The sequence below is a fragment of the Stenotrophomonas acidaminiphila genome (genome assembly GCF_001431595.1).
Taxonomy (GTDB): Bacteria; Pseudomonadota; Gammaproteobacteria; order Xanthomonadales; family Xanthomonadaceae; genus Stenotrophomonas; species Stenotrophomonas acidaminiphila.
This window is the reverse complement of record NZ_LDJO01000012.1, coordinates 1-55,292: the sequence shown is the minus strand read 5'-3', so window position 1 is coordinate 55,292 and position 55,292 is coordinate 1. Positions and strand designations below refer to the sequence as shown.

General features: G+C 69.9%; 54 protein-coding genes (1 of these 54 running past the window's edge). 23 read left to right on the top strand and 31 right to left on the bottom strand.

The window, feature by feature from the left end:
* Both ABB33_RS02925 and ABB33_RS02920 read left to right on the top strand, forming a co-directional pair.
* Positions 1-364 carry the 3' portion of a YajQ family cyclic di-GMP-binding protein gene (locus tag ABB33_RS02925; protein WP_056931078.1) on the top strand. It extends 122 nt beyond the left edge of the window, so the window shows 364 of its 486 coding nt (coding positions 123-486); its start codon lies beyond the left edge, outside the window; the stop codon is at positions 362-364.
* A gap of 81 nt (positions 365-445) precedes the next feature.
* Positions 446-994 (top strand): DUF1415 domain-containing protein, encoded by a 549-nt coding sequence (locus ABB33_RS02920; protein WP_054661936.1) that lies wholly within the window; start codon positions 446-448, stop codon positions 992-994.
* Positions 995-1,070: 76 nt separating this feature from the next.
* On the opposite strand, the gene ABB33_RS02915 is transcribed toward ABB33_RS02920, so the two are convergent.
* From ABB33_RS02915 to ABB33_RS02900, 4 genes are all read right to left on the bottom strand, one after another.
* Positions 1,071-1,778 carry an HAD family hydrolase gene (locus tag ABB33_RS02915; RefSeq protein ID WP_056931077.1) on the bottom strand — a complete coding sequence of 236 codons (708 nt, stop codon included), beginning with the start codon at positions 1,776-1,778 and terminating at the stop codon, positions 1,071-1,073.
* Complete coding sequence (locus ABB33_RS02910; protein WP_056931076.1) at positions 1,775-2,482, bottom strand: pseudouridine synthase; 708 nt, start codon at positions 2,480-2,482, stop codon at positions 1,775-1,777. The genes ABB33_RS02915 and ABB33_RS02910 overlap by 4 nt, the downstream gene beginning before the upstream one ends.
* Entirely contained in the window at positions 2,479-3,534 is a 1,056-nt protein-coding gene (locus ABB33_RS02905; protein ID WP_056931075.1) for a methyltransferase, read from the bottom strand. Before ABB33_RS02905 ends, ABB33_RS02910 begins: the two co-directional genes overlap by 4 nt.
* Before the next feature lie 76 nt (positions 3,535-3,610).
* On the bottom strand, positions 3,611-5,620 hold the full coding sequence (locus ABB33_RS02900) for a hybrid sensor histidine kinase/response regulator (RefSeq protein WP_056931074.1): 2,010 nt from the start codon (positions 5,618-5,620) through the stop codon (positions 3,611-3,613).
* Between the two features lie 184 nt (positions 5,621-5,804).
* Here ABB33_RS02900 and ABB33_RS02895 point away from each other — a divergent pair, with 184 nt between their 5' ends.
* Positions 5,805-6,374 carry a DUF3016 domain-containing protein gene (locus ABB33_RS02895; protein ID WP_054661920.1) on the top strand — a complete coding sequence of 190 codons (570 nt, stop codon included), beginning with the start codon at positions 5,805-5,807 and terminating at the stop codon, positions 6,372-6,374.
* A gap of 63 nt (positions 6,375-6,437) precedes the next feature.
* On the opposite strand, the gene alr is transcribed toward ABB33_RS02895, so the two are convergent.
* Together alr and ABB33_RS02885 are read right to left on the bottom strand one after the other, a co-directional pair.
* Entirely contained in the window at positions 6,438-7,514 is a 1,077-nt protein-coding gene (gene alr, locus ABB33_RS02890) for an alanine racemase (protein WP_056931073.1), read from the bottom strand.
* Complete coding sequence (locus tag ABB33_RS02885; protein ID WP_054661914.1) at positions 7,514-8,782, bottom strand: D-amino acid dehydrogenase; 1,269 nt, start codon at positions 8,780-8,782, stop codon at positions 7,514-7,516. Before ABB33_RS02885 ends, alr begins: the two co-directional genes overlap by 1 nt.
* A 199-nt stretch (positions 8,783-8,981) precedes the next feature.
* Here ABB33_RS02885 and ABB33_RS02880 point away from each other — a divergent pair, with 199 nt between their 5' ends.
* Positions 8,982-9,461, top strand: a complete 480-nt coding sequence (locus ABB33_RS02880) for a winged helix-turn-helix transcriptional regulator (protein ID WP_054661911.1) — start codon at positions 8,982-8,984, stop codon at positions 9,459-9,461.
* A gap of 161 nt (positions 9,462-9,622) precedes the next feature.
* On the opposite strand, the gene ABB33_RS02875 is transcribed toward ABB33_RS02880, so the two are convergent.
* Entirely contained in the window at positions 9,623-10,000 is a 378-nt protein-coding gene (locus ABB33_RS02875; protein ID WP_152984940.1) for a classical arabinogalactan protein 4, read from the bottom strand.
* 125 nt (positions 10,001-10,125) lie between these two features.
* Here ABB33_RS02875 and msrB point away from each other — a divergent pair, with 125 nt between their 5' ends.
* The 5 genes from msrB (at position 10,126) to ABB33_RS02850 (ending at position 13,340) form a co-directional block, all read left to right on the top strand.
* Positions 10,126-10,593, top strand: a complete 468-nt coding sequence (gene msrB, locus ABB33_RS02870) for a peptide-methionine (R)-S-oxide reductase MsrB (protein WP_054661905.1) — start codon at positions 10,126-10,128, stop codon at positions 10,591-10,593.
* A 73-nt stretch (positions 10,594-10,666) separates the two neighbouring features.
* Positions 10,667-11,521 (top strand): flagellar motor stator protein MotA, encoded by an 855-nt coding sequence (gene motA, locus ABB33_RS02865; protein WP_054661902.1) that lies wholly within the window; start codon positions 10,667-10,669, stop codon positions 11,519-11,521.
* Between the two features lie 3 nt (positions 11,522-11,524).
* On the top strand, positions 11,525-12,487 hold the full coding sequence (gene motB, locus ABB33_RS02860; protein WP_056931071.1) for a flagellar motor protein MotB: 963 nt from the start codon (positions 11,525-11,527) through the stop codon (positions 12,485-12,487).
* Between the two features lie 80 nt (positions 12,488-12,567).
* Complete coding sequence (locus ABB33_RS02855; RefSeq protein ID WP_056931070.1) at positions 12,568-13,047, top strand: hypothetical protein; 480 nt, start codon at positions 12,568-12,570, stop codon at positions 13,045-13,047.
* Positions 13,048-13,061: 14 nt separating this feature from the next.
* Positions 13,062-13,340, top strand: a complete 279-nt coding sequence (locus tag ABB33_RS02850) for a DUF4031 domain-containing protein (RefSeq protein ID WP_054661893.1) — start codon at positions 13,062-13,064, stop codon at positions 13,338-13,340.
* Positions 13,341-13,367: 27 nt separating this feature from the next.
* Here ABB33_RS02850 and ABB33_RS02845 read toward each other — a convergent pair whose 3' ends face one another.
* Complete coding sequence (locus ABB33_RS02845; protein ID WP_054661890.1) at positions 13,368-13,910, bottom strand: DUF6630 family protein; 543 nt, start codon at positions 13,908-13,910, stop codon at positions 13,368-13,370.
* A 118-nt stretch (positions 13,911-14,028) separates the two neighbouring features.
* Here ABB33_RS02845 and ABB33_RS02840 point away from each other — a divergent pair, with 118 nt between their 5' ends.
* Positions 14,029-14,274, top strand: coding sequence for a DUF3297 family protein (locus tag ABB33_RS02840; protein ID WP_054661887.1), 246 nt, complete (start codon positions 14,029-14,031; stop codon positions 14,272-14,274).
* A gap of 66 nt (positions 14,275-14,340) precedes the next feature.
* Here ABB33_RS02840 and ABB33_RS02835 read toward each other — a convergent pair whose 3' ends face one another.
* Positions 14,341-15,987 (bottom strand): Na+/H+ antiporter, encoded by a 1,647-nt coding sequence (locus ABB33_RS02835; protein ID WP_056931069.1) that lies wholly within the window; start codon positions 15,985-15,987, stop codon positions 14,341-14,343.
* 116 nt (positions 15,988-16,103) lie between these two features.
* On the bottom strand, positions 16,104-16,901 hold the full coding sequence (locus ABB33_RS02830; RefSeq protein WP_056931068.1) for a DODA-type extradiol aromatic ring-opening family dioxygenase: 798 nt from the start codon (positions 16,899-16,901) through the stop codon (positions 16,104-16,106).
* 100 nt (positions 16,902-17,001) lie between these two features.
* Between ABB33_RS02830 and ABB33_RS02825 the strand changes: the two genes are divergently transcribed.
* A complete protein-coding gene (locus ABB33_RS02825) occupies positions 17,002-17,910 on the top strand; it encodes a LysR family transcriptional regulator (RefSeq protein WP_056931067.1) in 909 nt (302 codons plus the stop codon).
* On the opposite strand, the gene ABB33_RS02820 is transcribed toward ABB33_RS02825, so the two are convergent.
* Positions 17,902-20,835: a bifunctional diguanylate cyclase/phosphodiesterase gene (locus ABB33_RS02820; RefSeq protein WP_225546674.1), complete on the bottom strand. Its 2,934-nt coding sequence runs from the start codon at positions 20,833-20,835 to the stop codon at positions 17,902-17,904. The two genes, ABB33_RS02825 and ABB33_RS02820, sit on opposite strands and share 9 nt — an antisense overlap.
* Positions 20,836-21,140: 305 nt before the next feature.
* Here ABB33_RS02820 and ABB33_RS02815 point away from each other — a divergent pair, with 305 nt between their 5' ends.
* Positions 21,141-23,243 (top strand): M13 family metallopeptidase, encoded by a 2,103-nt coding sequence (locus tag ABB33_RS02815; RefSeq protein ID WP_056931066.1) that lies wholly within the window; start codon positions 21,141-21,143, stop codon positions 23,241-23,243.
* A gap of 84 nt (positions 23,244-23,327) precedes the next feature.
* On the opposite strand, the gene ABB33_RS02810 is transcribed toward ABB33_RS02815, so the two are convergent.
* Positions 23,328-24,251 carry an oxygenase MpaB family protein gene (locus ABB33_RS02810; RefSeq protein WP_056931065.1) on the bottom strand — a complete coding sequence of 308 codons (924 nt, stop codon included), beginning with the start codon at positions 24,249-24,251 and terminating at the stop codon, positions 23,328-23,330.
* 329 nt (positions 24,252-24,580) lie between these two features.
* Between ABB33_RS02810 and ABB33_RS02805 the strand changes: the two genes are divergently transcribed.
* Complete coding sequence (locus ABB33_RS02805) at positions 24,581-25,183, top strand: hypothetical protein (RefSeq protein WP_054661868.1); 603 nt, start codon at positions 24,581-24,583, stop codon at positions 25,181-25,183.
* Positions 25,184-25,219: 36 nt separating this feature from the next.
* On the opposite strand, the gene ABB33_RS02800 is transcribed toward ABB33_RS02805, so the two are convergent.
* From ABB33_RS02800 to ABB33_RS02760, 9 genes are all read right to left on the bottom strand, one after another.
* On the bottom strand, positions 25,220-25,564 hold the full coding sequence (locus tag ABB33_RS02800) for a hypothetical protein (RefSeq protein ID WP_054661865.1): 345 nt from the start codon (positions 25,562-25,564) through the stop codon (positions 25,220-25,222).
* 33 nt (positions 25,565-25,597) lie between these two features.
* On the bottom strand, positions 25,598-26,371 hold the full coding sequence (locus tag ABB33_RS02795) for a LytR/AlgR family response regulator transcription factor (RefSeq protein ID WP_056931064.1): 774 nt from the start codon (positions 26,369-26,371) through the stop codon (positions 25,598-25,600).
* Complete coding sequence (locus ABB33_RS02790; RefSeq protein ID WP_056931063.1) at positions 26,361-27,647, bottom strand: histidine kinase; 1,287 nt, start codon at positions 27,645-27,647, stop codon at positions 26,361-26,363. The genes ABB33_RS02795 and ABB33_RS02790 overlap by 11 nt, the downstream gene beginning before the upstream one ends.
* Positions 27,648-27,855: 208 nt before the next feature.
* Entirely contained in the window at positions 27,856-29,511 is a 1,656-nt protein-coding gene (locus tag ABB33_RS02785; RefSeq protein ID WP_380610050.1) for a M28 family metallopeptidase, read from the bottom strand.
* A gap of 126 nt (positions 29,512-29,637) precedes the next feature.
* Positions 29,638-30,891: an RNA polymerase sigma factor gene (locus ABB33_RS02780; RefSeq protein ID WP_056931062.1), complete on the bottom strand. Its 1,254-nt coding sequence runs from the start codon at positions 30,889-30,891 to the stop codon at positions 29,638-29,640.
* Between the two features lie 50 nt (positions 30,892-30,941).
* On the bottom strand, positions 30,942-31,298 hold the full coding sequence (locus ABB33_RS02775; protein ID WP_054661853.1) for a DUF1428 domain-containing protein: 357 nt from the start codon (positions 31,296-31,298) through the stop codon (positions 30,942-30,944).
* Between the two features lie 60 nt (positions 31,299-31,358).
* Positions 31,359-31,748, bottom strand: a complete 390-nt coding sequence (locus ABB33_RS02770) for a VOC family protein (protein WP_380610034.1) — start codon at positions 31,746-31,748, stop codon at positions 31,359-31,361.
* A gap of 17 nt (positions 31,749-31,765) precedes the next feature.
* A complete protein-coding gene (locus ABB33_RS02765; protein WP_054661850.1) occupies positions 31,766-32,203 on the bottom strand; it encodes a VOC family protein in 438 nt (145 codons plus the stop codon).
* Positions 32,204-32,225: 22 nt separating this feature from the next.
* Entirely contained in the window at positions 32,226-32,657 is a 432-nt protein-coding gene (locus tag ABB33_RS02760) for a YciI family protein (protein WP_056931111.1), read from the bottom strand.
* Between the two features lie 167 nt (positions 32,658-32,824).
* Between ABB33_RS02760 and ABB33_RS02755 the strand changes: the two genes are divergently transcribed.
* Positions 32,825-33,196, top strand: coding sequence for a YciI family protein (locus ABB33_RS02755; protein ID WP_056931061.1), 372 nt, complete (start codon positions 32,825-32,827; stop codon positions 33,194-33,196).
* A 295-nt stretch (positions 33,197-33,491) separates the two neighbouring features.
* A complete protein-coding gene (locus ABB33_RS02750) occupies positions 33,492-36,599 on the top strand; it encodes a TonB-dependent receptor (protein WP_056931060.1) in 3,108 nt (1,035 codons plus the stop codon).
* A 176-nt stretch (positions 36,600-36,775) separates the two neighbouring features.
* Here the strand turns inward: ABB33_RS02750 and ABB33_RS02745 are convergent, their stop codons facing one another.
* Positions 36,776-38,878, bottom strand: coding sequence for an NHL repeat-containing protein (locus ABB33_RS02745; protein ID WP_056931059.1), 2,103 nt, complete (start codon positions 38,876-38,878; stop codon positions 36,776-36,778).
* 93 nt (positions 38,879-38,971) lie between these two features.
* On the opposite strand from ABB33_RS02745, the gene ABB33_RS02740 reads away from it, so the two are divergent.
* Positions 38,972-39,436 carry a hypothetical protein gene (locus ABB33_RS02740; protein ID WP_056931058.1) on the top strand — a complete coding sequence of 155 codons (465 nt, stop codon included), beginning with the start codon at positions 38,972-38,974 and terminating at the stop codon, positions 39,434-39,436.
* A gap of 43 nt (positions 39,437-39,479) precedes the next feature.
* On the opposite strand, the gene ABB33_RS02735 is transcribed toward ABB33_RS02740, so the two are convergent.
* Both ABB33_RS02735 and ABB33_RS02730 read right to left on the bottom strand, forming a co-directional pair.
* On the bottom strand, positions 39,480-40,553 hold the full coding sequence (locus tag ABB33_RS02735; RefSeq protein ID WP_054661837.1) for a chitinase: 1,074 nt from the start codon (positions 40,551-40,553) through the stop codon (positions 39,480-39,482).
* Between the two features lie 245 nt (positions 40,554-40,798).
* Complete coding sequence (locus ABB33_RS02730) at positions 40,799-41,728, bottom strand: hypothetical protein (RefSeq protein WP_152984939.1); 930 nt, start codon at positions 41,726-41,728, stop codon at positions 40,799-40,801.
* 192 nt (positions 41,729-41,920) lie between these two features.
* Between ABB33_RS02730 and ABB33_RS02725 the strand changes: the two genes are divergently transcribed.
* A complete protein-coding gene (locus tag ABB33_RS02725; RefSeq protein ID WP_056931056.1) occupies positions 41,921-42,763 on the top strand; it encodes a class I SAM-dependent methyltransferase in 843 nt (280 codons plus the stop codon).
* Between the two features lie 9 nt (positions 42,764-42,772).
* Here ABB33_RS02725 and ABB33_RS02720 read toward each other — a convergent pair whose 3' ends face one another.
* Complete coding sequence (locus ABB33_RS02720) at positions 42,773-45,442, bottom strand: bifunctional diguanylate cyclase/phosphodiesterase (protein ID WP_056931055.1); 2,670 nt, start codon at positions 45,440-45,442, stop codon at positions 42,773-42,775.
* A gap of 679 nt (positions 45,443-46,121) precedes the next feature.
* Between ABB33_RS02720 and ABB33_RS02715 the strand changes: the two genes are divergently transcribed.
* Together ABB33_RS02715 and ABB33_RS02710 are read left to right on the top strand one after the other, a co-directional pair.
* The gene (locus tag ABB33_RS02715) at positions 46,122-46,367 is read left to right on the top strand and encodes a hypothetical protein (protein WP_152984938.1); all 246 of its coding nucleotides are present in this window, start codon (positions 46,122-46,124) and stop codon (positions 46,365-46,367) included.
* A 246-nt stretch (positions 46,368-46,613) separates the two neighbouring features.
* On the top strand, positions 46,614-46,901 hold the full coding sequence (locus ABB33_RS02710; protein ID WP_054661820.1) for a hypothetical protein: 288 nt from the start codon (positions 46,614-46,616) through the stop codon (positions 46,899-46,901).
* A 19-nt stretch (positions 46,902-46,920) separates the two neighbouring features.
* Here the strand turns inward: ABB33_RS02710 and ABB33_RS02705 are convergent, their stop codons facing one another.
* The 4 genes from ABB33_RS02705 to ABB33_RS18065 form a co-directional block, all read right to left on the bottom strand.
* A complete protein-coding gene (locus ABB33_RS02705) occupies positions 46,921-48,213 on the bottom strand; it encodes a sensor domain-containing diguanylate cyclase (RefSeq protein ID WP_198421465.1) in 1,293 nt (430 codons plus the stop codon).
* The gene (locus tag ABB33_RS02700) at positions 48,201-48,965 is read right to left on the bottom strand and encodes an EAL domain-containing protein (RefSeq protein ID WP_056931053.1); all 765 of its coding nucleotides are present in this window, start codon (positions 48,963-48,965) and stop codon (positions 48,201-48,203) included. The genes ABB33_RS02705 and ABB33_RS02700 overlap by 13 nt, the downstream gene beginning before the upstream one ends.
* Positions 48,966-49,049: 84 nt before the next feature.
* The gene (locus tag ABB33_RS02695) at positions 49,050-49,715 is read right to left on the bottom strand and encodes a Rossmann-fold NAD(P)-binding domain-containing protein (protein ID WP_056931052.1); all 666 of its coding nucleotides are present in this window, start codon (positions 49,713-49,715) and stop codon (positions 49,050-49,052) included.
* 11 nt (positions 49,716-49,726) lie between these two features.
* On the bottom strand, positions 49,727-49,858 hold the full coding sequence (locus ABB33_RS18065) for a DUF2256 domain-containing protein (protein ID WP_198421492.1): 132 nt from the start codon (positions 49,856-49,858) through the stop codon (positions 49,727-49,729).
* Between the two features lie 189 nt (positions 49,859-50,047).
* On the opposite strand from ABB33_RS18065, the gene ABB33_RS02690 reads away from it, so the two are divergent.
* The 4 genes from ABB33_RS02690 (at position 50,048) to folE (ending at position 53,758) form a co-directional block, all read left to right on the top strand.
* Positions 50,048-50,656, top strand: coding sequence for a lipocalin family protein (locus ABB33_RS02690; RefSeq protein WP_248842443.1), 609 nt, complete (start codon positions 50,048-50,050; stop codon positions 50,654-50,656).
* On the top strand, positions 50,653-51,405 hold the full coding sequence (locus ABB33_RS02685; RefSeq protein WP_056931051.1) for a hypothetical protein: 753 nt from the start codon (positions 50,653-50,655) through the stop codon (positions 51,403-51,405). The genes ABB33_RS02690 and ABB33_RS02685 overlap by 4 nt, the downstream gene beginning before the upstream one ends.
* Positions 51,360-52,931 (top strand): cryptochrome/photolyase family protein, encoded by a 1,572-nt coding sequence (locus ABB33_RS02680; RefSeq protein WP_082594965.1) that lies wholly within the window; start codon positions 51,360-51,362, stop codon positions 52,929-52,931. Before ABB33_RS02685 ends, ABB33_RS02680 begins: the two co-directional genes overlap by 46 nt.
* 107 nt (positions 52,932-53,038) lie before the next feature.
* On the top strand, positions 53,039-53,758 hold the full coding sequence (folE, locus tag ABB33_RS02675; RefSeq protein ID WP_056931049.1) for a GTP cyclohydrolase I: 720 nt from the start codon (positions 53,039-53,041) through the stop codon (positions 53,756-53,758).
* A gap of 62 nt (positions 53,759-53,820) precedes the next feature.
* Here folE and ABB33_RS02670 read toward each other — a convergent pair whose 3' ends face one another.
* On the bottom strand, positions 53,821-54,489 hold the full coding sequence (locus ABB33_RS02670) for a ChrR family anti-sigma-E factor (RefSeq protein ID WP_056931048.1): 669 nt from the start codon (positions 54,487-54,489) through the stop codon (positions 53,821-53,823).
* Positions 54,486-55,124, bottom strand: coding sequence for a sigma-70 family RNA polymerase sigma factor (locus ABB33_RS02665; RefSeq protein ID WP_056931109.1), 639 nt, complete (start codon positions 55,122-55,124; stop codon positions 54,486-54,488). The genes ABB33_RS02670 and ABB33_RS02665 overlap by 4 nt, the downstream gene beginning before the upstream one ends.
* Between the last annotated feature and the right edge of the window lie 168 nt (positions 55,125-55,292).

Sequence of the window (55,292 nt, the reverse complement as noted above, 5' to 3'; positions counted from 1 at the left end):
GGACGGCGACACGCTGATCAAGCTGGCCGCGCCCAGCGACTTCCAGCTCAAGCAGATGGCCGACATCCTCAAGCAGCGCCTGGCCGCGCGCGGCATCGACTTCCGCTGCATGGAGTTCGGCGACATCGAGACCAACCTCGGTGGCGCGCGCCAGCAGGTCACCGTCAAGCAGGGCATCGAGCAGAAGCTGGCCAAGCAGATCGCGGCGAAGATCAAGGAGTCCAAGATCAAGGTCGACACCCAGATCAACGGCGACAAGCTGCGCGTGAACGGCAAGAAGCGCGACGACCTGCAGGAGACGATCGCGCTGCTGAAGAAGAGCGAGTTCGAGCAGCCGCTGCAGTTCGACAACTTCCGCGACTGAGTGCCGCCGCCGGTCCACGCGCCCGGCGCGATGCCCGCCACGCCCCCTAGAATGGCTGCCCCCCGTTTGCCGCCCGATGCCATGAACGAGACCGCCCACGACCCGATCGCCGACACCCGCCGCTGGCTGGAGAAGGCCGTGATCGGGCTGAACCTGTGCCCCTTCGCCAAGGCGGTATACGTCAAGGAGCAGGTGCGCTTCGTGCTCAGCGACGCCACCACGCCCGAGGCGCTGCTGGAACAGCTGGCCGAGGAACTGCTGCTGCTGCGCGATACGCCGGCCGAGCAGACCGATACCACGCTGATCGTGCACCCGCAGGTGCTCACCGATTTCCTCGACTACAACGACTTCCTGGACAACGCCGACGCGGCGGTGGAAGCGCTGGACCTGCAGGGCGTGCTGCAGGTGGCAAGCTTCCACCCGCAGTACCAGTTCGCCGGTACCGCGCCGGACGATGCCAGCAATTACACCAACCGCGCGCCGTGGCCGACCCTGCACCTGCTGCGCGAGGACAGCGTGGAACGCGCGGTGGCCGCGTTCCCGGACCCGGACGTGATCGTCGAGCGCAACATCGCCACGCTGGACAAGCTGGGCGTGGAAGGCTGGAACAGGTTGCTGGCCGGGGAGTGATGCCGCCCCGCTGGCCGGTGCCTCAGCCAGTCCCCAGCGCGCCGGCATGACCGGCGCAGCCGCGCCCCCCCGCCGCCTACCCGGCCGCGTGTTGCCCGGCGACGGGCGCCCCGAGCAGCGGCAGCAGCAACCCGCGCACATCGTGCAGCGAGCCGGCGATGGCATGGCCCAGCGCGCGCACGTCCGCGTCCGGCTGCAGCAGGTCCGGCACCTGGATCACGGTCATGCCGGCAGCCAGCGCGGCGCGCACCCCGGTGGGCGAATCCTCCAGCGCCAGACAGTGGCGTGGCTCGACCCCGAGACGAGCCGCGGCCAGCAGGTAGATGTCCGGTGCCGGCTTGGGATGGGCGACGTCGCTGCTGGTCGCCACGTGTTCGAAATAACGCAGCAGCCCGGCACTTTCGAGCTTGCGCAGCGCCAGCGGGCGCCGCGTGGACGTCGCCACCGCACGCGGCACGCCATGCGCGACCAGCGTGTCGAGCAGGTCGATGATGCCGGGACGGTGCGGCACACCGGCCGCCACCAGGCGCTCGTAGCGCGCGTACGAATCCTGCAGCAGGGCATCGACCGCGTCGGCCCCGACCTGCTCGGCGATGCGCTGGCGGGTGAGCGCGTCGCTGGAGCCGATCAGCGAGAGCAGGAACGCCTCGGGCAGCACATGCCCGGCCTCGGTGCCAGCCTGCGCCAGGCAGCCCAGCAGCGCGCGCTCGCTGTCCAGCATCAGCCCGTCCATGTCGAAGATCACCGCCTGCGGTGGCGTCGCCAGTTCCACCAGCAGGGTCATGGCCGGTCCCCGAACAGGACCTGCAGGTCGTCCGCCGACAGCAGCCGCCACTGCCCTTCGGCCAGGTCATCGAGCGCCAGCCCGCCGATACGGCTGCGGTGCAGGGCATCGACGTGGTTGCCGACCGCCGCGAACATGCGCCGCACCTGGTGGTAGCGGCCCTCGTGCAGGGTGAGCCGCGCGTGGCGCGGGCCGAGCACCTCCAGTTCGGCTGGCAGCAGCGGTTTGTCGTCCGATTCCAGCAACAGCGTGCCGCTGGCGAAGCATGCCGCCTCGTCGCCGCGCAGGTCCTGGGCCAGCCGCGCCTCGTAGACCTTGTCCAGCTTCGACTTCGGCGACACGATCCGGTGCAGCAGGCCGCCGTCGTCGGTCATCAACAACAGTCCGCTGGTGTCGCGGTCCAGGCGCCCGACGGTGGACAGCAGCGGCGAGCGGTCGCGGAAGCGCGACGGCAGCAGGTCGTAGACCAGCCGCCCCTGGTCCTTGGTCGAGCAGGTGTAGCCGGCCGGCTTGTGCAGCACCAGGGTCAATCCCGGCGGTGGGTCCAGCGGCTCGCCATCGACACGGATGGCGTCGTGCCCGACCTTGTCGTCGGCGTACAGCACCTGCCCGTCGGCATCGGTGACGCGGCCCTCGCGGAACAGCCACTGCACCTGCTTGCGGCTGCCGTAGCCGAGGTTGGCGATGTGCTTGACCAGCTTCATGCGCGGCCCCCGCGGGTACCGACGATGACCTTGAAGCCATCGCGCTCGGCTGCCACGTGCACCTGCCCGAAACTGTCGTTGAGGATCTGTTCGTAGGGCAGGTGCCGGTTGGCGACCATGAACAGGCACCCGCCCGGGCGCAGCGCCTGCGCGGCCACGGCGATGAAGCGCTGGCCGATGTCCGGCCGGTCCTCGCGCGCGGGGGTATGGAACGGCGGGTTGGAGACGATGAAATCGTAGCGGCCGTCGATGCCGGCGGTGACGTCGTGCCAGCGGAAATCCAGCTGCGCGCGGCTGCCGGCCAGGTTGTGGCGGGCCAGTGCCAGCGCCCGCGACTCGGCCTCGTACAGGTCCAGCGCGGTCACCTTGGGGCAACGCGCCAGCACTTCGGCTGACAGATAGCCCCAGCCGGCACCGAGATCGGCGCCACGCCCGGCCAGATCCGGCGGCAACTGCTCGACCAGCAGCGCCGAGGCGCGATCGATGCGGTCCCAGGCGAACACGCCCGGACGGCTGAGGAAGCGCCCGTCCATGATCGGCCGCGGCGCATCCAGCGCCGCCCAGCGCGCGCACAGGGCTTCGTCGTGGTGGCCATCGAGCGGCGCGCTCCAGTACACGCGGCAGTGGTTCTTGGTCAGCTTGCCGCCAAGGCCGGCCAGCAGCTGCAGGTCGCTTTCGCCGGAGCGCGCGCCCTCGTTGTTGGACTGGCAGGCCAGCAACACGCCGCCCGGCGCCACCCGCTCCAGCGCACGCGCCAACAGTGCGCGGGCTTCTTCGCGCTGGCGCGGCGGCAGTACCAGCACCAGCGGGTAGCGCGCATCCGCTGCGTCCAGCCCGGCTTCTTCGCGCACCTCCCAGCCGCCACGCTCCAGCGCCTGCGCAAACGGGCGGAAACTCTGCACGCACACCAGTTGACCGGGCGCGGCGTGCTCGCGCAGTGGCCAGCCCTCGCGCGCGCGCAGGAACAGCACCGGTCCCTGCGGCCATGGCAACGCGCCATTGGCGAACGGGAGGAACAGGGTCTGCAGCGGGGCGTCTTGAGCGGCGGCCATCGCGGATATCCAGCGGAACGTAGCTGGTCATTCTAGCGGCCCGCCCGCACTGGGACCGGTCGTGCACGAAGGGGGTTCAGCGGCGAGTACAGGCCTCGCGGATCGCGCCGACCAGCTGCGCCACGCTGTAGGGCTTGGCGACATGCATCTGGAATCCGGCCGCCAGCGCGCGGCGGCGGTCGTCGCCGCGCGCCAGTGCGGTCACCGCGACCGCCGGCAGTTCCACCGCGGAGATGCCCATGGTCTCGCGCAGCGTGCGTACCAGTCCGTAGCCGTCCATGCCGGGCATGCCGACGTCGCTGACCAGCACGTCGAAGGCGGCATGGCCGCGCAGGTCGAGCAGGCCCAGCGCCTCGGCGGCGGACGTCGCGGCCACCACGCTGGCGCCCTGCTCCTCCAGCACCCGCCGCAGATAGGCCAGCACCTCCGGCTGGTCCTCCACCGCGAGGATGCGGGTCCCGGCCAGGGCATGGCCAGCCACCACCTGCTCGCCGTTCGCGACCCGTTGCACGGTGCGCCGCGGCCGTCCGGCATTCTCCACGCGATACACCGGCAGGCGCACGCTGAAGGTGGCCCCCTGGCCGGCGCCCGCGCTCTGCGCGCACACCGATCCGCCATGCAGTTCGGTCAACTGCCGGGCGATGGCCAGCCCCAGCCCCAACCCGCCATGGCGGCGGGTGGTGGTGGTATCGGCCTGGCTGAAGCGGCTGAACAACTGCGCCAGGAACTCCGGCGCGATGCCGTCGCCGTTGTCGCGCACGTCCACCGCGTAATGCCCGTCCTCCTGCCGCAGCACGACCTCGATCCGGCCCTCGACCGGGGTGAACTTGATGGCGTTGGCCAACAGGTTCCACAGCACCTGCTGCAGCCGCGTGGCGTCGCCCAGCACCGGGCACGGCGCCTGCGGCACGTCGACCAGCAGGGTCTGCGCCTTGTCCCGTGCAGCCAGCTCCTGCAGGCGCGCCGCTTCGCGCACCTGCTCTGCCAGGTCGAGCACTTCGACCTCCAGCTGCACCTTGCCCAGCAACATGCTGCTCAGGTCGAGCATGTCCGACATCAGCCGCTTCTGCGCCATGGCGCTGCTGGCGATCACCTCCACCCCGCGGCGCATGGGGTGGTCGGCCTCCATGCGCTGCAGCAGCAGCTCGCTCCAGCCCAGGATGGTGGTGAGCGGGGTGCGCAGTTCGTGCGACAAGGTGGCAAGGAATTCGTCCTTCACCCGTGCCATGCCTTCGGCCGCGTTGCGCGCGGCGCGCTCGGCCCCCAGCAGTTCTTCGCGCGCCATCTCGACCTCGCGGCGCTCGGTGATGTCCGGGCTGTTGCCGGCCAGGCCGATGAAGCGGCCATCGGCCGAGAAACGCGGCACGGCGTTCATCTCCAGCCACCGCCATTGGCCATCATGGCGGCGCAGGCGCGCGTTCAGGTGCATGTCGCGCTCGTTGGACAGGGCGTCCTCCAGCGCGTATTCGAAGACCTTCAGGTCTTCCGGGTGCAGCAGCCCTTCCCACCAGCGCGGCCCGAAGCGATGGTCCGCCTCCAGCCCGAAGAAGGTGCCGAAGGCATTGTTGACGAAGCGCACGTGGCCCAGGTCGTCCAGCACCCAGACAGGCATCGGCAGGCCGTCGGCCAGCGCGCTGAAGCGCGCCTCGCTTTCGGCCAGTTCGGTCTCGATCTGCTTGCGCCGCGAGATGTCCACGAACAGCACCGCGATGCGCCGGGTCCCCGCCGGGCCGAGCCGGACCGCCTCGACCGAGTACCAGCGGCCGAGTTGCGGCAGGTGGCGCTCGAACTGCGCGGGCACGCCATCGTGGACCACCCGGCCGAACACCCGGAACCAGTACTCGTCCAGCCCCGGCAGCACCTCGGTGGCGCGACGCCCGGCCACCCCGCTCAGGCCGGTGATGCGCTCGAATGCCGCATTCACCTTGCAGTGCAGGAAGTCCACCGCGCGGGCTTCGTCGAACAGCACCTCGATCACGCAGAACCCGGTGCCGACGGCCTCGAACACATCCTGGTAAAGCGAGGCGTCGTCCAGCCCCCCCGCGGCCGGCGGCGGGACGAATGGTTCCAGTTCGGGCGGATGCATGCTCAAGGCGGGTGGTCAGGTCCTCGCGGCCGTGCCGCAACGGGGAAAAGTCTGGGCGCGCAACTATCCACGGCATGTGATGATGAACCGTCCACAACCCGCGGCCAACCGCCGGGCGGCTGGCGATTGCCCGGGGCGGTGATCGCCCCCACACTGCGTGAAGACCCGTTTCCGGAGGTTCGTCATGAAAACCCCGACCGTTGCCGCCCTGGTGCTGGCCTGTCTGCTCGCGGCGGGTGCCGCCGATGCCCGGCCCGCCAGTGTCACCGACCCGCAGGCGCCGCGCGCCCTGGCCGTGGAAGGCCCGGTGCAGGTGCAGTGGAACGATCCGTCCGGGTTCACCGAACTGCGCCAGAGCCGCAACCGCTGGGATGCCGAGCGCGGTGACTGGGTAGTGGACCTGGCCGAGTACCTGCGCAAGCAGGCGTCCAGCAAGTTGCCCGAAGGGCAGCAGATGACCGTCACCATCACCGACATCAAGCGCGCCGGCGATTACGAGCCCTGGCAGGGCCCGCGCCTGGACGACGTGCGCATCATGCGCAACATCTACCCGCCGCGGATCAACCTGCAGTTCACCGTCACCGACGCCCAGGGCCAGGTGATCGACCAGGGCGAGCGCAAGCTGGTGGACAACGCCTACCTGTACGGCGCCACGCGCCTGTCCGACACCGATCCGCTGCGCTACGAGAAGCGCCTGCTCGATGACTGGCTGCGCCGCGAACTGCGCGAGGACCGCCCCACCGCCGGGCTCTGACCGCCGCCAGGCACTGTCTCGCATCACGGAAAGGGCCGCACACGCGGCCCTTTCCTGTTGCCGCTACTGCGACAGGTAGATGCGCGGGGTGCGCTTGAGGCTGCAGGGCAACCGGTAGGCGCTGGTGTTGCAGCGCGGCGCCAGCTCGGAAATCGTCGGCGAGGTTCCCCACAGCTGCACGATGCTGCCCAGCCCCGCCTGCGGGTGGTCGGTCAGGTCGATGGTGAGCATGTCCATCGACACCCGCCCGATCAACTGGCCCGGCACGCCATCGATCTGAACCGGAGTGCCGTTGGGCGCGAACTGCGGATAGCCGTCGGCGTAGCCCATGGCCACCACGCCCACGCGCGTGGGCCGTTGCGCGACGAAGCGCGCGCCATAGCCCAGCGGTTCGCCGACACCGATCTCGCGCACCGCGATCACCCGCGACTGCAGGGTCATCACCGGGCGCAGCCGCGCCGCATGCGCGCTCGGCTGCGGGTACAGCGGGTCGGCGCCGTACAGCATCAGGCCCGGGCGCACCCAGTCGCTGCGCACCTGCGGCCAGCCCAGCAGCGCCGGCGAGTTGCACAGGCTGGTCTCGCCCGGCAGGCCGTCGATGGCGCGGTTGAAGGTCTGCAGCTGTTCCAGCGTACGCGGGCTGTCCAGCTCGTCGGCGCGCGCCATGTGGCTCATCAGCACCATCGGCGCGATGTGCGGCAGCGCCGACAGCCGCGCGTGCGCGGCGCGGAATTCATCCACCGACAGCCCCAGCCGGTGCATGCCGCTGTCCAGCTTCAGCCAGACCTGCAGTCTGGCATCGGTGCTGAACGCCGCCAGCGCCTCGACCTGCCACGGCGAGGCTGCCGCGGTCCACAGGTCGTGCTCGACGATCAGCGCCAGTTCGGCGGCGTCGAAAAAGCCCTCAAGCAACACCACCGGCTTGCGGATGCCGGCCTGGCGCAGTTCCAGCGCCTCCTCGATGCAGGCCACGCCAAAGCCGTCGGCCTCGGCCTCCAGCGCGCGCGCGCAGGCGACCGCGCCGTGGCCGTAGGCGTCGGCCTTGATCACCGCCAGTGCCTTGCCGCCACCCAGCTGGCGCGCCATGCGGTAATTGCCGCGCAGTGCCTCCAGGTCGATCAGGGCCTGTGCCGGGCGCATCAGCCTGCCCTCTGGCCGCCGTAGCGGAAGATATCCAGGCCTTCGCTGCTGATCTGCGGCGCCCTGCCGTCCATCAGGTCGGCCAGGTAACGCCCGGAACCGGCGGCCATGGTCCAGCCCAGCGTGCCGTGGCCGGTATTGAGGAACAGGTTGCGGTACGGCGTGGCGCCCACCACCGGGGTGCCGTCGGGCGTGGCCGGGCGCAGGCCGGTCCAGAACTCGGCGCGCGACAGGTCGCCGCCATGCGGGTAGAGGTCACGCACGACCTTTTCCAGGGTGGCACGGCGGCGCGGATCCAGCGACAGGTCGAAGCCGGCCACCTCGGCCATGCCACCGACCCGGATGCGGTCCTCGAAACGGGTGACCGCCACCTTGTAGCTCTCGTCCAGGATGGTCGAGGTCGGCGCCATCGCCGCGTCGGTGATCGGCAGGGTCAGCGAATAGCCCTTGAGCGGGTACACCGGCAGGCGCATGCCCAGCGGCGCAAGCAGCTGCGGCGAATAACTGCCCAGTGCGACCACGTAATGGTCGGCGGTCTCGAGCCTGCCGCCGATGCGCACGCCGGTGATGCGGTCGCCGTCGCGCTGCAGCCCCGCCACGTCCTGGTCGAAGCGGAACTCCACGCCCGCCGCGGCCGCCAGCGCGGCCAGCTTGCGGGTGAACAGCTGGCAGTCGCCGGTCTGGTCCTCGGGCAGGCGCAACGCGCCGACCAGGGTATCGGCCTTGCCGGCCAGCGCCGGTTCCACGCGGACGATGCCCTGGCGGTCCAGCACCTCGTAGGGCACGCCGTACTGGCGCAGCACTTCGATGTCCTGGGCGGCGGCATCCAGCTGCTGCTGGGTGCGGAACAGCTGGGTGGTGCCGAGCTGGCGGCCCTCGTAGTCGATGCCGGTGGCCGCGCGCAGCTCGTTGATGCAGTCGCGGCTGTAGTCGGACATGCGCACCATGCGCGCCTTGTTGATCGCGTAGCGGCCGGCGGTGCAGTTGCGCAGCATCTGCCACAGCCAGCGGTACTGGGCGATGTCGGCAGTGGGGCGGATCGCCAGCGGGGCATGTTCCTGGAACAGCCACTTGACCGCCTTCAGCGGCACCCCGGGGGCGGCCCACGGCGAGGTGTAGCCGAAGGAGAGCTGGCCGGCGTTGGCAAAGCTGGTTTCCAGTGCCGGGCCGGGCTGCCGGTCCAGCACCGTCACCTCGTGGCCCGCCTGTCGCAGGTACCAGGCACTGGTCGTGCCGATCACACCACTGCCGAGTATCAGAACCCGCATCGTCGTCTCCTGGGAACCTGCACGCGCCCGGCGCAGGCGCGGCGGGAATGGCGGCAGGCCCTGACCCTGTCAATTCCCTGCGCCGAATCGGGCAGGGGCCATGAACGGCGCAGTATATTCAGCCCATACCAGTGTTTTTTCCTGTATTGAAGGATAAAACAGGGTAATTTCCCGTTTCCTTCACACAAAGCAGAGCGCCATGGCCGCCCGTAGCCGCGAGCTGGACAAGATCGACCGCCGGATCCTGCGCATCCTGCAGGCCGAAGGCCGCATTTCCTTCACCGAGCTCGGCGAGCGGGTGGGCCTGTCCACCACTCCCTGCACCGAACGCGTGCGCCGGCTCGAGCGCGAGGGCGTGATCACCGGCTACTACGCGCGGCTGGACCCGCAGTACGTGAAGGCCGGGCTGCTGGTGTTCGTGGAGATTTCGCTGGCCTACAAGTCGGGCGACATCTTCGAGGAATTCCGCCGTGCCGCGCTGAAGCTGCCCAACGTGCTGGAATGCCATCTGGTTTCGGGCGACTTCGACTACCTGCTCAAGGCACGCATCAACGAAATGGCCTCCTACCGCAAGCTGCTCGGCAGCACCCTGCTGACCCTGCCGCACGTGCGCGAATCCAAGAGCTACATCGTGATGGAGGAAGTAAAGGAAACGCTCAGCCTGCCCATCGTCGACTGAGCCTGCGACGGCAACACGAGGCGCCAGGCCCGCCATTTCCGCGACCCGCAACGCGGCCGCCCGGCTCCGGCGCGGCGTGCGCCCGGCAATGGGCAAGCAGGCGCCCTGGCGCGACCGTTCCGGCCGCCGCATGCGCACCGCGCGGCACACGTTGCCGGCACTCAGCGCACGATGCGCACGCCGTCGCCGCTGGGCACGGTGTCGTGGTAGCGCCCGGTACGGGTGTCCATCACCCGCCCGGGACCGGCCGGACGCATGCCGTTGAGCCGTCGCCCCTGCTGGTCGTACACCGGCACCGCGGCCGTCTGCGGCCTGGCCGCCGGTTTCGGCCTGGCGGCCGCGTTGGCCGGACTCGACTGTTCCAGCTGCTCGCGCAGGCGCGCGTTGTCGGCCGCCTGGCCGGAGGCGTCGCTGGCCGGCCTCGAGGGCGGCGGCAGGCTCACCGGCCGGGTTTCGGTCGGTGCCGGCGCGGGCTTGAGCTGGGCCATGGCCGGGGTGGCCGCCAGCATCGCAATCGACAGCAGGGCAATCCGTCTCATCGGGTACTCCCACAGGTCCATGTCCGGCGATGATGCACCTTGGCCGCTGCAGGCGGGCTAACCGCGGCGGTTGGAGCGGCGCCGGCCGCCCCCTACCATGAGGCTCCCCCCATGGAGGCGCGGCCATGACCGCTTTCGACCTGACTCCCCCCGACGACGCCCAGCGCGGCGCCCTGGTCGCCGGCCTGGACGACGCCGAACGGCGCGTCCTGCTGCACCACGGCACCGAGGCGCCGTTCTGCGGCGTGTTCCTGGACAACAAGCGCGAAGGCACCTACTGCTGCCGGCTGTGTGGCCTGCCACTGTTCCGCTCCAGTACCAAGTTCGACTCCGGCACCGGCTGGCCGAGCTTCTTCGCCCCGTTCGACCCGGCCCATGTCGGCCGCATCCGCGATACCAGCCACGGGATGGTGCGCACGGAAATCGTCTGCGCCCGCTGCGGCAGCCATCTGGGCCACGTGTTCCCGGACGGCCCGCCGCCGACCTTCGAAAGGCACTGCCTGAACTCGGTTTCGCTGTCCTTCGTCGGCCGCGGCGAGCGCTGGCCGGACCCGTTGCGGCGTGGCGGGGCCGAAGCGACACCCGCCGACTGAGTTCACATTTTCCCCCTTCAGATCCGGCCGGTGCGGCCGACAACGGGATATCCCCTCCCGTGTCCCGCGCCCCATGCTCATCATCGTCGGTCTGCTTGTCGTCATCATCAGCGTGCTCGGCGGCTATGTCGGCGCGCACGGAAAGCTCGGCGCGCTGTGGCAGCCTTACGAGCTGGTGATCATCGGCGGCGCTGCGCTGGGCGCGTTCCTGGTCGGCACCCCGGCCAAGACGGTCAAGAAGACCCTGCAGGCCGTGGTCGGCGTGTTCAAGGGGCCGCGCTACAAGCAGCAGGACTACCTGGACGTACTGAGCCTGCTGTACGAACTGCTCAACAAGGCGCGCCGCGAGGGCTTCATGTCGCTCGAGGAGCATGTCGAGAACGCCGCAGAGAGCCCGATCTTCGCCAATTACCCGAAGATCCAGGCCGATCACCACCTGATCGACTTCATCACCGACTGCCTGCGGCTGATGATCGGCTCCAACATCGAGCCGCACGAGCTGGAGCCGCTGCTGGAGCTGGAGCTGGAAAAGCACCACCACGAAGCCATGGAACCGGCGCACGTGCTGACCAAGGTGGCCGACGGCCTGCCGGGGTTCGGCATCGTCGCGGCGGTGCTGGGCATCGTCATCACCATGGGTTCGATCGGCGGCGACATCAAGGAAGTCGGCGCGCACGTGGCCGGTGCCCTGGTCGGCACCTTCCTCGGCATCCTGCTCGGCTATGGCTTCATCGGTCCGGTCGCGGCCGCGGTGGAGGCCCGCGCCGAACAGGACTCGCGCATCTACGAATCGGTCAAGACCGCGCTGCTGGCCTGCCTGCGTGGCTACAACCCGAAGATCGCGCTGGAGTTCGCGCGCAAGACCGTGCCGTCGGCACTGCGCCCGGGCTTCACCGAGTTCGAGCAGCACCTGAAGTCGGTCAAGTAAGCCATGGCCAGCAACGATGCCAAGCCCACGGTGATCGTGCGGCGCGTGAAGAAGATCCAGGGCGGAGGCCACCACGGCGGTTCGTGGAAGGTGGCCTACGCCGACTTCGTCACCGCGATGATGGCGTTCTTCCTGGTGATGTGGCTGCTCGCCTCCACCAGCAAGCCCGAACGCGCGGCCATTTCCGAATACTTCCGCAACCCGAGCCCGTTGAGCGGCACCAGCAGCACCCCGGCACCGGGCATGGCCGGTCCCGGCGGTGCCAGCACGTCGATGATCAAGCTCGGCGGTGCCACCGACATCTCCCGCGGAAACAGCAACGACCCGTTCCAGAACCAGCGCGAGTCGATCCCCACGCCGGTGGAGGAACGCGAGCGCGAGAAGAAGCAGCTCGAGGTGCTGAAGCAGGAGCTGGAGGAAGCCATCGGCAAGAGCCAGGCGCTGGAGCCGTTCAAGGACCAGCTGCTGCTGGACATCACCTCCGAAGGGCTGCGCATCCAGATCGTGGACAAGCAGAACCGGCCGATGTTCGACATGGGCAGCGCCAAGCTGATGCCGTACACGCGCGAGATCCTGCGCGAGCTGTCGCACTTCATCAACCAGGTACCCAACCACATCAGCATCAGCGGCCACACCGACATCACCGCCTATTCCACGCAGCTGGGCTACAGCAACTGGGAGCTGAGCGCGGACCGTGCCAACGCCGCGCGCCGCGCCCTGCTGGAAGGCGGCATGGGCGAGGACAAGGTGGCGCGGGTGGTCGGGCTGTCGTCGTCGGTGCTGTTCGACAAGACCGACCCGCAGAACCCGATCAACCGCCGCATCAGCATCGTGGTGATGACCAAGGAAGCCGAGGCCGCCGCACTGTCGGCGATCGCGGCGCTGCCGGCCCCGGCCCCGGCCGTCGCCGCGCCCGCTCCCGGCAATGGCGATGCCGGCGCGGCGCCAGGCCCCGGCGTCGACTGAACGGCCGCGCCACGGCGCCGGTTCGGCATCCACAGCAGCGGCCGCCTACAATGGCGGCCGTTTCCTTTTGTCGAACGATCATGTCCAAGCAGTCCAAAGCCAAGCGCGACAAGCGCAAGAAGCAGCAGCCCCGCCGCCCGTTCCTGCGCTTGGACGCGCAGCAGCAGGTGCAGAACCACGCCGTGCTGGTGAACGAAGAGGGCCAGGTGGTCGCCGCCATCGGCCTGCAGGGGCGGCAGTGGCTGCTGTCCGTCGGCGGCCAGACCATGGGCAACGCCGACAACCCGGTGCCGATGCTGGCCATGCTCAAGCACCTGGCCAACGTGCAGGAGAAGGAAGGCCGCAAGGTCGCGCTGGAGTACTCGGAGCAGCTGCAGCAGCTGATCGACGCCAGCGCCGCGGCCGAAGGCAAGAGTGCCGACGACTACCTGGCCGGCCTGGTCGCCGAGTTCGAGGGCGTCGAAGGCGAGGAAGCCGCGGCCGTGGCCGGCGGCGATGACGCGCAGGACGCCGGCACCGGCGACGCTGCGGCCGACGCCGCCGACAAGCCGCAGGCCTGAGCGATGGCGCGGCGGTGACGGTCTATATCGACGATGCGGTACACCCCTGGCGCGGCGAGCGCTGGGCGCATCTGCTGGCCGACACCCTGCCCGAGCTGCACGCCATGGCGCAGCAGCTCGGGATTCCGCGGCGGGCGTTCCAGAACCGCCGCAGCGGCGCGCACTACGACGTGCCGGCGGCGCTGCGCGACACCGCCATCGCGCTGGGCGCGGTGGCGATCTCGCGGCATGCCGACCGCGCCCTTGTGCGGCGGGTCATCGCCAACGCCCGCGCCCAGTACCAACCGCTGTGACCGCGCCTGCCGCGCCCGCGGCCTGGCTCAGAACGGATCGCTGCCCGGCCGTACTTCCACGCCCAGCAGCGAGCACAGCGCCAGCATCGCCTCGTCGTCGCGGCTGAGCGCGATCCAGCCGGCGTAGCCGTCGCCCCCCGTGTTCCAGTTCCACACCGTATAGCCATGCTCGCGCAGGCGGTCGTGCGCGGTGGTCATCAGTGCCGGCACGTCGAGATCCTGGGCGAAATCCTCGTCGTCCAGGTCGCCACCCCAGTCGATGCGCAGGTTCCAGCGCGCGGCCAGCTCGTCGATCGCGGCCACGAACGAATCGATGTCCTTCCAGTCCACGTAGAAGCCGGAGCGCCAGTCGATCGCGTCCTTCAGGTCCCACAGCCACTGCTCGTCGCCGCTGTCGTGCTCGGCACCGGCACGCGCTTCGCGCCAGGCATCGAACTGCTGCAGCGCGGCCTCCTCGTCGCCGGGATTGACCAGCCACAGCAGGTTCCACACCCGCGCCGGATGGTCGTCCTCGTCGAAGGTCGGCAGCAGTTCGTCGGAATCTTCGTAATCGGCACTGTTGTCGGGCATGGCGGCTCTCCACTGCGTGATGGCGCGCATTCTGCCGCCACGCGCACGGCAGCGGAAGCGGCAGCGGTTATCCTTGTGCCCATGAAGAGGGCCACGGTGGCCGTCAACGAACACAGACATGAGCGATACCCCTCCCGACCGCCTGGCGGTCAACCCCACCAGCCCGTTCCACGACCCGGCCGCGCTCGAACGCGGCGTCGGCGTGCGCTTCAACGGCATCGAGCGCGATGACGTGGAGGAGTACTCGGTCAGCGAAGGCTGGATCCGCGTGCAGGCGGGCAAGGCCCGCGACCGCCGCGGCAACCCGATGACGCTGAAGATCACCGGCTCGGTCGAGCCGTATTTCCTCGAACTGAACAAGTAACGCCGGCGGCGCCCCGCGCGGGCGCCTCCACCGTGTACGCCGCCGGACGCTGCCGGCGGCGCCGGCTCAGTCCCGCTGCCGGCTTTCCAGCAGGTCCAGGTTGCGGATCAGCTTGCGCGCGACCTCGTCGGGTATCTGGCCATGCCGGGTCAGGCGGAACAGTTCCTCGCGCTCGGCGGTGAGTCCGGCCGTGCGCAGGCTGCGGTAGGCCTGCTCCATGCGCCGCACCATCTCCGGGTCCTCGTCCGGGCCCTGCCCTTTCTCCAGGTTGCGTTGGTACAGCAGGCTGACCCGCGCGGCGGCATCGTTGTAGAGCTGCACGTTGGTGGTGGTCTGGCCTTCCACCAGCTGCTGGCGGGTCTTCTCCACCGCGGCCAGCGCGGCCTTGGACGAGAGCTTGCGGGCCAGGTCCTCCACCCGCCGGCTGTCGTCGTCCCTGGGCAGCTCCAGCCCGCGCAGCAGCCGCGGCAGCAGCAGGCTGGCCCCGAGCAGCGACACCAGGATCACCGACGCGGCCAGGAAGATCACCAGGTCGCGTGCCGGGAACGGCTCGCCGCCGGGCACCATCAGCGGCAGGGTCAGCACGCCGGCCAGGGTGATGGCGCCGCGCACGCCGGCCACCGACATCGCCAGCACCACCCGCCACGAGGTCTGGTTCGCACGCTCCTCGCCACGCCAGCGCGCGCGCAGCAGGTTCCAGCGCAGCGACAGCCATACCCATACCAGGCGCAGCACCACCAGCATCGCGTTGATCGCCACCACGTAGATCGCCAGCCACCACCAGTCGCTGTGCCCGGTGACCGCGATGGTGTCCATCGCGCGCTGGACGATGCCCGGCAGCTGTTCGCCGAGCAGCACGAAGATGATGCCGTTGAAGCTGAACTGCACGGTGCTCCACACCGCCGTGCGCTGCACGCGCATGCTGCCGCTGATGCGGCCGGTCAGCTCGACGTAGCTCATGGTGATGCCGGCGGCCACCGCGGCAAGGATGCCGGAGGCGTTGAACTCTTCGGCCAGCAGGTAGGCGGCGAAGGGGATCAGCAAGTTGACCAGCAGCGCCGCGCCCGGCTCCTCGCCGAAGCTGCGCCACAGCCAGCGCTGGAAGGTGGACACGCCCAGGGTCACCGCCACGCCGATGCCCAGGCCGGCAAGGGCCACCCACAGGAAGGTCAGCGAGGCCTGCGCCAGCGAGAAACTGCCGGTCATCACCGCGGCCACCGCGAAGCGGAAGCAGACCAGGCCGGACGCGTCGTTGAGCAGCGACTCGCCTTCCAGGATGTGCATCAACCGCTTGGGAATCGGCACCCGCGAGGCGATGGCGCCCACCGCGACCGGATCGGTGGGCGAGACGATCGCCGCCAGCGCGAATGCCACCGCCAGCGGCATGGCCGGGATCAGCCAGTGGATCAGCAGCCCGGCGCCGACCACGGTGAACACCACCAGGCCGAATGCCAGCTCCAGGATCGCACCCTTGTCGCGGAACAGGCCCTGCTTGGGAATGCGCCAGCCGTCGAGGAACAGCAGCGGCGGCAGGAACAGCAGGAAGAACATGTCCGGCTCGAGCGCATGGCCGCGCTTGAACACGCCGGCGATCAGGGCGCCCAGGCCGATCTGCACCAATGGCAGCGGCAGCGAGAACGGCAGAATCCTCACCAGGTAGCCGCTGGCGACCACCGCCACCAGCATCGCCAGAACGACTTCGATCGTGTGCATGCCTCTCCACGAAGTCGCCACCATGGCAGCGACAGGTTGAACAACGCGGAAAAACTATCACAGGCACGCGCCGCCGCCGATGGGGGCGGCGGCCATCCGTGGAGGAAGGTCCGGACCTATGCCGCGCCGTCGAAGCGGTAGATGTCCATCGCCAGGAAGCCCATGTCGATGCCGGCATCGATGCGGCGTGCGCCGAGCCGGTCGGTGCCGGCCGCGCCCATGGCGAAATGCAGCGGCAGCAGGTGCTCGTCGGTGGGGTGCGCCTGTTCGGCGAACGGCGCCTGCCGGCGGTAGTCCAGCAGCGCCGGCACGTCGTCGGCGTGCAGTTTCTGCTCCACCCACTGGATGAACGGAAGGACGTACGGCGCCTGTCCGCCCTGCGCGTAGTGGTGCCAGTCGTGCAGGTTGTGGGTGATGCTTCCCGAGCCGACCAGCAGCACGCCGTCGCCGCGCAGCGGCGCCAGCGCACGGCCCATCGCCCACTGGTGCGCGGGCCCCAGCGCCGGCTGGATCGACAGCTGCAGCACCGGGATGTCGGCCTGCGGGTAAAGGAAGCGCAGAGGCACCCAGGCGCCGTGGTCGAGCCCGCGCTGCGGGTCGATCACCGGCGACAGCCCGGCCGCGGCCAGCCGCGCCGCCACGTCCTGCGCCAGTTCCGGCGCACCCGGCGCCGGGTACTGCAGCTGGTACAGCGCCTCGGGAAAGCCGCCGAAATCGTGGATGGTCCGCGGCCGCTCCGCCGCCGATACCGTGGGCGTGCGGCCCAGCCAGTGCGCCGAGGCCATCACGATGGCCCGCGGGCGCGGCAGCGCGGCAGCCAGTTCGGCCAGGCGCGGCCCCACCGCGCCGGGCTGCAGCGCGGTCATCGGCGATCCATGGGAGATGTACAGGGACGGCAGCGATGTCGATGGCATGGGGGACTCCAGGGGAGGATGCGATGCCACACAGGTTATTGCCGTGGCACCGGGCAACAAATAACCTCGGCATCAACGTTTTATTGCCAAAGCGGAAACAATGGACACCATCGATGCCATGCGGGTGTTCGTCGCGGTGGTCGAGCGCAATGGTTTCAGCGCCGCCGCCCAGGCCCTGGACCTGTCCACCGCCGCCGTCACCCGGCAGGTCGCCGCACTGGAAAGGCGCCTGTCCGCGCGCCTGCTCAACCGCACCACGCGGCGGGTCAGCCCGACCAGCATCGGCGCCGCCTACTACCAGCGCTGCGTGCAGCTGCTGGCCGAGTTCGACGCGCTCGAGGCCTCGGTCGGTGCGCAGGCGCTGCAGCCTTCGGGCCGGCTGCGGATCAATGCGCCGGTCAGCTATGGCATCGCCCGCCTGGCGCCGCTGCTGCCCGGCTATGCCGAGCGCCACCCGCAGGTGGAACTGGACCTGTCGCTGTCCGACCGGCAGGTGGACATGGTCGAGGAAGGCTTCGACCTGGCGATCCGCATCACCCGCCAGCCGGCGCCCTCGCTGATCGCACGGCGCCTGGCCGAAGCAGCGATCGTGCTGTGCGCCGCACCGGCCTACCTGGCGCGGCATGGCACCCCGGAGCGCCCGGACGACCTGTCGCGACACGCGTGCCTGGCCTACAGCTACTGGGCAGGGGGCGACAGCTGGCACCTGCAGGGGCCGCAGGGCGAAGCGAGCGTGCCGGTGGTCGCGCGCATGCGCGCCAACAACGGCGAGGTACTGCGCGAGGCGGCCATCGCCGGCATGGGCATCATCGCGCAGCCGGATTTCATCGTCGGCCAGGCCCTGGCCGATGGCCGCCTGGTCACGGTGCTGCCGGACTGGCAACTGCCGCCGGTCGGCATCCATGCGCTCTACGCCAGCCGCAGCCACCTGGCGCCGAAGGTACGCAGCTTCATCGACTACCTGGTGGAACGGCTCGGCACGGACGCGGCCGGCCCGGGCTCACGCTGAGTCGGGCACCAGGGCCAGCAGCGCCAGCAGATCGCGCAACGGCATCGGCCGGCCCAGCAGATAACCCTGCACCTGGTCGCAGCCGTGCGCCACCAGCCAGTCGAGCTGGCCTTCGGTCTCCACGCCCTCGGCGATCACCACCAACCCCATGCTGTGCCCCAGCGACAACAGCGCGCGGCAGATGGCGGCATTGCGCGGGTTGCGTTCCACGTCGGCGACGAACGCGCGGTCGATCTTCAGCGAATCCAGCGCCAGGTGCTGCAGGTAGGACATGCTGGAAAAGCCGGTACCGAAGTCGTCCAGGGCCACCGCGATGCCATGGGCACTCAGGCTCTCCAGCACCTGCATCGCCTGCGCCGGATTGCGCATCAGGCTGCTCTCGGTCAGCTCCATCTGCAGCGCGCCCCGCGGCAGCCCGTGCTCGGCGGCGGCGTGGGTGAACTCGCCGACCAGGTCGCTGTTGAACAGCTGCACCGCCGAGACGTTGACCGCGATCGGCAGCCCGGCCCAGCCGTTGTCGGCCAGCACGCGTCCGGCGCGCGCGGCCGCACGGATCACCCAGCGCCCCAGCGCGATGATCTGGCCGGTGTCCTCGCACAGCTGGATGAAGTCCGACGGGGGGATGAAGCTGCCGTCGGGCTGCGGCCAGCGCAGCAGCGCTTCCAGCAGCGCCGGCGAACCATCGACGGCATGCCGGATCGGCTGGAAATACAGTTCGAACTCGTCGCGTTCGATGGCCAGGTGGATGCGCCCGGCCAGTTGCAGGCGGTCGGCGTGGCGCTGTGCCAGCGCGTGATCGAAGCGCAGCACGACCACCCCGTTCTCGCGGGCGGCATGGGCCGCCTGCGCCGCGCGTCCCAATACCAGGTCGGCACTCGCGCCATCGCCAGGGTTGCCGGCCACGCCGATGCGCGGTTCCAGCTGGTGGAAGGAGTCGCGGCCGCGCACCGGTTCGGACACCGCCTCGCGCAGCGCCTCCAGTGCCTGTTGCGGATCGTGTCCGTCGGCCACCGCCAGCACGAAATCCTCGGCCGGCTGGTACGCAAGCAGGCCGTAGCGCGCGCCCAGCGTATCGAGCCGGGCAACCATCGCCTGCAGGACCTCGTCGCCGGCTTCGCGGCCCAGCGTGTCGGTGACCATCTGCAGCCCGCGCAGTTGCGCATGCAGGATGGTGTAGCCGGCACCGCCGGCGTCCAGCCGCTCGGCCAGCGCTTCGATCGTCAGCAGGCCGGTGCCGGGGTGGTGGCTGGCACGCCAGGCCAGGTCGCGCTCGTAGGCCAGCCGCTGGCTGACGTCCTCGGCCAGCACCAGGCAGGCCGGGCGACCATCGAACTCCAGCCGCGCCAGGTGCGCCAGCACCTCGAACCGACTGCCGTCGCGACGCCGGTGCACGCGCACCTGCGGTGCCGGCGAACTGCCGTCCCGGGACTCCTCCAGCGTGCGCTGGATTTCCTCCCTGGCCTCCTCCGGGCGTATGTCGAGGATGCTCATGGCGAGGAATTCCTCGCGGCTGTAACCGTACTGATCGATCGCGGCCTGGTTCACTTCCAGGAACTGCAGCGTGTCCAGGTCGAAGATCCAGAACGGCGCGGGATTACGGTCGAACACCAGGCGGAACTGGTGCTCGGCACGCTGCACGCGGGCTTCGCTGCGCACCCGCTCGGTGATGTCGGTGACCGCACCGGTCATGCGCGGATGCGGCCCCAGCTCCTGTACGCGCTCGCCCCGCGCCGACAGCCAGCGCACCGAGCCGTCGTGCAGCACCAGGCGGAACAGCGCGTTCACCGCACGCCCGGCCTCCGTCGCCTGCCGGACCTGCTCGCGCAGCCACGGGCGGTCTTCCTCGTGCACGTGGTCGTAGAACTCTTCCAGCCGCGCATGCCGTACCGGCAACGCGAACATCCGCCGGGTCAGCGCCGACCAGTGCAGGATGCCGTCCTTGCGGTCGATCGACCATGTCCCCACCTTGCCGACCTGGTGCGCCAGCGCCAGTTCCGCCGCGCCGGCGCGCAGCTCGTCGGCCAGCCGCGCCTGGCGCTGCGCACCACGGCGCATGCTGCCGTACAGATACGCGAACCCGCACAGGTACAGCAGGTAGATGCCGCAGGCGACATAGAAATACGTACGCCACGGTGCCATGACCTCGTCATAGGACAGGCCGGCGAACAGGATCAGCGGGTAATCGCGCGGCGCGCTCACCGCGACGACGCGGCGCACGCCGTCCATCTGGCTGGTCGTCACCCCCAGCGCCTGCACCTGGTCGGCCCCGGGCAGCGGGCGTATCGGGCGCGGCAACGGCCGCTCCACCGCCGATGGATCCAGGCTGTGCGCCAGCAGCGCGCCCTGGCGGCTGCTGATCGAGACCACGCCGCTGCGGCCGGTATCCAGGCCACTGACCACCCGCTGGAACACCGCCAGGCGCACCCGTGCCAGCAGCCACTGGCCCGGCTGTACCGGCACCGCGGTCAACAGCACCATGCCGCCACCGGGAAGCGCCTCCAGCCCACCCACGTACAGCTCGCCGGCCAGTACGCGGTTCTCCGGCACCACCCACTGCGCGAGCGTCGGATCGCCGCGGCCTTCGAACAGCGGCATGCCGGCGTCGTCGACCACGGTGATCGCGGCCAGGTCGGTATTGCGTTCGAGCGTGCCGCGCACGCTGGCGGCCAGCAGCGCCGGCGCGCGCTCAGGTACCTGCCGGTAGTACTCGCGGCCGTCGCGGGCGGCGCCACGCAGCGCACGTTCCATGGTGGTCAGTTCCGCCCGCAGCAGGCGGTCGCTGCCGGTCGCCAGCGCCATGCTCTGGCGCTGCGCGGCCTGCAGGCGGCTGCCGCGGTCGTTCCACAACATGATCGCCAGGGTCGCCGCCAGCAGCAGCGCGATCACGGCGCCGAACACGGCGACCTGGCGCAGGGGCTGGCTCATGCCCCGGGGCACCGGCATCTTCCCTGCGTCAGCATTCGCTCTGCGTGCATGGTCTCGTTCGTTGTCCGCCGTGCCATCGGAAACCGCCGGCCGCCCGCGGCCAGCCGCTTCAATGGCGCTGCGCCGCACGCACGCAATGCGACGACCGTCCTCCCACGGAAGCCGCTATCGATGTCCGTTCGACAGCATGCAGTACAAACGCCCCCGACGGGAAGACTTGGCACGCGACAAGTACCCGAATCGGCAAGGCGACATCGCAGGCGTGGCACTAGACTGCGCACTCCATCCCAGAATCCGGAGCCAGCATGGCCCTGCAACGTTCGATCCTCGCACTCGCTCTCGGGTCCGCGCTGTCGCTGAGCGGCTGCGGCGGCGACAAGGCGCCCGCCGAACAGACCACGGCAGCCACCGCCGCGCCGGCTGCCGTGGCCAGGGCGCAGCTGGGCAGCTTCGGCTTCGACGTCTCCGGCATGGACCGCAGCGTGGCCGCCGGCGACAACTTCTTCGACTTCGCCAACGGCCAGTGGGTGCAGCGCACCGGGATCCCGGCCGACCGTTCCAGCTTCGGCAGCTTCAACATCATCTACGAGAAGACCCTGGGCGATACCCGCGCGATCCTGGAGGAAGCCACCCGCGCCAGCGACGGCGATGCGCGCAGGATCGGCGACTACTACGCCGCGTTCATGGACGAAGCAGGCATCGAGGCGCGCGGCGTGGCACCGGTGCAGCCACAGCTGCAGGCCATCGCAGCCATCGCCGACCGGCAGGCGCTGGCACGGACCCTGGGCGCCAGCCTGCGTGCCGACGTCGACCTGCTCAATGCCACCAACTTCTACACCCCGCACCTGTTCGGCGTCTGGGTGTCGGTGGACCTGCTGCAGCCGGACCGCAACGTGCCCTACCTGGTGCAGGGCGGACTGGGCATGCCCGACCGCGACTTCTACCTGGAGGGCGGGCGCATGGCCGAACTGCGCACGGCCTACGAGGGCTATGTCGCCCGGCTGCTGGAATTGTCCGGCGACAGCGCCGCCGCGGCCAAGGCCGCGCGCATCGTCGCGCTGGAAACCAGGATCGCGCGCGCGCATGCCACCCAGGAGGAGACCAACGACGTGGAGAAGGGCGCCAATGCCTGGAAACAGTCCGATCTGGCGGCGAAGGCACCGGGCATGGACTGGGCGGCGTTCCTGGATGCGGCCGGGCTGTCGGCGCAGCAGGACTTCATCGTCTGGCAGCCCCGGGCGGTGGCCGGGTTGTCGAAACTGGTCGCCAGCGAGCCGCTGGACACATGGAAGGAATACCTGGCCTTCCACGCCCTGGACGAGGCCGCACCGTACCTGCCCAAGGCGTTCGCCGATGCGCACTTCGCCTTCCACGGCACCGCGATGAGCGGCACCCCGCAGCAGAGCGAGCGCTGGAAGCGCGCGGTCAGCGAGACCAACAACGCCATCGGCGAGGCGGTCGGCAAGCTTTACGTCGAGCGCCATTTCGACGCTGCCACCAAGGCACGCGCGGACGAGATGGCCCGGAACATCATCGCCGCTTTCGCCAAGCGCATCGATGCGCTTGAATGGATGTCGCCGCAGACCAAGGCGCACGCACAGGCCAAGGTGGCCGGGCTCAAGGTCGGCATGGGCTACCCGGACAAATGGCGCGACTACGGCGCACTCGAGGTGAAGCGCGACGACGCGCTGGGCAACGCGCAGCGCGCGGCGCTGTTCGAGTACCGGCGCAACATCGCCAAGCTCGGCCAGCCGGTCGACCGCGGCGAATGGGCGATGCTGCCGCAGACCATCAATGCCATGAACGTGCCGCTGGAAAACCGCCTGGTGTTCCCGGCCGCGATCCTGCAGCCGCCGTTCTTCGACCCGGCGGCCGACGATGCGGTGAACTACGGCGCCATCGGCGCGGTGATCGGCCACGAGATCAGCCATGGCTTCGACAACGCCGGCGCGTTGTTCGACGAGACCGGCAGGCTGCACAACTGGTGGACGGCCGAAGACCTGAAGCAGTTCAACGCCGCCGGCGACGCGCTGGCCGCGCAGTTCAGCAGCTACGCGCCGTTCCCGGGCGTGCACGTCAATGGCCGCCTGACCCTGGGCGAGAACATCGCCGACGTGGCCGGGCTGGCGACCGCCCATGATGCCTACCGCATGGCGCAGCAGGGCAAGCCGGCGCAGGACCTGGAAGGCTTCACCCCGGACCAGCGCTTCTTCCTCGGCTTCGCCCAGGCCTGGCGCAGCAAGATGCGCGAGCAGGCACTGCGCAATTCGCTGCTGACCAACGTGCATGCGCCGGGCCAGTTCCGCACGCTGACCGTGCGCAATCTCGATGCGTGGTATCCGGCATTCGGGGTCAAGGAAGGCCAGGCCCTGTACCTGGCGCCGGACAAGCGGGTCAAGGTCTGGTAACGCGGCGCTGGTTGGCAGGCGCAGCACGGGGTCGGAGCCGGGTCGTGCGGGTGGCGATCCGACCCTGACCCCGGGCTTGGCCGGTCACGCTGGCCAGTGCAGCAGTGACTGCGGGTCGCGTCCCATGCGCTGGCAGGCGCGTGCGGCGATGCCGTCGCCCAGCGCGGCGCGGAACAAGGGCGCCGACCCGCGCAGCAGGCGTGCGGCGAGCGCCGCACGCAGGCGCTGGCCGCGGCGGTCACGGCCGAGCAGCGGCGGTGCCCAGTCCGGCAACAATGCCGCGCCCGCGGCCAGGAACAGGTCGCGCGATGCCCCGGGCAACGGTACCGGCAGGCGCACGCCCTCGAGCACCGCCAGCACCTCGCGCGAACGCGCGTCCATGTGCAGTTGCGGCTGCCGTGCGGCGAAGTACGCGCGCACCTGTGCCTGGCTCGCCGGTACCGCACGCGCGCCCAGCGCCTCGGCCACGCGCCGGTACTCGTCGTAGTAGCGGTCGGCGATGGCCTCGGGCACGTCGCGGCAGTAGCGGCGGCAGCCCTCGAGGAAGCCGTAGGCTTCGGTGACATGCACCCAGGTGAGCAGTTCCGGATCGTCGGCGGCATAGGCGCGGCCATCGGGCAGGGTGCCGGCCACGCGCGCGTGGATCCGCCGCACCCGCCCGACCAGTGCTTCCACCTCCGCCGCCGGCGCGTAGCTGGTGCCGGCCACGAACGCGGTGGTGCGGCGCAGGCGCCCGACCAGGTCCTGGCGGAAGTTGGAATGGTCGTAGACGCCGGTCAGCGCGCGCGGGTGCAGCAACTGCAGCATCAGCGCGCACAGGCCGCCGGCGAGCATGCCCGGGAATTCGGAGTGGATGCGCCAGGTCACGCTGTCGGGGCCGAACCAGCCCGGGTCGCCCGGCGGCGCGTCGTAATCGATGCCGCTGCGGTCGCGCGGGAAGGCATCGAGCACCCAGCGCCGGATCTGCGCGGTGACGGCCGATGACACGGGGGCGGACAGGAACGACATGCGGATATCGTAGTGGAACGGCCGCGCACGCCGGCCGCGGCCGCGGCGGCGCGCAGCCGGGCGCGGCGCCCCCGGGTTGGCCGCCGGCCACCGTCCAGGCCATGTGCGCCCGCAGCATGCCGATGCGCTTTCGATTTCTGATTCCGCCACTTGCACGATGACGCGCCGCAAAAAGCCGGGGCCATGCAGGCGCCCGGCAACGCCGCCGCGCAGGCGTCGTCGCATCGCGCCCATTGCCAAGCCGCATGAAAGTGCTAGAACTGGAACCGCCAGATCGTTCCACGCCGTATCCGTCGCTCGTTCCAGCCAGTATCTGCAAGGAGCTCCACATGATCGCGTTGTTCAAGGGTTTGGGTTTGTTGCTGCAGGACAATGAGCTGTACCGCAGTCCGTTCGAGAAGCAGGTCGCGCACTGGAAGAACCTCAGCGACGAACAGATACGCGACGAGGTGGCGGTACTTGCCAAGGCCAAGTGCCAGTGGCTGATGGCGTCCATCGTGCTCTGGCAGGCGGCGTCGCTGCTGATCCTCGGGCTGATCACCAACTACCTGTGGCGCGACGATTTCCATATCACCTTCACCCGCGTGGTGATCGTGTTCGGCTCGTGGGTGTCGATCCTGTTCGTGATCTGGTTCATGGCCAACATGTTCGACCATACCGCCGGCTTCGAGCGCTGGATGAAGGCTTTCAACAGCCGCGCGCGGATCAGCTCCGACGCCGACAGCGTGGAAACCGTGGCCGAAGCGCTGGAGATGGCCCGGCACTACCCCGAAGTGCTCGACTACAAGCAGGCGGTGGCGTCCCGGCGCGAACTGCGCCACGAGGACATCCGCATCATGCGCGAGCTGGGCCGCATGCGGCAGCATTCGGAACTGGTCGGCAAGCTCAACCACATCGGCGACGACGGGCTGCGCCTGCAACCGGCGTTCTGATCCCGCTGCCGCCGCATCGCTCCCGCAACGCCGCGCTCAGTCGCGGCGTTGCGCATTGCGCGCGCGCACCTGCTGGCCGAAGCCGGCCGGCAACCCCTGCACGTCGCGCACGCCGCCGACCACCAGGCTGAAATCGCCAAGCGCCTGGCGCTGGCATAGTTCGCCGCCGGGCTGTTCACGGCAGTGCTCGCGGTAGAGCCGGTAGAAGCAGTTGCCGCTTTCGCTCTGCAGGCACTGGAAGCGGGCGTGGTCGCCGGACACCGTGGTGCGGCTGAGCACGGCCTGTTCGCCGCTGACACGCACGATCGACGTGTGCCCCTGCGGTTCGCGGTAGCCCAGCATCGCCATCAGGCTGCCGAGCAGGAAAGTCAGGTACTGCATGGCACTTCTCCTTGTACGCCCGCAGGCAGGGACTCACATGCCGCGGAACAGGCTCATGAACGGTTGGCTGACCACCAGCGTCTCGCTGCGGTTCTTCAGCCGCAGTACGCCGCGCCCGCTGTCGTCGCGGCTCACCGCGGCCACCGCCTTCATGTTGACGATGCTGGAACGGTGCACCTGGCGGAAACACTGCGGGTCCAGCACCTGCGCCAGTTCGCGCAGCGAACTGCGCAAAAGCAGTTCCTCGTCGGCGGTGACCACCGCGGTGTACTTGCTGTCGGCGCGGAAATACAGCACGTCCTCCAGCATCACCAGCCGGGTCTCGCGGCCGTTGCTGGCGGTGATCCAGGCCGGCGGCGGCACGGCGCCGGCAACGGCCGGACGCCGCGCCAGCTGGTCCAGCAGCTGGTCAAGCAGCTGCCGGTCCGGTGCCCCGGCCTGCACCCGCGCGAGCACCCGCTGGCGGGTGGCCAGCAGGCGCTCGTCGGCCACCGGCTTGAGCAGGTAATCGACCGCGCCGCGCTCGAACGCATCGATCGCGTACTGGTCGTAGGCGGTGATGAACACCGCCTGGGTGCGCGGACTGAGCGTCTCCAGCGCGCGGGCGACATCGATACCGGTGACGCCGGGCATGCGGATGTCGAGGAAGGCCAGGTCCGGCCGCAGCGTTTCCAGCATTTCCAGCGCGGCGGCGCCATCCTCGCACTCGGCGACGATCCGCAGTTCCGGCCACAGCCGCCGCAGTTGCGCGACCAGCGCCTGGCGCAGCAGCGGTTCGTCCTCGGCGACCAGGGCATCAAGTTGCATGGGGCAGCTCCGGCACGTGGGTGGCGGCGACCGGCGCGGCCCGCGCCGCGGGCGGCCTGCGCGGCAGGGTGATGGTGGCCGCCGCGCCGCTGGGGAAGTTGGATACCAGGGCGAAGCCGGCCTGCGGCCCGCAGCTCAGGCGCAGGCGTTCGCGCAGGTTCTTCAGGCCGATGCCGGTACCGCCGCTGCTGCCGCCCACGCCCTGGCCGTCGTCGGCGACGGTGAGGTGGACCTGGCCATCGCTCTCGCGCGCGAGCACCCAGATCGTGCCGCCGCCGGGCTTGGGCTCCAGCCCGTGCTTGATCGCGTTTTCCACCAGGGTCTGCAGCGCCATCGACGGCAGCGCGACGTCCTGCAGGGAATCGGGCACGTCGATCCGCACCACCAGCCGCGCGCCCATGCGGATGCGCAGGATCTCCAGGTAGGCCTGCACCCGTTCCAGCTCCTGCCCCAGGGTCGACAACGACTGGTCGATGCCGGGCAGCGAGCTGCGCAGGTACTGGATGAGATGACCGAGCATGCGCTCGGCACGTTCGGGATCGGTGCGGGTCAGCACCTGCGCGTTGGCCAGGGTGTTGTACAGGAAGTGGGGCTCGACCTGCGCGTGCAGCAGGTTCAGGCGCGCCACGCTCAGCTCCTTCTCGGCCTCGGCGCGCGCGGCCGATTCGCGCTCGTCGCGGCGCTGCTCGGCCACGCGCTGGCTCATCGCGCGGCTGACCGCTTCGGCGTTCTCGCGGTTGCTGCCCTCGTCGGCCAGCAGCAGGTCCACCCAGGCACCGGCATCGGGCTCGAACAACAGCGTCACACTGCTCGTGCCCTGCCCCGGGGTGACCGTGGCCGAGACCCGGTCGTGCCGCACCGCCAGCCATGCCAGCGGGTTCCAGCGCGACGGCGGCGGCGCCTTGCCCGGGTCCGAGCGCGCGATCCGGGCCCGTACCTGCAGGCTGGCGGGCGAGCTTTCCACGTCCACCACCCGCGGCAGCCCGGCGACCACCGATTCGACCAGGGCGAAGGCCTGCGCGGCGTCGAACGGCAGTTCGATCCGGCGCTGCAGGCGGCTGGACAGGCTGTCGTGGTCCAGCCGCCCGGCCACCAGCTTGACCCGGCGCAGGTGGCTGGCGATGTTGACCGCGGCCATCGCCAGCGCGCCGATCACCAGCAGCGCGAACACCGTGCCCGGGCCACCGAACAGATGCCCCCAGACGATGGCCAGCGCCACCAGCGCCAGCACCCAGGCCAGCAGGATGCGGAGGCAGAACCACAGGCTGGCGATCATCGCGGCGTTCCCGGCTGGACAGTGCTGGCGAGCATAGGCGCTGGGCCGCGGCAGACAAGCGGCATGCGACGAAACCCGCGATCCGGGCGACGAAGGCCGCCGGCCGCGGCCGGAAACGGGCGCCGCAAACGACGGACGCCGCCCATCATGGGCGGCGTCCGCGGAGCCTCCGCGCCGTTCCCGGCACGAAGGGCGCTGCCGGCGATGCTCAGCGACGCTGGTCGGCGCTGGCGTCGCGGGTGGCGCGGAACGGCTCGCCCGCGCTCCAGTTCGGCCAGGCCCGGGAGTTGGCCAGCTGTTCGCCGAGCGTGTACACCACTTCCAGGTCGCGCGCTGCGCCGGCGAAGGTCCAGTCGGGCTGCCATTCGTCGCCCTGCTGGTGGTAGCGCCTGGCGGTGTAGTCGTCGGCGGCCTTCTTGCCGGCCGCCACGCCGCCGTCGATCCAGTCCTGCCCGGCCGAATACGACAGCGCCGGCACGCCGCGCTTGGCGAACGGGAAGTGGTCGGAGCGGAAGAACAGGCCGGCCTCGGGCTTCGGGTCCGGGGTGTAGCGGATGTCCCAGCCCCTGGCCACGTCCTTGAGCTGGTCCAGCAGCTCGAAACGCGCCGAGCCGTAGATGCCGAAATCACGCGACGGCCCGAACGGCGCCATGCCGTCCATGTTGATCAGCGCGACGGTCTTGCCCAGCGGATACAGCGGGTGGCTGGCGTAGTACTCGGAGCCCAGCAGGCCCTTTTCCTCGGCGGTGACCGCCAGGAACACCACCGAACGCTGCGGGCGCGGCGCCTTGGCGAAGCCGCGGGCCAGCTCCAGCAGCGCCGCGGTGCCGCTGGCGTTGTCCAGCGCGCCGTTGAAGATGCGGTCGCCGCGCGCGTCCGGCTCGCCGACGCCGATATGGTCCCAGTGCGCCGAATAGAGCACGGTCTCGTCCGGGTGGCTGCTGCCTTCCAGGCGCGCGACCACGTTGTGCGAGGTGATGACCTCGGTCTTGACCGCGTAGTCGGCCGAGAACGTCTCGCCCTTCAGTTCCACCGGGCGGAAGTCGCGCGACTGCGCCTGCTTCTTCAGCGCCTCGAAGTCCAGGCCGGCGCGCTTGAACAGGTCCACCGCCAGGTCGCGCTGGATCCAGCCTTCCAGCGGCGGGTGCGCCGCGGCCGGGTTGTCGCGCACCACGTCGAACATGGTGTTGGTATTGGAACCGGCCACCGTCGCCCAGCCATAGGAGGCCGGCGCGGTCTCGTGCACGATCAGCACGCCCGCCGCACCCTGGCGCGCGCCTTCCTCGTACTTGTAGGTCCAGCGGCCGTAATAGGTCATGCCCTTGCCATCGAAATCGCCGACTCCGCTCTCGAAGTCCGGGTCGTTGATCAGCACCACCGCGATCTTGCCCTTCAGGTCCACGCCCTTGAAGTCGTCCCAGTTGCGCTCCGGGGCCTTCACGCCATAGCCGACGAACACCAGCGGCGCGTCCTTGATCGCCACCGCGCTGTCGCCGTTCATCGCCGCGCGCACGGCGATCTCCTGGCCCTGGGTCAGCGCCTGCGGCGTGCCCTTGCTGGACACTGCCAGCTGCGGGTTGCCGACGATGTCGCCCTTGAGCAGCGGCACCGCCTGGGTCCACACGCGCTTGCCGTCCTTCAGGTCGCCACCGGGCTGCAGGCCGGCGTCGGCGAACTGGCGGCTCAGGTAGGCGATGGTCTTTTCCTCGCCGGCGGTGGCCGGCGAACGGCCCTCATAGGCGTCGGAGGCCAGCTCCTTCACATCGGCGGAAATCCGCGCGCCGTCGAACTTGGGCGGGGCGGCCATCAATGCGGTGGATACCGACATCGCCAGCAGGCTGATCACGATTCGCTTCACATCCATCTCCAGTGGGTCGAACAACCGGTGGAGTGTAGCCAGCGCCACGGCCACCCGGGCAGTGCCGTAACGCATGGGCAACGGCCGGTTCCGGCACGGCCGGCCACCGGCGGGCGCGGCACCGCACGGCGGCTACAGGTCTGCCGCGCGGGCGCGCAGCGCCTGGCGTTCGCGGGCGTTGCCGCTCAGCTCGGCGGCACGCTCGAATGCGCTGCGCGCCTCGTCGCGCCGGCCCAGGTGCTCGAGCAGGTCGCCACGTACCGCCTGCAGCGGCGCATAGTCATCCAGCCGGCCGTCCTGCTGCAGGGCCTCGAGCAGCGGCCAGGCGGCCTGCGGCCCCTGCGCGCGGGCCACCGCCACGGCGCGGTTGAGTTCGACCACCGGCGACGGCATGACCCGCGCCAGCCGCGCATACAGCTGCGCGATGCCGGCCCAGTCGGTCCGGTCGGCGCGGCGTGCCCGCGCATGGCAGGCGGCGATGGCCGCCTGCAGCACATAGGCATCGTCCCCGCCGCCCAGCGCCAGCGCCTTCTCCAGCAACGCCTGGCCACGGCCGATCTGCAGCCAGTCCCAGCGGCTGCGGTCCTGCTCCATCAACAGCACCGCCGCGCCCTGCGCATCGGTGCGCGCACCCATCCGTGACGCCTGCAGTTCCATCAGCGCCAGCAACCCCAGCACCGGCGCCGAAGCCGGCAGCAACGCCGCCAGCACCCGACCCAGGCGCAGCGCCTCCTCGTACAGCGCCGGGCGCATCCAGTCCTCGCCGTGGCTGGCGGCGTAGCCTTCGTTGAAGACCAGGTAGACCACTTCCAGCACCGACCGCAGCCGCTGCGGCAGCGCCCGTCGCCGCGGCACCTCGAACGGGATGCCGCGCTCGGCCAGGGTGCGCTTGGCGCGGACGATGCGCTGGGCGATGGTCGGTTCCGGCAGCAGGAACGCACGCGCGATCTCGGCCGTGCTCAGGCCGCACAGCAGGCGCAGGGTCAGCGCCACCCGCGCGTCGGCCGGCAGTACCGGGTGGCAGGCGACGAACAACAGCCGCAGCAGGTCGTCGCCGATGGCGTCTTCCACTTCGCGCTCGTGGTCGCGCACGACGCTCCCCTGGTGGTCCGGCTCGCGCGCCATCGCCGCCTGCTTCCCGGCGTGCAGGCGGCGCTGGCGCAGCAGGTCGATCGCCCGGCGCTGGGCGGTGGTCATCAGCCACGCGCCGGGGTTGTCGGGCACGCCCTGCCGCGGCCAGTGCTCGAGCGCGGCGACCAGCGCGTCCTGGGCCAGTTCCTCGGCACTGTCCAGGTCGCCCAGCATCCGCGCCAGGCGCGCGATCAGGCGCGGCGACTCCATGCGCCACACCGTATCGAGCCTGCGCTGGATTTCGCGGGTGTCCATCCGCCCGCGATCACAGCATTGCATCGGCGGGGGCGCAAGCGCACCGCCGGTCACGCGTCGACGAAGGCCTTGAACCCACCCCAGAACATGCGCTTGCCGTCGAACGGGACATTGCCGGCGTTCATGCCTGCCAGGCGCGGATCGGCCATCGCCCTGGCGTTGACCCGGTCGCGGTGCGCGCGCGAGCGGTAGACGATGTAGGCGAAGACCACCACTTCGCCGGGCTTGAGCTTGACCGCCTGCGGGAACGAGGTGTGCCTGCCCGGCTTGACGTCATCGGCCACCGCTTCCAGATAGGCCAGTGCGCCATGCTCCTTCCACACCTTGCTGCCCAGGCGCGCCATGCGCCGGTACTCGGCGAGCCGCTCCTGCGGCACCGGTATCACGAAACCATCGACATAACGCATCGCTGTCTCCTGCATGCAATGAACGGGCGGGGCGACCGCGGGCCCGCGGCCGCCGGGGGTTCAGCCGGGTTCGCCGTCCATGTGGGCGATTTCCCACAGGTGGCCGTCCAGGTCCTGGAAGCCACGCTGGTACATGAAGCCGTAGTCACGCGCCGGCATCGGCTCGTCCGCGCCGGCGGCCAGCGCCTTGTCCAGCAGCGCGTCCACCGCGGCGCGGCTGGGTGCCGACAGGCAGGTGATGACCTCGGTGTGGCTGCGCGCATCGCACAGCGGCCTGGGCGTGAAGCCGCGGAAGAACGGCTCCACCAGCAACATCACGTAGATGGTGTCGCTGATGACCATGCACGCCGCGTCCTGGTTGGTGAAGCGCGGATTGAAGGCATAGCCGAGCGCGGTGAAGAACGCCTTGGACGCGTCCAGGTCGCGTACCGGCAGGTTGACGAAGATCATCTGTGGCGCCGCCATCGTCAGTGGCCCCCGTCCATCGGCTTCATGCAGTTGACCATCCACGGCTTGCCGTAGCGGTCCACCAGCATGCCCCAGCGCCGGGCCCAGAACGTCTCGGCCAACGGCATCTGCACCTGGCCTCCTTCGGCCAGCGCGGCGAACACGCGTTCGGCTTCCTCGACACTGTCCACGTCGACGTTGATGGTGGTGGCGCACGGCCCCTGGGCAGGCGGGCCGTCGGCGGCCATCAGGATCGCGCCGCCGGCCTCCACCTGGCAGTGGGCGACGTGCTCCGGCCGCGGGCTGTATCCGCCGCAGGCGTCGCCCTCCATGTCGGGACCGGCGGGCATGTCGGCGTACTTCATCTCCGATACCACCTTGCCGCCCAGTGCCCTGGCGTAGAACGCCATCGCCTCGTGGGTGTCGCCGTTGAAGCCCAGGAAAGGAATCAGTTTCATCGCATGTGTCCTCGGTGTCGGATCAGTCGTTGCGTTCGATGCGGTCGCGCAGACGTTGCTCCTGCGCGCGCAGTTCCGGAGTGAAGGCCTCGCCGAAGTCCTCGGCCTCGAACACCGGGCGGATCTCCACCTCCACCGGTGCGGTGCCGTCGGCATCGAACGGCGCGCGTGCGAGCCACTCCACCGCCTCGTCCATGGAGCGGACCTGCCACAGCCAGAAGCCGGCGATCAGTTCCCGGGTCTCGGCGAACGGGCCATCGATGAGCTGGCGCCGCGCGCCGTCGAAGCGCACCCGCGCGCCGCGCCGGCTGGGGTGCAGGCCCTCGCCCGCCAGCATGATCCCGGCCTCCACCAGCCGCTCGTTGTAGGCGCCCATCGCCGCAAGCTCGGCCTCGGTGGGCATCACCCCGGCCTCGGTATCCGCCGTCGCCTTCACGATCACCATCACTTTCATCGCACTGCCTTCCACGGTTGCGGACCGGACGATCCGCTTCACACCTGGTACGACGAACCGGCGCCGGCAGGATCGACAACGCCGCCGGCCTTTTTCATGAACGCGTTAATGATTGCCGCGCCCCCGCCCTGCGCCATCATGGGCCCCCATTCCAATCGGCCCCTGCCATGAAATTCCTGCTGCTGATCTACATCGACCCGGAGTTGCTGCAGTCGCTGCCACAACAGGAGTACGACGCGCAGATGCGCCACTGCCTGGTGCACGCCGACGCCCTGCAGGCGCAGGGCACCTTGCTGATGTCGCATAAACTGCAGCCGCCGGCCAGCGCGCGCACTCTGCGCACCCGCGGCGGCCAGGCGCGGGTCACCGACGGCCCCTTCGCCGAGACCCGCGAGATCCTGGCCGGCTTCAACCTGATCGAAGCCGCCGACGCCGGGGAGGCCATGCGCATCGCCCGGCAGTTCCCGTGGGCGGCCTACGGCAGCATCGAAGTGCGCGAGGTGGAGGATCTGCAGGCCGAGCGGGTACGGCTGGGGTAGCCGGGGCCAGAGGCCGCCGCCGAGGGATGCCGGGCCTTGGTGGCGGCTTCACGCCCGGCCTTCTGTCAAGCCTTTCGGGCAGGATTTCGAGAAAAATGAACAGTGACAAAAGTCACATAAATTAAGATCGATACAAACCCAAATTCATGAAAAATAAGGAAAAAAATTAACTTGCATTCGAAACGACTTCCAAACCGTTAACTTTTGGCCAATCGAGGGTTATTGTCAGTTCACTTGGCATTCGGCTCTTGTTCATTTTCCGGTTCCCCGCCAAGGACTTCCACTGGAGAGAGAAATGGTCAAACGCAAGACGATCCAACGCGCTGCCTTGAGCGCGGCACTGAGCGTGTGCATTGCCGGCGGCGCCTATGCACAGAGCACCACCGGCGGCATCTACGGCACCGTTCCCGCGGCATCCGGCACCACCACCGTACTGGTAACCAACAACAGTGGCTTCAGCCGTACCGTCCAGGTCGGCGCGGACGGGCGCTACAACATCGGCTCGCTGCCCATCGGCAACTACAAGGTCACCGTCCAGCGCGATGGCCAGGCCATTGCCAGCCGCGATGTCTCCGTGATCGTGGGCGCCGGCACCGATGCCTCCTTCGTCAGCGCGGGCGGTGAAGCCTCCACCCTGGAGACGGTCAATGTGCGTGCCACTGCTGCCGCCGCGATCGACCTGACGGCGGTCGACACCCGCACGGTGATCACCGCCGAACAGCTGGAACGCCTGCCGATCGGTCGTACCGCCGAAGCCATCGCGATGCTGGCTCCCGGCGCGGTCAGTGGCGCGGCGGGCTATTCGGCACTCAAGGGCCTGGTTTCATTCGGCGGCGCAGGCGCCTCCGAAAACGCCTATTACGTCAACGGCTACTTCACCGGCGAGCCGCTCTCCAACCTGGGCGGGTCGGGGCTGCCCTTCGTGGCCGTCGCCCAGCAGGAGACCTACACCGGCGGCTACAGCGCCAAGTACGGCCGCTCCGATGGCGGCGTCATCAACCAGGTCGGCAAGCGTGGCAGCAACGACTGGGAGTTCGGCGGCCAGATCGACTGGGCGCCCAAGTCGCTGCGCGACGACAGCAAGGACCTGTACCTGCCGAATATCGACCTGTCCCAGTTCAACTCCAATCCCAACCTGCCCTCGACCTGCGGCGAAGAGGCGGACGAGAAGTGCCAGTGGGGCTACGCCGACCCGGATCTGGCCGGCACCAAATACCAGCGTGGCAAGGGCAACGAATCCGGGTCCACCCGCTACAACGCCTATGTCGGCGGCCCGATCATCCAGGACCGGCTGTTCTTCTTTGCCGGCGGCGAGTGGTACGACGGCAACAGCGTCACCACCCCCAACAAACTGGGCAGCGCGCGCTCGGTTCATGCCAAGGACGACAACACCAAGTATTACGTCAAGCTGGACTGGAACATCAACGACAACAATCTTCTGGAAGCCACCTGGTTCCAGCAGAACAACCACTACAGCGGCAGTTACTACGACTATGACCTGGACGCCTTCACCGAGGGTGGCAGGCTGGACACGGTGCCGACCCCGATCCAGAAGGACACCGACTACCGCATCCTGAAGTACACCAGCTACCTGACCGACAGCCTGACACTGAATGCCACCTACGGCACCAGTGATTTCACCAACCGCCAGATCAATCCGATGATCCTGCCCGACGTGCCTTACATCGTCGGTTCCAAATACCAGAACCCGGCGGCCAACGGCGGCAACGAAGTCAAGAACACCCAGGGCGGTTACCAGTCCATCGATGGTCGCGACAAGACCACCGGCCTGCGCGCCGACCTGGAATGGGTGGTCGGCAACCATACCCTCAGCGTGGGCGTGGACAACATCAAGTTCAAGGCCGACAACGAAGGCACCTCGCAGGTCGCCGAGTACTGGGAATACAAGAAGGCGTCCGACCCAAGCGCGAACATCTCCGCGGGCCTGGGAGTCGGTGCACCTGGCGGCGAGGGTTACTACGTGCGCCAGCTGAAGTACTTCAACAACACCAGCATGTCGCTGGACCAGAAGGCCTGGTACCTGGAAGACCGTTGGCAGGTCACCCCGAACCTGATGGTTTCGCTGGGCCTGCGCAATGACGAGTTCAAGAACAAGAACGACAGCGGCCAGACCTACATGGACGCCAAGAACCAGTGGGCGCCACGCCTGGGCTTCAGCTGGGATGTGCTGGGCGATGCATCGCTGAAGCTGTTCGGCAACGCCGGCCGCTACTTCCTGGCCATGCCCAACAACGTCGCCATCCGTGGCGCGTCTGCCTCCACCTACACCTGGCAGTACTACACCTATACCGGTATCGGCGCCAACGGCCTCCCGACCGGCATGACCGAAGTACCGGGCGTCGGCGGCGCACCTGCACCTGGCCCGGTGTCTTCCAACGGTGAGTATGGCCAGCCCATCGACGTACTTGCATTCGCCCCGAAGGACATGAAGAACATGTACCAGGATGAGTTCATCCTGGGCGTCGACAAGATGCTGAACGACAGCTGGGTGGTGGGTGCCAAGCTCACCTATCGCGACCTGAAGTCTTCGATCGACGACGTCTGCTATTCGGACAAGATCGTCGACAAGCTGGTCGCCAGCGGCATCAATCCCGATTCGGTGGAAATCGCCAGCTGCTACATGTTCAACCCGGGCGGCACCAACACCTTCAGCCTCAAGAACGTGGATGGCTCCGGGCGCACCGAGATTCGCATGAGCTCGCAGGACTGGGGCTTCGAACAAGGTGTCAAGCGTACCTACAAGGCGCTGGACCTGTACGTCGAGCATCCGTATGACGGCACGTGGGAAGGCCGGCTGAACTACACCTACAGCAAGAGCCAGGGCAACAACGAGGGCCAGGTGAAGTCCGAGTTCGGCCAGACCAACATCTCCAAGACCCAGGACTGGGACGCGCCGGAGATGATGCGCTTCGCCGATGGCTACCTGGCCAATGACCGCCGCCACCAGATCAAGATGTACGGCAGCTACTCGATCACGCCGGAGTGGATGGTCAGCGGCAACGTCCGGATCATGTCCGGTGGCCCGATCAGCTGTCTGGGCTATTACAACCCGGACGGCTCGATCAACGAAGGTACCAGCGAAGCCGACCCGATCTCCTACGATGCCGCGTACCACACCTGCCTGGGCAGCATCGCCAAGCCGGGCGACAAGCGTAACCCGTGGATGCGCAACGTCGACCTGGCCGTCACCTACAGGCCGGCATTCCTGGACGACAAGCTGGCGTTGAGCCTGCAGGTGTTCAACGCGCTGAACAGCCAGACGCCGCTGCAGGTGGACGTGACTTCGGAAGAAGGCCCCTACACGGTATCCAATACCTACATGGTGCCGATCGCCCTGCAGGAGCCGCGCTACGTGATGTTCTCGGCGTCGTACAACTTCTGACGGCGCAGCCGTTGTAAAAGCGCTCTGCAACGTGGAGACGCACTGGACCCCGGCCGCATGGCCGGGGTCTTTTTTTGCCGCGAACCGGCCCCACGCCCGGACGACAGACCGCACGCCAGATCGCAGGCAGGGGCAGGACCGGGACCCACATCCCCGGCCATCCCGGCCCGTTCCGGCTATTCCGCGGCCGTTGCGCCGGAAAGGAGGCGCACGTGCAGGTCCCTGCCCGTGGTGGCCTCGTTGCCACTGTGGTCACGCGCCAGGATCCGCACGATGTAGTCGCCATCGGGCAGGTCGCCGACCTGCAGCCGGCCACGGGCAAGGCTGCCGTCGCGCACCGTGTTGGTGAGCACGTAGCGGAACCGCGTCACCGCGCTGCCGTGGACGGTGATGCCGCTGTCTTTGGCATAGGCGACCTTCACCGCCTCGGACTGCGGCGGCATGCGGTTGAACTCGATGTTCATGCGCGGCTGTTCGTGGCCGGGCAGCGGCTGGCCCGCGGCGTCCAGGATCTGGTAGCCCAGCGCATACAGGCCGAGGCGGCGGCGCGGCAGGTTGTCGTCCACCTGGTCCCAGGCCTCGACCACCAGCTGCAGATCGCCGCCATCGCGCGGCACCAGCAGGCGACCGTCGCGGCGCTCTCGCAGCCGCTGGCCACCGGCATCGAGCAGGGCGATGTCGTCGATGCGCGGCGGCACGTGGTCGGCGTAGTTGGCGAAACCCAGCCGCACGGCGTTGCGCTCGTAACCGGAAGGACCGACTACCAGGTGCACGTGGGCCTGGCTGTTGATGCTGCCCAGCGCATCGCCGGGATCGAAGCGGGTACCGCGACGCACGCGCACCCGCACCAGCCGCCCGTCCGCGTCGCGCACCTGCTGGAAGCGCACCGGATCGAGCGGGCGGTTGGACGGATCGCGGCCGACCTTCATGTGGATATAGTCCACGGTATCCAGCGACAGGCCCTCGGCCTGCCCGCCCAGGCTCCAGGTCGCGGCCGGACTGCTGACCTTGGCCGCGGCGATCGCGAGCACGGTCTGGCCGACATCGCCGCGCACGTCGAAGCCACCGTGCAGGTGGTGGCGGCTCTCGCCGCTGAAGTTGCCGCGCACTTCGCCCAGCGTGCCCACGACTTCGTGCCAGCCCTGCTGCGGCGCCAGCGGCCAGCGACCCTGGTTGCGCGGCAACGGGTTGTCCATCGACGGCCCGACCGGCGCGTCCGCCACCGCCGCGCCCGCCACCGGTGGCCGCAGGTGGTGGATGCGGTAGCCATCGGCATCGCCGAGCAGCAGGCTGCCATCGGGCGCCAGTGCGATGCCCGCCGGGCGCGCGAAGCGCTGCGCGTCGCCGGCCACCGCCACCACATGCCCGGCCGGCGACACCTGCACCACGCGGCCGGTGATGCGCTCGCCGACGTAGGCCACGCCGTCGTGGGTGAGCGCCAGCGTCATCGGCCCCCACAGCACGCGCTGGCCATCGGGGCCGCCGATGCGGGTGGCGACCCGGCCCGAGGCATCCACGGTGCGCAGCGCATCGTTGTACAGGTCCGCCACCCACAGCGTGCCGTCGGCGGCCAGCCGGATGTCGGTCGGGGTGTCGAACCGCGCCGCGCCGCCCTGGCCGTCGGCCCAGCCGGGGCGGTCGCCGCCGGCCAGCGTCCACACCCGCCCGCCGGGCTCGATCACGCGGATGCGGTCGTTCCAGGTATCGGCCACGTAGACGCGCCCGACCGCATCCACCGCCACCCCCATCGGCCCATCGAAGCGCGCCTGGCGCCCGACCCCGTCGGCGAAGCCGGCCACGCCGTCGCCGGCCAGCGTGCTGACCTCGCCACGCGGCGTGACCTTGCGGATCGCATGGTTGCCGGTGTCGGCGACATACAGGTTGCCGTGCCGGTCCAGCGCCAGCCCGGAAGGCGTATGAAACGCGGCAGCCGCACCGCGGCCGTCGGCGAAGCCCTCGCGGCCGCCGGCCAACACATGGAAGTCACCGTCCAGCCAGCGATACAGGATGCGGTTGTTGGCGCCCGCGTCGGCCACGTAGAGCGTGCCGCCGGCATCCAGGGCCACGCCCCAGGGATCGCTGAAGCGGCTGCGCCGGTCCGGGCCCATCGCATCGCCCTCGATGCCATCGCCCCCCAGCAGGTCGACCTGCGCACGCCAGCCCAGCGGCGTCGGCGCCGGCACCTGCGCATCCGGCGCACCGGGCGCCCACAGGTAGCTGGCCGCCAACGCGCCGCCTGTCAGTGCCGCCACGACCATCACCCAATGCCTGCGTCCCATGTATAACCCACCCGCTGCGGACCCGGCACCATAGACGCTCACCGGCCCGCGCGTAACCACCCCTTGCCGGCCATGCCACCCCGGGAGCAACGCATGAACCTGCAACTGCATCTGCAAGAAGCGGCGATCCGCCTGCAGGCACCCCACGCCGCGGCGGTGCTGCTGCCGTTGTCGCTGGACGATCTGCTGGCCGCGGGACTGTCGGTCTTTCCACCGGGCGAGGCCGCGCTGGAGCAGGCGATCCAGCGGGTCGAGGACGCGCTGATGCCGGCCATTCCCGCCCTGCGCCAGCCCGGGGCGACAGGGCTGGAATGCGCGGACCCGGTGCTGGCGCCGCTGCTGGCGGCCAGCGGACGCGCGCCGGGGACGGCGGCCACGCTGTCCATCGACGACGTCGAGGAGGTGTTCAACCGCCTGGCGCGGGTGGCGGCCGGGGTGCCCGCGCACAGCCTCGGCCTGCCCGCGCACCCCGGCTTCGCCGCGGCACTGGTGGTGGTGCGCGAACTGCTGCACCACGTCGGCCTGCCGGCGCTGCGGCTGCTGCCCGCGACGGCCTGAGGCCGGAGCGCCCGACCCCGGGCGCCGCGGCGCGCCGACCCGGTCATTGCCCTGCGCGTGCCTGGCGCAGGTGCGTGCCGACGGGCACCGAGAACGCGCCCTGGTCGGCCACGTCCCAGTTGATCGACCAGGCCATCACGCCACGGAAGTCCGGGTATGGCCGCGCCGGCTTCAGCGCATCGCAGCCGGTGGCGCGGGTCAGGCAGTCGAAGGCGCGGATGATGGCCGCCGGCGGGGCATGGCCGCTGCCGGCCGCGCGTGGACCCGAAGGCAGGGCCAGCGCCACCTGGTCCGGTCGCAGCCCCTCGAAGCGGCCCTTGCCGCCGGCCAGCTCGAAGCCTTCGATCAACATTCTGGCCGAACCCACCATCATGTCCACGCTGCCGGCCGGCAGCGGGTCCGCGTGGTAGGGCGTAGGCAGCCCGCCGTTGTTGTAGAGCTGCACGTGCAGCAGGTCCAGTTCGTCGCGCAGCCCGTCGATCAACGGCAGGTAGGCGCCCCAGATGCCCTCCATCGACACCCAGCCGCCCTGCACGTAGGGGTGCTCAGGCGCCATCGACACGTACAGGTTCGGATACATGGCGTGCAGGCGCTTGACCGCCGAGACCAGGCGCGCGGCGACCGGTGCGCCGTGCACGACGCCGGCGATCTTCTCCAGGTCGATGTCGATGCCGTCCAGCCCATACGCATCGATGGCCTGCGCGGTGGTGCGCACGAAGTTGTCCTCGTCGCGCTGGGTGCGCAGCGTCACCGTCCCCAGTTCGCCGCCAAAGGACAGCACCACGATGCCGCCGGCGGCGCGGCGCGCGGCGATGTCGGCGACCAGCCGCGCCCGCTCCAGTCCCGGCGCCGGGTTGAACGCGATCCTGCCCTCGCCCATGTCGTCGGCGAACGCCAGCACGATCACGTCCCAGCTCCCGTCCACCTGCCCCAGCGGCAGCACCCCGGACCCGTTGTCGAAGTTGTGCAGGTAGCCGACCAGTGCATGTCGCGGCAGCGCGTGGCTGTAGCCGGGCGCCACCCCGACCCGCGGCGCGGCCGCCTGCCCGGGCTGCGCCTGGCAGCCGAACGTGGTGAAAAGGGCGAGTGCGTACGACAACAGGCTGATCGGCTTCATCACGATCCCATGCGGTGGTGGAGCCCGATTCTAGGCAGCCTCCGCCACGGAAAAACCTTTCAGGAACATCATCTTGCACAGGTTGTCCGCTGATGGCCGGGGAAGTCCTGGAAGTGGCCGGTACAGGCGTGGGACAGGTCTCCGACGGCTGTCCCGGCGCGGCCACGGTGGTACCGGCCGGGACAATGCGCGCCCGGCGCCGGCGACACACACCGCGCAGCGTTGCCTGCCGCTGGCGCCGTCGCTCAGCCGCAGGTCTTCATGCGTCGCTCCGCATCCCACAGCGCGCGACGTGCCAGGTCATAGGCGCTGTCGGCCGCCGACGGCAGCGTGTGTTCGGCCTCGACCGGATCGGCGCCATGGCGGTAGCGGTACTCCAGCCGCTCCAGCGCGTCCAGGTGCTGCAGCGCGTTGCCGAACCAGCGGCGGCGCGCTTCTTCGCCACAGCGCGGGTAGCGCCGTTCCAGCTCGCCGATGACGGTACGGATGCGGCGGCTGGCTTCGCCATCCAGGCCGGGCAGCGGCTCATGGCGGATCGGCGCGGCCTTGTAGGCATCGCCGGTGGCTTCACTGCCCAGGTCGGCGGCGCGTTCGTGCAGCGACGGGTTGAACGCCACGTCCGGCGCGCGCCGCGCCTGTGCCGGCTGGATGTCCTCACCGTAGACCCACTTCTCCCTGCGTGACTGCCGGGTCCCGGCTGCACGCTTCGAGAACAGGCCGGCGGTGGCGCGCTCGCCGACGCCCGTCGCCAGTTCGTCGCGGTGCTCGAACACCCGCTCGTCGGTGCCGCGCGTGCGGCCGTCGCCGTCAAGTTCGCCGGGCAGGGCGATCCCGCCTTGGCCGTCGTACAGCCGCCGCGACCAGTCCGCGGCAGGGTCTGCAGTGGCCGGTGCGGATGCGGCGGCTGCCGGCCGCCGCTCCGATGCGTGCGGCGGCGGCAGCGCGGCGTGCGCCTGCCCTGCCGGCACCTCGGGTGTGTCCGCCGCCGCCGCCGGCAACGGCGGGGCTTCGCCGTGACGCGCCAGCCAGCGCACCTGCAACCGCTGCGTGCGACTCTTCGGATCGGGCTCGGGCACCTGCCAGAGCACGCGCGCGAACAGGCACAGGATCGCCGCGGTCGCCAGGCCGGCACCGACGCGGTGGGACAACGGTTCTCGACTACGTGAATCCTGCATGCCTCTCCATCGCCGGGTATCTGCGCAGGGCCACGCGCGGACCCGCCGTGGTGCGACCATGCCAGCAACAGACCGGTGGCGGCGCGGCGAGTTCCGTGGTCCGGGCCGGGCGCGGCGACGGCGCGCGACCGGACCGGGTTACGATGGCGCCCCCTTCCGTCACCGGCGCTCGTTCGCGGGCCCGCTCCGCGCATGCCCCACTACTCCGGCCCCCTGCTTACCCGCCCGTTGCTGGACGCCATGCGCGAGGCGCAGCGCGGCGGCAGCGTGGTCTGGAACGGCTCGCTCGACCTCGGCCGCGGCACCGACGAGGTGCGGCTGGAGGCCGATCGCTGGCAGTGGCGCGGCCACGGTTATCCCTGGCCGGAACGGCTCAAGGACCGCACCGTGTACTACTGGGACGGTGGGGATTTCGCGCCGGCCTCGCGCTTCGGCAATGGCCTGTACAAGCTGGTGCCGACCGAGTGGGGCGTGCCCACCTTCGAGATCGACGGCATCAAGATGCTGGTCAGCGCGCAGTTGTCGCCGATGGAGGACGCGCGCCGCAAGGTCGCCCTGGTCGCGCCGCGCGGCAAGCAGGTGCTCGACACCTGCGGCGGCATGGGCTACTTCGCCGCCTGCTGCCTGGAGGCCGGGGTGACGGCGGTGCGTTCGTTCGAGAAGAGTCCGGAAGTGCTGTGGCTGCGCACCCTCAACCCCTGGTCGCCGGATCCCGGGTCGGACGCAGCGGGCGGACGCCTGACGCTGACGCACGGCGATATCTCGCTGGCCATCGCGGACATCGCCGATGCCTCGGTGGACGCGGTGCTGCACGATCCGCCGCGCTTCGGCATCGCCGGCGAACTGTATTCGCAGGCGTTCTACGACCACCTGGCGCGGGTGCTGCGCCGGGGTGGCCAGCTGTTCCACTACACCGGCATGCCCAACAGGCTCACCAGCGGCCGCGACGTGCCGCGCGAGGTCGCCACCCGCCTGGCCAGGGCCGGCTTCCGCGCGCGCCCGGAACTGGACGGGGTGTTCGCGGTCCGCAGCTGAACGGCGCCGTCACCGCGCCGGCGGCTGCCCGGTGTTGTCGCGCTGGAACAGCACCCGCTCCGGGCGATGCAGGGCGAAGCCCTGCGCACTGTCCACGCCCAGCTCGCGCAGCAGGTCCAGGGTGTCCAGGTCGTCCACCCACTCGGCCACCACCTTGGCCCCGCGCTGGTGGCCGATGCGGGTAACGGCATCGATGATGGTCCGGCTCATCGGGTCGTGGCCCAGGTCGCGCACGAAACTGCCGTCGATCTTGATCACGTCCACCGGCAGGTTCTTCAGGTAGCCGAACGAGGCCATGCCGGCGCCGAAATCGTCCAGCGCGATGCGGCAGCCTGCCGCGCGCAGGCGCTCGATCACCCGCACCACGCGCAGCAGGTCGCGCACCGCCACGGTTTCGGTGATCTCCAGGCACAGGCGCTGTGGCGGCACCCCATTGCGGGCGATCGAATCGAGGATGAAATCGGCCAGCCCTTCATCCTCGAGGCTGGCACCGGAGAGGTTGATGGCGCAGCTCTGCAGGCGCCCGCCACAGGGGTGCAGGGTGTTGAAATTGGCCAGTGCGGTGCGGATCACCCAGCGGTCCACCGCCGGCATCAGGCCATAGCGCTCGGCTGCCACCATGAACACGCCCGGCGCGATCACGCTGCCATCGTCGGCGCGCATGCGCAGCAGCAGTTCCACCCGCGTGACCGGCTCGGCGCCGGCCGACAGCGGCACGATCTCCTGGTAGTCCAGCAGCAGGCGGTCCTGCTCCAGCGCGCGGCGCAGCTGGCTGGCCCATTCCATCTCGCCCATGCGGCGGGTGGCGTCGGCATCGTCGCGGTACACCCGCACGCGGTTGCGGCCGTCTTCCTTGGCCTGGTAACAGGCGGTGTCGGCCCAGGCCAGCAGGTCCTTGAGGGTACATCCGGGCTGGTCGACCAGCACCAGGCCGATGCTCGCGCTCACCGTGTAGCTGCGTCCCAGCCAGCAGAAGGTCGAGCGCTCGATGCAGGCGCGCACCTGCTCGGCCAGCCGGTCGGCCTGCGCCTGGTCCACGCCGAACGCCAGCAGGCCGAACTCGTCGCCCCCCAGGCGCGCCAGCAGGTCGCCATCGCGGATGTGGCGCCGCATCGCCTGCGACAGCTGCACCAGCAGCTGGTCGCCGGCGGTGTGCCCGGACAGGTCGTTGATCAGCTTGAACTGGTCCAGGTCGATATACATCAACGCGAACGACGCGACGCCGGCGGCATCGCGATCGAGCAGCGCCTGGCGCAGGCAGCGTTCGAATTCGCGGCGGTTGCACAGCCCGGTGAGCTCGTCATGCGCGGCCTGGTAGCGCAGCCGTTCGGTCATCTCGCGCTGCGCGCTGGTATCGCCGGCCACCATGAGCAGGTGGGGCACATGGTCCATCTCCAGCATCGCGAGCGAAGCGTTCACCCACAGCGCCGTATCGGCGCCGCGCACCACGAACGCCTCCTGGCTGCTCCATGTCCCCACCCCGAGCGTGGCGGCAACCGCCTCCCGGCCCTGCACCGCATCGGCGAACAGGTCCTCCAGCGGCGTGCCGGCGACATTGCCCAGTTGCGACCTGGCCGCGCGGTTGGCATAGGTGATGCGTCCGTCGCGGGCATCGGCCACCAGCACCAGCGCCGGCAGCATTTCGTTCAGGGCCTGGAAACGGGCCTCGCTCTCGCCGAAGCGGGCGCTCATCCGCCGCGCGAGCTCCAGCGCGCGGCGGTGCACGGTCGCCTGCGACCACAGGAACAGGGCCAGCAACACGCTGATCGAGCTGCCACCGATCACGATCAGGCGCAGTTGCGCCCACTCCCCCATCGCCGCACGCGGCCACAGCCGCAGTTCCCACGTGCGCCCGCCGAATTCCATGCGCCGCAGCTGCAGCGCCGCCGGATCGGCCGGCAACGGCGCGCTGGCGAACACCCGCGCATGCGCGGGCAGGGCGCCGAGGTCGCGGATCTCCACGTCCATGTGGTCGAGGATGCGGCCGTACAGGGCCTGGCGGACCATCGGCTCCAGGCGCACGCTGACCGCCAGCGCGCCCAGTTCGCGCGCGCGCCGTTCCTCGACCGTGGTCGGCATGGCGCCCGGCGTGTACGCCGGCAGGCGCACGGTGAGGCCTATGTCGCCGGCCGGGCGCTGCCCGCGGAACTGCAGCAGCGGGAACGGCGCGGACATGGCCGCCGTGTCGGCGTCGCGCGCGCGCCGCAGTGCCTCCATGTTCTCCGGTTGCCGGGCCACGTCGAAGCCCACCAGGACCTCGTTGCCCTGCAGCGGCGCGACGTACTGGTAGCGGTAGGTGACCTGGCCGTCGACGCCGACTCCCCGCTGCGCGAACGCGATCAGCACGTAGCCATGGATCCACTCCTGCGAACGCAGGTTGCGCTGGTAGCTGTCGAAGGTGTGCTGGTCCAGCTGCGCGGTGCCGGCCAGCAGCACGGTCTGCATCGCCCGCAGGCCCAGCGCGGCACCGGCCAGCGGTTCGCGCAGGCGCGCAGGCGCGGCATCGGCCAGCGAGCGCTGCAGGGCCTGCACCCGGTCGCGCTCGCCCCTCCACTCGCCAAGCGCCATCCAGGCCGTCAGCGCCAGGCCCGTGACCAGCACCAGCAACGCCCACAGCGGTGTGGCGAAGATGTAGCGCGGCATGTCGCCGCCACGCGGTGCCGGCGCGTCATCGCGCATGTGCGCCCCTGCCCGGAACCGCATGGGCGAAGCGCCGGCCACCGGTGGCCACCGCCCTGCCGTGGACTGTCAACGTCCCGCTGTCGTCCATATGCCCCGCCCCATGTCCGGACTGAATCCCAGTTTGCCAGCGGCAGCTGTCGGCCCCGGCAACGCGCACCACGAACGGCCTTCCCGCCGCACCGCCGGGCGCCAACGCCACCGGCAGGATCCTGAACAACACCCGGGCGATTCTACGCGCCGCGACGCGCGCGCGACCGTCATCGTGCATGCCGCCGTCCGCCGGGGAAACCGGCACTGCCGCCGCGCAATGCCGGCCACAACCCCGCCTGTGCGCCTCGCACGCGGCCTTCACCTCGATGCAACGACTGGCCGGGCCATCCCTTTCTCTTAACACCTGGCCCTGTATATCTCGACGCCGGATCACCCCTCTCCACGACCGGCGCCGCCGCACAGGCAGGCCACCGGCCCTACATCCACCGCCGCTGCGGCATGCCGCAGCGCACGGCCGTCCACCTGCAGCGCATGGTCCCGCGCAAGGCAGGCACGTCCCACCAGAACCGATGCAAGCCCCGTTCCCGTCGCCGGGATCCGGGAGCGTCGCCGCGCGCCCGCGCGACGGCCGAGCACTGCATCGCCACCCAGACCCGGGGCCCGTCGCCCCCCAAGGAGAGTGCCCTTGAAAGAAGTGAAAACGTTTCTGCTCGGACCCGGGGCGGAATGCCGCCCGGTCACCGTGCTGGCCACCGAGAAAGTGGCGCTGGATACGCTGCTGTGCCATGCCCCCAACGCGGGGGCCGGCGTGCTGGTCGACCTGCACGTGCTGGTGGACAGCCAGGGCAACATCGCGCGCCAGATCGACCATGAGGGCCTGCGCTACCGGTTCAGCGGGTCGAACACGACGTGGGTGCTGGTGGTCAGCTGAAGTCGGCCGCAGCGGGCGTGAAATCGCCCTGGCAGCCGTCGACGTCCGGCTAACGAAGGGCATCGGTACCCTGACCCGTGGCGGCAACCGGCCGGCCCCTGCAATGGCGCCGGAAGCCCGCGACGACGCCGTGTGGCGGAGCCCAGGTGCGCGCGGCAGCGCACCGTCCCCGCACGGCGGACGCCAGCACCTGGCGCCGTACCCGTCCGGCCGGGCCGCCGCAAACGCCACACCAGGACCCTGCCCATGACCAAAGCCGTTCCGAGCCGCCTGCCACCCCCGTTCCACTGGGTCGAGGAACCCGACCGCAAACGCCTGTGCCTGGGCGGCATCAAGGTGCTGGAAATCTGCAGGCGCAACCTCGGCTGGATCGTCGAGGTGTACCTGCACGAGCCATCGCGCCCGTTGCCGATCATCGCCGTGCGTTCGGCCAGCGCCGGCATGCGCTGGGGTGCACGCTGGGCCAAGCAGCACCTGCGCATGCTCACCCAGCTGGCACGCGACCAGGGCGGGCCCGGCCATCCGGCCGGCTGAGCGGCGGCTGCGGCGCGGCTCAGGACCTGACCGCGTTGCGGCCCTGGCGCTTGGCGCGGTACATCGCCAGGTCCGCACGCCGCAGCAACTCCGATGCGCTCTCGCCAGCGGCCATTTCGGCAACGCCTGCCGAAACCGAAAGCGAGAACAGGCCCATCTCGTTCACCCGTGCCGCGCCGACCTTCGAGCGCAGGCGCTCGGCAAGCTCCATCGCCTGGGTCAGCGCGACACCGGGCAGGACGACCAGGAACTCCTCGCCGCCCCAGCGGATCGCACGGTCCCCGGCGCGCACGCAGGATTTCAGCACCCGGCCCACGCACACCAGCGCATCGTCCCCGGCCTTGTGCCCGTGCACGTCGTTGATGGCCTTGAAATGATCGATGTCGGCCATGATCACGCTCAGCGGCCGCACCGATGCCTGCGCCTGCCCGACCAGCCGGTAGAGCTGCTCGGCACCGGCGTGGCGGTTGAGCAGGCCGGTCAGCGAGTCGATGGTCGCCATCTCCATCAGCCTGGATTCGCGCTCGACCCGTTCGCTGACATCCTTGCCGGTGCTGATGTAATGCGAAATGCGGCCGCGGCCGTCGCCCACCGGCGCGATGCTCTGTTCGACGTGGATCGGGCGGCCGCTCTTGTGGCGATAGGTGAAGGTGGCACGGAACGGCTTGCCCTCGCGCAGGCACACGCGCAGGTTGCGGTAGAACAGCGGGTCCTGGTGCGACGGGTACAGCATCCGCGCCGACTGGCCGAGGATTTCCTCCGGGGTGTAGCCGGTAAGCCGGGCAAAGGCCTCGTTGACGAACACGACCCGGGTATCGCGCCCGGTGATCAGGATCGGATCGATCGCGGCATCCAGCGCCTGCAGCAACAACCGGCGCTCCTGCTCGGCGGCGATCCGCGCGGTGATGTCGCTCTGTACCGAGACGAAGTATTCGATCACACCGGCCGCATCGCGCACCGGCGAGATGCTCCACTCCACCGTGTAGGCGCGGCCGTCGGCCGCATAGTTGACCGTGCTGCCGGCAAACGCCAGCCCCTGGCGCAGGTGCTCGCGCAGCGAGGCGATCAGCGCGCGGTCGGTGAGCGGCCCCTGCAGCAGGCGCGGGCTGCGGCCGACCAGCTGCTCCGGCCGGTAACCGCTCATCCGGCAGAACGCCGGGTTGGCATAGACGATCAGCGGGCCGCCGTCCTCGACATTGGCATCGGTGATGAGCACCGCGCTGGCGCTCTGGCTGACCGCATGGGCAAGCACCGCCGGGCGGGTGGGACCCAGCAGGTCCAGCGTCAACCCGGCATCGCTCATGCTGCCCATGGGATCTCGTCCTCATGCGTGATCCGCTCGAACTGCGGCCGTGCGAGCCAGTAGCCCTGCATCAACGCGATGCCCAGATCGGCCAGGCAGCGTGCCTCGTCCGCGGTCTCGATGCCTTCGGCGATCACCTCGATGTCCAGTTGCCGGCACATCGCCACTACGCCGGCGACGATCGCGCGCCGCGGCCGGCTCTGGTCGATCGCGCGGATCAGCGCCATGTCCAGCTTGACGATGTCCGGCTGGAAATCGGCCAGCAGGTTGAGCCCGGCAAAGCCGGCGCCGAAGTCGTCGATGGCGGTCTTGAAGCCGATCCGCCGGTACTCGCTCAGGATCTCGGCCAGCCAGTTGCCATCGCTGACCTGCTCGCCCTCGACGGTCTCGAAGATGATCCGCTCGACCGGGAAGCCGTGGCGGCGCGCGGCGCGCAGCGTGGAACGGATGCACAGCTCGGGCCGGTAGATGGCGTTGGGCATGAAGTTGATCGACAGGTGCGAGGGCATCTGCAGCCGCGAAGCAGTCTGGATGACCTTGTCGCGGCAGGCCTGGTCGAACGCGTAGCGGTTGGCCGGGGTGATCCGCGACAACACCGAGCCGGCCGGTTCGCCCGCGGTGCCGCGCACCAGGCCTTCATGCGCGAATATCCGCCGCGCATGCACATCCACGATCGGCTGGAACGCGTAGCTGAACTCGAAATCCAGCGGCGGGGCGTCGATGCACAGGGCGCAACCGGCGCGCTTGTCGGTGGAGTTCATGCAGGGTGTTCTTGGCGCCGGGAATCGGGGAAAAAGGATAGCGGCTGCGCGCGAAGCACGGCCAGCGGCGGCGGCAGGCGCCGGTCAGCCGCCACCCGCAGCGATGTCGGCATTGTCGATCACCGCCGGCCGCGGGCCGGTGGCCTGAACCAGGCGCAGCAGGCAGTGGCCGATCGCCGCGGTGGTGGTGAATACCCGCGGGCCGGCGCCGCCCAGCAGCGCCAGCAGCGGGTCGCCCAGCGCATACAGCCCACGCCGCAGCCGATGCGGCGACACCTCGCCAAGCACCGGGCGGACGATGCCCGGGCGCAGGCAGGTGAAAGCCAGCCCACAGCGGGCCACCACCTGCTCGGCCTCGCCCTTGACCCGCAACGGCATCAGCGCGCTGCCGGGATCGGCGCCCTTGCCGGAAATGTAGGCCACGAAGCCGTCGGGATTGGCGCCGGCGTATGCCGCCAGCACCCGCTGCAGCGTGACCACGGTCGCCTCGCGGTAAGCCGCCTCCGACATGCCCACGGGCAGCGGGCCGGCGCAGTACAGGCAGGCGTCGTGCCGGCGCAGGTCGAGCGCGGCCAGCGCCTGCGTGGAAAAGCCGTCGGCCAGCAGCACCTGCACGCGGGGATCGGGCGATGCCGGCGGGCGCCTGGCCAGCACGCTCACCGCTTCGACCAGGTCCGATTCCAGCAGCACGCGCTGCACGCCCTGGCCGACCAGGCCGGTGGCGCCCACCAGCAGAATCCGCTTGCCCATGATTTCGTTCCTCAGTTGCGCCCGCGGCAACGCCGCGAACAGTAGCGCACGCTTTCCCAGTCGCGCGCCCACTTGCGTCGCCAGGCGAACGCACGCCCGCAGGTCGCGCACGTGCGCCGCGGCAGGTCGGCCTTCCTGCGCATCCGCGGCATCAGCGGTCCCTCGCCGGCAACGGCGCCAGGATGCCAGGCGGCGCAGGATCGGCCGCCGGGGCAACGACGGGCGGATGCGTGGACATGGCGGTCAACCCTGCAGGCGGCCAGGCAGTCACGGTGTTGTACGCAGGCGGCCGGCAACTGGATGCATCCATGGCGGACGCTGCTGCGTAAACCATGGCATCTCCCCGATCGCCGATGCCCACCATGCACCTTGCCCGGCCCTTCGTCCTGCCGCTGCTGATGGCCGCCCTGCTCGGCGGCTGCGCCCAGGCCAAGCCCGCCCCGATCACGCCGGTGACCTCCGTGGACCTGCCACGCTTCATGGGCCGCTGGTACGTGATCGGGATCATTCCCACGCGCCTGGAGCGCGACAGCCACAACCCGGTGGAAACCTACCGCCTGGACAGCAAGGGGCGGGTATGCACCTGGTACCGCTACCGCCCCGGCGGGTTCCAGGCACCGGTGAAGCTGCTGGCATCCACCGGGCTGGTGCAGCCGGGCACCGGCAATGCCGAATGGAAGGTGCGCTTCTTCGGGCTGTTCAAGGCGCAGTACCTGATCGGCTGGCTGGCGCCCGATTACAGCCAGGTCATGGTGGTGCGCGATGCGCGTGACTACCTGTGGTACATGGCGCGCACGCCCAGCGTGCCGGAGGCCGACTACCAGGCCATGCTGCAGCGCGCGGCGGCACTGGGCTACGACACCACGCGGATCGAACGGGTGCCGCAGCGCTGGCCCGAGACCGGCCAGGACAAGGACACCTTCCACGGAGAATGCCGATGAAATGGCTGGTACTGCTGCTGGCGCTGTCGATGCCGCTGGTGGGATGGCTGTCCAACAGCGGCCTGTTCGGCCCCACCAACGGCGAGATCTCCGCGCGCTACCCGACCCTGATCGTCGCCGCCGGCTACGCGTTCGCGATCTGGGGCCCGATCTTCGCCCTGGACGTGGTGTTCGGGCTGGGGCAACTGGTCAGCGCCGAGGACAGCCGGCGCCTGCGCCTCATCCGCCGGTTCACCGCCGCCGGCTTCGCCCTGACCTCGCTGTGGATGGTGGTGTTCACGCGGCAATGGTTCTGGCTGGCGCTGGCGGTCATCTGGCTGAGCCTGGGCTGCCTGCTGGCGGCGGCATGGCTGGCCTCGCACACCCGCCGCCACGTCCGCCAGCCATGGTGGCAGTGGCTGCCGCTGTCGTTGCATGCCGGCTGGGTTTCACTGGCCGTGTTCCTCAACGCCGCCCAGGTGATCGTGGCGTTCGAACTGCTGCCGGTCGAGGACATGCTGCCGTGGACGCTGGCGCTGTTCGGCCTGGCCGCGGTGCTGCTGCTCGGCATGCTGGCCACCCTGCGCGGCAATCCGTGGTACGCCCTGCCCGCGGTGTGGGGGCTGATGGGCGTGTACGTGCGCCAGATCCAGTCGCCCCTGGCCGGTGCCACCGTGGCGGCGCTGGTCGCGCTGGCGCTGGCGGTGCTGCTGGTCGGCGTCGCATTGAAGTACGCGCTCTCCGCGCCACTGCCACGGGACCCGGCGTGACCTGCGTGCGGCTGCTGCTGGGCGACCAGCTCAACCCGCGGCATCCGTGGTTCGCCCGCACCGATGCGGACGTGCTGTACGTGCTGATGGAGGTCCGCCAGGAAACCGACTACGTGCTGCACCACGCGCAGAAGATCCTGGCGATCTTCGCGGCGATGCGGCGCTTTGCCGCGCAGCTGCGCGCGGCAGGCCACCGGGTCGGTTACCTGGCCATCGACGACGCCGCCAACCTCCAGTCCCTGACCGGCAACCTGGACCGGCTGCTGGCCGTGCACGCGGCCACCACGCTGGAGTACCAGCAACCCGACGAGTGGCGGCTGGATGCGCAGCTGCGCCACTACGCGGCCGGGCAGTCGATCCCGGTGCGCTGCGTGGACAGCGACCATTTCCTGGCTGGACGCGAGGAGGCGGCACGCTTCTTCGGCAGCCGCGAACGCTGGACCATGGAGCCGTTCTACCGGCACATGCGGCGGCGCCACCACGTACTGCTGGAACCCGACGGCCGGCCCCTGGGCGGACGCTGGAACTTCGATGCGGAGAACCGCAAGCCCTGGCGCGGCGATCCACCGGAGCCGGCGGACACGCGGCCGCGGCACGACCTGCGCGCACTCTGGCAGTGCATCCAGTCCGCCGGCGTCGCCAGTTTCGGCGACCCGCAGGCGCAGGCGCTGCGCTGGCCGCTGGACCGCGCCGAAGCGCTGCAGCAGCTGCAGGCCTTCCTCGACCACGGGCTGGCGCATTTCGGCGACTACCAGGATGCGATCAGCGCCCACGCGCCGCGGCTGTTCCATTCGCTGCTGTCGTTCGCGCTGAACGTGAAGATGCTCGACCCGGCCGAAGTAATCGCGAGCGCCGAAGCCGCCGCACGCGACGGCCGCGCGCCGCTGCCCGCGGTGGAAGGCTTCATCCGCCAGATCCTGGGCTGGCGTGAGTACGTGCGCGGGGTGTACTGGGCGCAGATGCCCGGGTACGCGCAGCGCAATGCCTTCGGCCACGACCTGCCGCTGCCGGACTGGTTCTGGACCGGCGATACGCACATGGCCTGCGTGCGCGGCGCCATCGGCCAGTCGCTGGCCAACGCCCATGCCCACCACATCCAGCGGCTGATGGTGATCGGCAACTTCGCGCTGCTCGCCGGGCTCGACCCCCAGGCGCTGCACCGCTGGTACCTCGGCATCTACATCGACGCCTTCGAATGGGTCGAGCTGCCCAACACCCTGGGCATGAGCCAGTTCGCCGACGGCGGGCTGCTGGCCACCAAGCCGTACGTATCGGCGGCCGCCTACCTGCACCGGATGAGCGACCACTGCGGCCAATGCCGCTACCGGCGGGATCTGCGCACCGGCGCCCGCGCGTGTCCGTTCAATGCGCTGTACTGGGATTTTCTTGCCCGGCATGCGCCGCGCCTGCAGCACAACCCGCGCCTGGCCCTGCCCTACCGGCAACTGGCACGGATGCCGGCCGGCCAGCGCCAGGCGCTGGCGCAGCAGGCCGGGCAGCTGCGGGCGCGACTGGACGCGCTGTGACCATCCGCACATCCAAAGCGCCGATGCCCGCGTAAGCACGACCATGCCCCGGCCCCGGCGGTGCCTGCCGGACCGGGCCTCCCCCGTCCCGTTACCGAGCGCTCCCCATGTCCCAGCAACCGAACACCCCTGCCCTGCTCGACACGCTGCTGCCTCTGCCGGCGTCCGAGCGCGTCCGCCAGCGCCTGCTGCTAGCGGGTCAGCGCTTTCATGCCAACGACAACATCGCCGACTACCTGCATGACGGCGAGCTGGCCGCGATCGAGGACGAAGTCGCCGGCAGGGCGCAGGAGCTGCTGCGCGCGCTGGTGATCGATACCGACAACGATCACAACACCCGCGACACCGGCCGCCGGCTGGCGAAGATGTTCGTGCGCGAACTGTTCGCCGGCCGCTACCAGCCGGCACCGGCGGTGACCGAGTTCCCCAACGCCGAACGCCTGAACGAGCTGATGATCGTCGGGCCACTGCGGGTGCGCAGCGCCTGTTCGCATCACCTGTGCCCGATCATCGGCCACGTCTGGATCGGCGTGCTGCCCGATGCCGGCTCCAACCTGATCGGCCTGTCCAAGTACGCGCGGTTGATCGAGTGGATCATGAGCCGGCCGCAGATCCAGGAAGAAGCGGTGAGCCAGATCGCGCATCTGCTCGAACAGCGGCTCAAGCCCGACGGCCTGGCGGTGGTGATGGAAGCCGACCACTACTGCATGCACTGGCGCGGAGTGAAGGACGACGGCTCGAAGATGACCAACAGCGTGATGCGCGGCAGGTTCCTCGACGACCCGGCGCTGCGCCGCGAGTTCCTCTCGCTGCGCCATCGCGGCTGAAGCTGCCCGGGGCGCATGCGATGCCGGGCCGGATGCGGCCCGGCACCCGCCCGGCTGCCCGGTTACAGGCCGACCATCGGCTGCATCTTGCGCGCCAGCCAGCCACGGAACCGCAGCGGGCCGTCGAGTGCCGCCACGCAGATGCACAGCACCCCCGGCGAGGTGATCGGCCGGTGCTCGATGTCGCTGTCCAGGTCGGCCATGTCGCCCGGGCCGAAATGACCCAGTTCGTCGTCGTACGCGCCCTGCAGGATCTGGGTCAGCTCGCTGCCGTGATGGCTGTGCAGGGGAATGCTCTTGCCCGGCGCGATCTTGAGCATGACCAGGGTGTCGCCGCTGCTTCCGGCGGCCCGGACCAGATGCACGCCGGGGGCGACCCAGCGCCAGCGCAGCGCTTTCCAGGTCCGCCCGAAGTAGGGGTGCAGCGCCCGCGGCAACAGTTCGGCAGGGCGATGCAGCGGCGTCGGTACCGGTTCGGGCGCGGCCGCCGGCAGCGGCTGCTGCAGCCGGGCCAGGATGTCCCCGCGCAGCTGCGCCTCGCGCGCCGAGGCCACGGCCGGCTGCTGCTGCTGCAGCAGCGCGCCGCCGACGTGCTCGGCCTGCGCCAGTTGCCGCCGGCAGTGCGGGCAGGCTTCAAGGTGGGTGGCCGCCACCGCCGCCATGGCCGGCGACAGGGCGCCGGCTGCATGGCTGACCAGGGTCGCCGGGTCCAGGTGATGGCGCGGGCTCATGCGGCCCCCTGCACGCTGGACTGCAGTTGCTGGAAGGCGCGCCGGATGTACGACTTGACCGTTCCCAGCGGCATGCCCAGCTCGTCGGAGATCTGCTGGTGGGACTTGGCTTCGAAGTAGGACATGCGGATCAGGCGTGCTTGGATGGCGGACAGGCGTTCGATGCGTTCGTTCAGATCGGCATGGGCCGCATAGCTCTCGGCCGAGGAAAAGCCCGGATCCTCGGTTTCCTCGCACAGCTCCAGGCCGTCATCGGTCTCGATCTCCACCGCCGTCCAGTGGTTCTCGCGGCGCAGGCGGTCGATATGCAGGTTGCGCGCGACCCGGAACAGCCAGGTCGACAGGGTACTGCGTGCCGGGTCATAGCTGTCGGCGCGCTGCCACAGGCGCAGCAGCGCCTCCTGCGCCAGTTCCTCGGCCACCATCTCCGGCGCGCCCAGACCGCGCAGGTACAGCCGCACCCGCGGCGCGAAGTGATCGTAGATACGCATGAAGCAGCGCTGGTCGCGCTGCACGGCGACGGCCTGCATCTGCGCGGACCAGTAACCGGGGTTGCCCAGGCTCGTTTCTGCGATCGACATGACTCTGGCCGCCTCGAAGGGCGACAGGTCTCCAGGGTGGGCGTCCGGGCACATGGTAGGGCAGTTGGCAGGCGGTGCGGTCATCTGCCTGCTTGTACGCGGCCGGCCCCGGTTTGGATGCACGCCGATAACCGCGGCGACTGCATCCAATGGGCCGGCGATACCGTATAGAAAGCCATACCCCGCGGACCCCCGGCAATGCCCCTGCACCAAGCTCCTCCC

Bases quoted from the DNA above. Each gene is read 5' to 3' on its own strand.
- ABB33_RS02705 (WP_198421465.1), bottom strand. From the start codon at position 48,213: ATGGGCAGCATGAGCGATGCCGGGTTGACGCTGGACCTGCTGGGTCCC.
- ABB33_RS02840 (WP_054661887.1), top strand. From the start codon at position 14,029: ATGAGCGATACCCCTCCCGACCGCCTGGCGGTCAACCCCACCAGCCCG.
- ABB33_RS02735 (WP_054661837.1), bottom strand. From the start codon at position 40,553: ATGAAGCCGATCAGCCTGTTGTCGTACGCACTCGCCCTTTTCACCACG.
- ABB33_RS02915 (WP_056931077.1), bottom strand. From the start codon at position 1,778: ATGACCCTGCTGGTGGAACTGGCGACGCCACCGCAGGCGGTGATCTTC.
- ABB33_RS02745 (WP_056931059.1), bottom strand. From the start codon at position 38,878: ATGGGACGCAGGCATTGGGTGATGGTCGTGGCGGCACTGACAGGCGGC.
- ABB33_RS02875 (WP_152984940.1), bottom strand. From the start codon at position 10,000: ATGAGACGGATTGCCCTGCTGTCGATTGCGATGCTGGCGGCCACCCCG.
- ABB33_RS02895 (WP_054661920.1), top strand. From the start codon at position 5,805: ATGAAAACCCCGACCGTTGCCGCCCTGGTGCTGGCCTGTCTGCTCGCG.
- ABB33_RS02820 (WP_225546674.1), bottom strand. From the start codon at position 20,835: ATGAGCCAGCCCCTGCGCCAGGTCGCCGTGTTCGGCGCCGTGATCGCG.
- ABB33_RS02755 (WP_056931061.1), top strand. From the start codon at position 32,825: ATGAAATTCCTGCTGCTGATCTACATCGACCCGGAGTTGCTGCAGTCG.
- motB (WP_056931071.1), top strand. From the start codon at position 11,525: ATGGCCAGCAACGATGCCAAGCCCACGGTGATCGTGCGGCGCGTGAAG.
- ABB33_RS02725 (WP_056931056.1), top strand. From the start codon at position 41,921: ATGCCCCACTACTCCGGCCCCCTGCTTACCCGCCCGTTGCTGGACGCC.
- ABB33_RS18065 (WP_198421492.1), bottom strand. From the start codon at position 49,858: ATGCGCAGGAAGGCCGACCTGCCGCGGCGCACGTGCGCGACCTGCGGG.
- ABB33_RS02885 (WP_054661914.1), bottom strand. From the start codon at position 8,782: ATGCGGGTTCTGATACTCGGCAGTGGTGTGATCGGCACGACCAGTGCC.
- ABB33_RS02690 (WP_248842443.1), top strand. From the start codon at position 50,048: ATGGCATCTCCCCGATCGCCGATGCCCACCATGCACCTTGCCCGGCCC.
- ABB33_RS02695 (WP_056931052.1), bottom strand. From the start codon at position 49,715: ATGGGCAAGCGGATTCTGCTGGTGGGCGCCACCGGCCTGGTCGGCCAG.
- ABB33_RS02710 (WP_054661820.1), top strand. From the start codon at position 46,614: ATGACCAAAGCCGTTCCGAGCCGCCTGCCACCCCCGTTCCACTGGGTC.
- ABB33_RS02670 (WP_056931048.1), bottom strand. From the start codon at position 54,489: ATGAGCCCGCGCCATCACCTGGACCCGGCGACCCTGGTCAGCCATGCA.
- ABB33_RS02770 (WP_380610034.1), bottom strand. From the start codon at position 31,748: ATGATCTTCGTCAACCTGCCGGTACGCGACCTGGACGCGTCCAAGGCG.
- ABB33_RS02900 (WP_056931074.1), bottom strand. From the start codon at position 5,620: ATGCATCCGCCCGAACTGGAACCATTCGTCCCGCCGCCGGCCGCGGGG.
- ABB33_RS02835 (WP_056931069.1), bottom strand. From the start codon at position 15,987: ATGCACACGATCGAAGTCGTTCTGGCGATGCTGGTGGCGGTGGTCGCC.
- ABB33_RS02700 (WP_056931053.1), bottom strand. From the start codon at position 48,965: ATGAACTCCACCGACAAGCGCGCCGGTTGCGCCCTGTGCATCGACGCC.
- ABB33_RS02785 (WP_380610050.1), bottom strand. From the start codon at position 29,511: ATGGATGTGAAGCGAATCGTGATCAGCCTGCTGGCGATGTCGGTATCC.
- ABB33_RS02815 (WP_056931066.1), top strand. From the start codon at position 21,141: ATGGCCCTGCAACGTTCGATCCTCGCACTCGCTCTCGGGTCCGCGCTG.
- ABB33_RS02855 (WP_056931070.1), top strand. From the start codon at position 12,568: ATGTCCAAGCAGTCCAAAGCCAAGCGCGACAAGCGCAAGAAGCAGCAG.
- msrB (WP_054661905.1), top strand. From the start codon at position 10,126: ATGACCGCTTTCGACCTGACTCCCCCCGACGACGCCCAGCGCGGCGCC.
- ABB33_RS02730 (WP_152984939.1), bottom strand. From the start codon at position 41,728: ATGCAGGATTCACGTAGTCGAGAACCGTTGTCCCACCGCGTCGGTGCC.
- ABB33_RS02810 (WP_056931065.1), bottom strand. From the start codon at position 24,251: ATGTCGTTCCTGTCCGCCCCCGTGTCATCGGCCGTCACCGCGCAGATC.
- motA (WP_054661902.1), top strand. From the start codon at position 10,667: ATGCTCATCATCGTCGGTCTGCTTGTCGTCATCATCAGCGTGCTCGGC.
- ABB33_RS02780 (WP_056931062.1), bottom strand. From the start codon at position 30,891: ATGGACACCCGCGAAATCCAGCGCAGGCTCGATACGGTGTGGCGCATG.
- ABB33_RS02750 (WP_056931060.1), top strand. From the start codon at position 33,492: ATGGTCAAACGCAAGACGATCCAACGCGCTGCCTTGAGCGCGGCACTG.
- ABB33_RS02905 (WP_056931075.1), bottom strand. From the start codon at position 3,534: ATGGCCGCCGCTCAAGACGCCCCGCTGCAGACCCTGTTCCTCCCGTTC.
- ABB33_RS02795 (WP_056931064.1), bottom strand. From the start codon at position 26,371: ATGCAACTTGATGCCCTGGTCGCCGAGGACGAACCGCTGCTGCGCCAG.
- ABB33_RS02800 (WP_054661865.1), bottom strand. From the start codon at position 25,564: ATGCAGTACCTGACTTTCCTGCTCGGCAGCCTGATGGCGATGCTGGGC.
- alr (WP_056931073.1), bottom strand. From the start codon at position 7,514: ATGCGCCCGGCACAGGCCCTGATCGACCTGGAGGCACTGCGCGGCAAT.
- ABB33_RS02845 (WP_054661890.1), bottom strand. From the start codon at position 13,910: ATGCCCGACAACAGTGCCGATTACGAAGATTCCGACGAACTGCTGCCG.
- folE (WP_056931049.1), top strand. From the start codon at position 53,039: ATGTCCCAGCAACCGAACACCCCTGCCCTGCTCGACACGCTGCTGCCT.
- ABB33_RS02720 (WP_056931055.1), bottom strand. From the start codon at position 45,442: ATGCGCGATGACGCGCCGGCACCGCGTGGCGGCGACATGCCGCGCTAC.
- ABB33_RS02775 (WP_054661853.1), bottom strand. From the start codon at position 31,298: ATGCGTTATGTCGATGGTTTCGTGATACCGGTGCCGCAGGAGCGGCTC.
- ABB33_RS02760 (WP_056931111.1), bottom strand. From the start codon at position 32,657: ATGAAAGTGATGGTGATCGTGAAGGCGACGGCGGATACCGAGGCCGGG.
- ABB33_RS02685 (WP_056931051.1), top strand. From the start codon at position 50,653: ATGAAATGGCTGGTACTGCTGCTGGCGCTGTCGATGCCGCTGGTGGGA.
- ABB33_RS02920 (WP_054661936.1), top strand. From the start codon at position 446: ATGAACGAGACCGCCCACGACCCGATCGCCGACACCCGCCGCTGGCTG.
- ABB33_RS02825 (WP_056931067.1), top strand. From the start codon at position 17,002: ATGGACACCATCGATGCCATGCGGGTGTTCGTCGCGGTGGTCGAGCGC.
- ABB33_RS02910 (WP_056931076.1), bottom strand. From the start codon at position 2,482: ATGAAGCTGGTCAAGCACATCGCCAACCTCGGCTACGGCAGCCGCAAG.
- ABB33_RS02765 (WP_054661850.1), bottom strand. From the start codon at position 32,203: ATGAAACTGATTCCTTTCCTGGGCTTCAACGGCGACACCCACGAGGCG.
- ABB33_RS02665 (WP_056931109.1), bottom strand. From the start codon at position 55,124: ATGTGCCCGGACGCCCACCCTGGAGACCTGTCGCCCTTCGAGGCGGCC.
- ABB33_RS02830 (WP_056931068.1), bottom strand. From the start codon at position 16,901: ATGCCATCGACATCGCTGCCGTCCCTGTACATCTCCCATGGATCGCCG.
- ABB33_RS02805 (WP_054661868.1), top strand. From the start codon at position 24,581: ATGATCGCGTTGTTCAAGGGTTTGGGTTTGTTGCTGCAGGACAATGAG.
- ABB33_RS02740 (WP_056931058.1), top strand. From the start codon at position 38,972: ATGAACCTGCAACTGCATCTGCAAGAAGCGGCGATCCGCCTGCAGGCA.
- ABB33_RS02880 (WP_054661911.1), top strand. From the start codon at position 8,982: ATGGCCGCCCGTAGCCGCGAGCTGGACAAGATCGACCGCCGGATCCTG.
- ABB33_RS02790 (WP_056931063.1), bottom strand. From the start codon at position 27,647: ATGATCGCCAGCCTGTGGTTCTGCCTCCGCATCCTGCTGGCCTGGGTG.